The following is a 57,671-nucleotide window of genomic DNA, read 5'->3' on the forward strand; positions in this document are numbered from 1 at the left end:
GAAACCCGACATCGCCGCCGCGAACATCGCCGCCTTCCGCGCCGGCTGGAACTTCGGCGAGACCACCGAGGACTTCGCCGTCTCCTACGAGGTCGCCCCCGCCACCACCGCGTTCCCGCCCGGCGTCTACCGCAACATCTCCGGCAACCTCGCCCTGTCCTACGGGCTGATCGCCGCCTCCCGCCAGGCCGACCTGCCCCTCTACCTGGGCTCGTACCCGATCACCCCGGCCTCGGACATCCTGCACGAACTGAGCCGGCACAAGAACTTCGGCGTGCGCACCTTCCAGGCCGAGGACGAGATCGCCGGCATCGGCGCCGCGCTCGGCGCCGCCTTCGGCGGCTCCCTCGCCGTCACCACCACCTCCGGCCCCGGCGTGGCCCTCAAATCCGAGACGATCGGGCTGGCGGTCTCCCTGGAACTGCCACTGCTGGTGGTCGACATCCAACGCGGCGGCCCCTCCACCGGCCTGCCCACCAAAACCGAACAGGCCGACCTCCTCCAGGCCATGTTCGGCCGCAACGGCGAAGCCCCCGTGCCCGTCGTCGCCCCCCGCACCCCCGCCGACTGCTTCCACGCCGCCCTCGAAGCCGCCCGCATCGCGCTCACCTACCGCACCCCGGTGTTCCTGCTCTCCGACGGCTACCTCGCCAACGGCTCCGAACCCTGGCGCATCCCCGAACCCGACGAACTGCCCGACCTGACCGTCCAGTTCGCCCACGGCCCCAACCACACCCTCGACGACGGCACCGAGGTCTTCTGGCCCTACAAACGCGACCCCCACACCCTCGCCCGCCCCTGGGCCATCCCCGGCACCCCCGGCCTGGAACACCGCATCGGCGGCATCGAGAAACAGGACGGCACCGGCAACATCTCCTACGACCCCGCCAACCACGACTTCATGGTCCGCACCCGACAAGCCAAGATCGACGGCATCGACGTCCCCGACGTGGAAGTCGATGATCCGCACGAGGCGCGGACGCTGGTCCTGGGCTGGGGCTCCACCTACGGACCGATCACCGCGGCGGTGCGGCGGCTGCGGACGGCCGGGGAGTCGATCGCGCAGGCCCATCTGCGGCACCTGAACCCGTTCCCGCGGAATCTGGGCACCGTGCTCCAGCGTTACGACAAGGTGGTGATCCCCGAGATGAACCTCGGGCAGCTCGCCACGCTCATCCGGGCGAAGTACCTGGTCGACGCCCACTCCTACAACCAGGTGAACGGCATGCCGTTCAAGGCGGAGCAGCTCGCCACGGCTCTCAAGGAGGCCATCGATGGCTGAGACGACGACCGGTGCGACCGGCTCGTCCGGGGAAGGCACGGGCACGGTCGAGGCACTCTCGCTCGTCCCGAAGACCGAGGCCAAGCAGTCCATGAAGGACTTCAAGTCCGATCAGGAGGTGCGCTGGTGCCCCGGCTGCGGTGACTACGCGATCCTCGCCGCCGTCCAGGGCTTCATGCCCGAACTCGGCCTCGCCAAGGAGAACATCGTCTTCGTCTCCGGCATCGGCTGCTCCTCCCGCTTCCCGTACTACATGAACACCTACGGGATGCACTCCATCCACGGCCGCGCCCCCGCCATCGCCACCGGCCTCGCCACCTCCCGCCGCGACCTGTCCGTCTGGGTCGTCACCGGCGACGGCGACGCCCTCTCCATCGGCGGAAACCACCTCATCCACGCCCTGCGCCGCAACGTCAACCTCAAGATCCTCCTCTTCAACAACCGGATCTACGGCCTTACCAAAGGCCAGTACTCCCCCACCAGCGAGGTGGGGAAGATCACCAAGTCGACGCCCATGGGATCGCTGGACGCACCGTTCAACCCGGTATCGCTCGCGATCGGCGCGGAAGCGTCCTTCGTCGCCCGCACCGTCGACTCCGACCGCAAACACCTCACCGACGTCCTGCGCCAGGCCGCCGCCCACCCCGGCACCGCCCTCGTCGAGATCTACCAGAACTGCAACATCTTCAACGACGGCGCCTTCGACATCCTCAAGGACCGCCAACAGGCCGAAGAAGCCGTCATCCGCCTCGAACACGGCCAACCCGTCCGCTTCGGCACGGACGGCACCCGAGGCGTGGTCCGCGACGAGCAGACCGGCGACCTCAAGGTCGTCACCGTCACCCCGGACAACGAAGCACGCGTCCTCGTCCACGACGCCCACTCCCCCTCCCCCACCACCGCCTTCGCCCTCTCCCGCCTCGCCGACCCCGACACCCTGCACCACACCCCCATCGGCGTCTTCCGCTCCGTCGACCGACCCGTCTACGACACACAGATGGCCGACCAACTCGACAACGCGATCGAGCAGTACGGCAAGGGCGACCTGTCGGCGCTGCTCGCGGGCGGGGACACCTGGACGGTCGTCGGCTGACCTGCGACGCACCCCACCCATCCGGAAGAGGCCCGGACCACACGCTCACCGTGCGGACCGGGCCTCTCCGCATGAGGGCATGAGAGGGCCCAGGGGTACTTACTTCAAAGTGGGTACTATCGAAGAGTTAGCGCACTCCCTAGGGTTAGTGGCGCACCCGCCCCCTGGAGGAGTTTCATCATGAGCATCGTCGTCACCGGAGCGACCGGGAACCTCGGCACGTTCGTCATCGAGGGCCTGCTGGAGAAGGTTCCGGCCGAGCAGATCACAGCCGTCGTACGCAGCGAGGAGAAGGCCGCCGGGTTCGCGGCGCGCGGCGTGAGGATCGCCGTGGCCGACTACAACGCCCCCGAGACCTTCGACGGCGTCATCTCCGCCGGTGACAAGGTCCTGCTGATCTCCGGCAGCGAGATCGGCAACGACCGGGTCGGGCAGCACAAGGCCGTCATCGACGCCGCCAAGGCCGCCGGTGCCGCGCTCCTCGTCTACACCAGCGCGCCGGGCACCCTGACCGCGGCGCTGGCGGACGACCACCGGGGCACCGAGGAGGCGCTGCTCGCCTCCGGTCTGCCGTACGTCCTGCTGCGCAACGGCTGGTACAACGAGAACTACACCGAGCAGCTCGGCCCCGTGCTGGAGTACAACGCCGTCACGCACGCCGCCGGCGAGGGCCGGGTGTCCTCCGCCGCCCGCGCGGACTACGCGGCCGCCGCGGTCGCCGTGCTGACCGGCGAGGGCCACGAGAACAAGACGTACGAGCTCGGCGGCGACGTCGCGTGGAGCTTCGCCGAGTACGCGGCCGAGCTGAGCCGGCAGACCGGCAAGGAGATAGCGAACAACCCCGTCTCCGTCGACGCCTTCACCGGCATCCTCACCGGCGCCGGTCTGCCCGAGCCGTTCGCCGCGATCCTCGCGGGCGTCGACGCGTCCATCGAGAAGGGCGAGCTGGTCGTCTCCTCCGGGGACCTCTCCCGGCTGATCGGCCGCCCGACCACCCCGATCGCGGACTCGATCACGGCGGCGCTGAAGGCCTGAGCCCCCGGGCGGCGGCGACCCCCGGCTGTCATGACCGTATGGCGATACGGGCATGACAGTCGGGGGTCGCCGGCGTTACCTTCGTGGGACCCGGACCGCGGGGCGCGGCCGGTCGAGAAGGAGGGGCCGTGGCGGCGCAGTCGAAGGGCGAACACCGGATAGGTCTGCTGAACGGCTTCGCGGCGTACGGGATGTGGGGGCTCGTCCCGCTGTTCTGGCCCCTGCTCAAGCCCGCCGGGGCGGTGGAGGTGCTCGCCCACCGCATGGTGTGGTCCCTCGGCTTCGTGGGGATCGCCCTGCTGGTGCTGCGGCGCTGGTCGTGGGCCGGTGAGCTGCTGCGACAGCCGCGCAAGCTCGCCCTGGTCACGGTCGCGGCGGCGGTGATCGCCGTCAACTGGGGCGTCTACATCTGGGCCGTGAACAACGGCCAGGTCGTCGAGGCGTCCCTCGGGTACTTCATCAACCCGCTCGTCACCATCGCCATCGGCGTCCTGCTCCTGAAGGAACGGCTGCGGCCCGTGCAGTGGGCGGCGGTCGGCGTCGGCTTCGGCGCCGTCCTCGTGCTGACCATCGGCTACGGGCGGCCGCCGTGGATCTCCCTCTGCCTCGCGTTCTCCTTCGCCACGTACGGACTGGTGAAGAAGAAGGTCAACCTGGGCGGTACGGAGTCGCTCGCCGCGGAGACCGTCATCCTCTTCCTGCCCGCGCTGGGCTATCTGCTGTGGTTGGGGTCGCGCGGCGCGTCCACCTTCGGCACGGAGGGCGTCGGGCACGCCCTGCTGCTGGCGTCGACCGGGCTGGTCACCGCACTGCCGCTGGTCTGTTTCGGGGCGGCCGCGATCCGGGTGCCGCTGTCGACACTGGGGCTGCTGCAGTACATGGCGCCGGTGTTCCAGTTCCTGCTCGGGGTGCTGTACTTCGGCGAGGCCATGCCGCCCGAACGCTGGGCGGGCTTCGCCCTGGTGTGGCTGGCGCTCTCCCTGCTGACGTGGGACGCGCTGCGGACGGCCCGCCGGTGGGGCGGGGCGCGCACGGCGCGGGCACAGCCGGGACCCGAGGCCACGCCGGAGCCCAGGGCCGCGCAGGAGCCCAGGGCCGCGCAGGAGCCTGAGGCCGCGCAGGAGCCTGAGGCCACGCCGGTACCCGTGCGGACGCCGGCGCCGGGGGCGGAGCCGGTCGCCCCGAAGCCCGCCGGCTGAGACGGCTTCGCCCCTCCTTCGCCGGTGCGAGCGTTCGGGGAAGATCGGACCGTGGTCGCGGCACCCGCTCGGGCGCCACGGCCACCGCCCCCACCCACTTCTCGTACGGAGGCAAACCCACGCCTCACATCAGCGGCGCTCGGCGTTCCACCGGTCGCCATATATTGCAGGTGCACCTTCCCGGTGACGTGAGGTCGATCGGCGTCTCCCGCGCGCCTGATCCACCGGCCACCCCTGACTGACCCCCTGCCCCCCACGACGGCGGGCCGCTTGCCCAGCGGCCCGCCGTCGTCATGCCCCCGGCCACCCGACCAGGGTTTCGACCGGCGAGTCCGACATGCGAACACCCGTGGCCGAATAGCGCTCTTGACGGAAAGTCAGCCCCGCCCCCACCATCCTGGCACCTCATCCACTTGGATTCGGCATGAACACGCCAACAACGGTTCACGCGGATCCCTTGGAATTCGGAGCCCCCACCATGAAGCTCTCCGTTCCAGTCACCAGGCGTGCCGCTGCCGCCGTCGCCGTCGCGGCGGCCACGCTCTTCACCAGCGGGTCCATAGCCGGGGCGGCCCCCGCCCCGGAGGCGGTGGCCGCCGCGCCCGACCTGCCCGTGGCCAACGTCAAGGCCCACCTCGCCCAGTTCCAGTCCATCGCCACCGCCAACGGCGGCAACAGAGCCCACGGCCGCGCCGGTTACACGGCCTCCCTGAACTATGTGAAGGGCAAGCTGGACGCCGCCGGTTTCACCACGACCGTGCAGTCCTTCACGTCCGGCGGCCGCACCGGGTACAACCTGATCGCCGACTGGCCCGGCGGTGACACCAACCAGGTCCTCATGGCCGGTTCCCACCTCGACAGCGTCTCCTCCGGCGCCGGCATCAACGACAACGGCTCCGGCTCCGCCGCCGTGCTGGAGGCCGCGCTGACCGTGGCCCGCACCGGCTACCAGCCCACCAAGCACCTCCGGTTCGCCTGGTGGGGCGCGGAGGAGCTGGGCCTGGTCGGCTCGCGCCACTACGTCAACAACCTGTCCTCCGCGAACCGCGCCCGGATCAGCGGCTACCTCAACTTCGACATGATCGGGTCGCCGAACCCCGGGTACTTCGTCTACGACGACGACCCCGCCATCGAGAAGACCTTCAAGGACTACTTCGCGGGCATCGGTGTCCCCACGGAGATAGAGACCGAGGGCGACGGCCGCTCCGACCACGCGCCGTTCAAGAGCGCGGGCGTCAAGGTCGGCGGCCTCTTCACGGGCGCGAGCCGCACCAAGACCGCCGCGCAGGCGGCCAAGTGGGGCGGCACGTCGGGCCAGGCGTTCGACCGCTGCTACCACTCGTCCTGCGACACGACGTCCAACATCAACGACACGGCGCTCGACCGGAACTCGGACGCGCTGGCGTACGCGGTGTGGGAGCTGTCGAAGTAAGCGAGGCGTGCTCGTGTCCGGGGCCGGCCGGCGACGCCCTGTCGCGGCCGGCCCCGGAGGCGTACCGGCGGCGAGGGCCGCGACCGGCCGCGTGTCGGCCCGTGTGGGGGTCAGCGGCGTTGAGGCAGGCCCGGCGCCGAGGTCGGGCGTGCGGCGGGGGTCGGCGGGTGGGTGGTCGTCGCGGTGGTCGTGCGGGGCGCGGAGGCGGTGCGGGTGGTCGCCGTGCGCGTGGTGGCGGCCCTGCGGATCGCGGTGTGTTCGGCGGTGAGGGCGTGGGCGTGGGCCGGGGTGGCCGTCGTCGAGCGGAGGCGGGAGGCCGCCGCCGCGGGCAGGCGGGTGCCGTGGGCCAGGTCGGCGGCGACCGCGGAGCGGAGGGCCCCGATCCGGGCCATGTGCAGCCGGAGCTGCTCCGGGCCCAGGGACGTGACGTCGACGCTCAGGGCGGCCCGTACGGCCGCCGGGTGCGTCGGAATCGGCGCGGCGCCCTTCGCGGGGGCGCGGACCGGGTCGAGTCCGGCGGAACGCAGCGCCGCCGCACGGACGCTGAACGGGGCCTCCGCGGGGAGGCGGGTAGCGGCCGTACGGGACGGAAGGGGGCCCGTGTCGCCGGGGCCGCCGTGACGGTCGTGCGCCGGCCCCTGGGCGTGGGCCGGCCGGGCGGCGTGAGCGCCGAGCGTGCGCCAACTCATCGTGCCGGTCAGTTCGTTGACGTGGACCTCCACGCGGGGGCGCGGGGCGCGGTCCGGGGCTGGGCGCGGCCGCCGGGTGGTGCGGTGGCGGGCGGCCGCGGGGAGGGGCGCGGGGGCGTCCCCGGGAGGGGTGGTGTCGCGGGCCGCTCCCGGGGAGGCGGCGCGGCCGTCCGTCCGGGGGGTGCCGTGGGGGCGGGAGCCGCCGTGTCCGCTGTCACTGGCCATGGGCGTGCGGGCTCCCGGCGTAGGGGTCGGCGTCCAGGGCGCGGGCTCGCTCGGCGAGGCGGCCCATACGGGTGCGGGCCTTCTCCAGCTGCTCCACGTCGTCGGCGGCGGGACCGGCGTCCGCGGCGAGCTCGGCCCACACGGCGATCAGGTCACGGCCCAGGTGCAGGCCCTGGAGCGGGTCGCGGACCGCGCGCCAGGCCGCCGCCGCGCTCTGGATGTTGCCGTACGCGGCGCGGGAGTCGCGGAGCCGGTGCCGGAGGGCGGCCAGGTCGAGGGACAGATGGAAGGACCGGAGCGCGTCACCGGCCAGGTAGGCGATGTAGGCGGTCAGTTCGCGCAGCCGGAGCACCTCCGCGTGCTGAGGGCCGAGGGTCGCCGTCGCCTGGGCCACGGTGTGCTCGGCCATCTCCGCGGCCTCCTGGATACGGCCCATCTTCACGGCCGCGTTGATGCGCGAGACGGGCTCCGCGAAGGGGGAGGGGGCCGTCCCGTCGGACTCCTCCGGGTCCAGCACGGCCTCGGCGACGGCGTCGAACTCGCGCACGGGGGCGGGCCTGGGACCCGGGTCCTCTTCCATCACCTTCCACTCGGGAGCGGAGTACGGCTCGGCCGCGGACTCCTCCGGAGGGGCCAAGGCCGGGGGTGCGTCGGTGAGGTGGGAAGGGGCGGGCTCGGGTTCCGGGTCGAACTCGTGGATCGGGTTCGGGGTCACGGCGGGCATGGAGGCGGGCAGAGGGGTCGGCGGCGAGGCCGGAGGCCAGGGCTGCGGTTCCAGCGAGATCGGCTTCGGGGCAGGGGGCGGTACGGCGTCCCCGGGTTGGGCGGGCGCCGAGTTCTGGTTCGGGGGCCACGGCTGGGGTTCCAGTGAGACGGGGCCGAGTGCCGGGGTGTTCGAGGTGTGCGACTGCTTCGAGTTCGCGGCTCCCTCGGGCTGCCAGGCGGGCGGGGCCGACTGGGCCGGCGGCAGTGCGGAGCCGGTGGTCGCTTCGGTGACCGGGCCGAACTCACCCGTCGGGGGGACGACGGTGCCCGTGGAGGGGGCGGCGTCGCGGAGGGACTCGGGCGTCACGGGCACGGCGGGACGGGCCTGCGGAGCCGGGTCCTGAACGGGCTCCGGCATCGTCGGAGCGGCAGCCGTGTGCGAGGCCGCGTCCCGGACCGGCCCGGAGGACGGGGCCGGGTTGTCAGGGGTGACCGGAACGCCCGGGAGGGTGAGAGGGAGGCCCGGTGTACGGGGTGGTTGTGCGAGAGGGCCGTCCTTCGGTTCCGGCACCGCGCGCAGCACGAACGTCGACGGCACGACACCACCTGCCGCAGGCGCCGACTCCGCCGGCTTCGCCGCCTTGAGCGGCATCGTCCGGGGCTCCCGCCGCGGCCCGGCGTCCCCCACCGCGGGCTCCGCCGACGCGGACCCCGACTTCACCTCGGGAGCACCCGGCCCGGACGCCGGAGCGGGCTTCGCCGCCGACAGGGGCAGTGTGTTGGGGTCTCGCTTCGACTGCTCGGGGGCCCGCGCCGGCACGGCCGACTCCGCAGCGGGGGCGGCCGGCTTCACCGCCGACAGCCGCATCGTGCTCGGCTCCCGCCTTGGCTGGGGGGCGGGGTCGGCCGGTTCCGGTCCGCCCGACTGGTCCTGGGCGGACGGCGCCTCGGAAGCCGCCGCCGGCGTCACAGTCCAAGGCACCGCCTCGGGTACGGGCGGCACGGCGGAGGCGGGCCCCGGCGAGGCCGTCCCAGCCGAAGCAGACCGCTCGGCTGCCGGGCTCGACACGTGTCGCGCCTCATACTCGTGCCGCGCCCCATGAGGGGCCCCCTGCGCGGGCGCGGTCTCGGGCACGACCGCTCGTTCCGGCATCGCCGACGCCGCCGACTCCGGTACGGCGCGGAGAACATGGGTCGACGTGTCACGACGAGGAGCGTGCGGGGCCACCGGAGACGCCGCTGGGACCGGCACCTCCGACGGCTGCTCCACGACAACCGCGGGCGTGACCGCGGCTCCCGCCGGTCGCTCGGCAACCGACACGGCGCCACTCCACGGCTCTCCCACCCGCACCGGCTCACCCACGTACCGGCTGGCCCCGTCCACGCACACCTGCAACGGCACCACGTACCCGATCCGCTCATCGTGGACCGTGGCGTGTACGGGGTGACCGGTCGCGAGGGCGATGCGGTGGAGGTGGTGAAGGACGGCGTCCTGGATCTCCTCGAGGCCGGACGCGACGACCGGCACGCCGCCGATCGACGCAGTGCCCGCAGCCGGCCCGGCCGCGGGGACGTGGACGTCGATGGGCACCGCCGCCGGGGCGGCCGAGGACGCCGAGCGCTTCTGTTCCCGCTTCTTCTCCCGGCTGGGTCGACGCATGTGTTGCCTCACTCTGATGTGCCGGGTAACCGGCCCCCACGCTTGGTGCCCAGTCTCCAGGTTCGCTCCTGGTTTCACGTCACCATGGCGTCACAGGCGCGTCCCAGAAGCCCGGCTCGGTCTGTGCCGTATGGCGAACGCTTCAGCGCCTGGGCCCGCCGTTGCCGGTCCCCGGCGGTGCATTCCCTGGCTGCCGGGGTGGGCGCCAGGGCCCGAGGCCGGAGGTCTTGCCGGTCTGCTGGCTCGAGGAGTTCTGCGAGCCGGGGGTCCCCGAGGCCCTGCCCCTGAGGTGGAGTCCCGCTGCCCTGCTGATCGACGTTCCCGCGCCGCCGGCATGCGGTGAGACTGATGGGCCTGACGCGGCCGCGACCCCGCGCAGGTGCTCCTGCGGTGTCTTGCCACTGCCGGGCGTCGGCGTGGTGGCATCCTTCAGGAACTGCTTCTTCTCCTCCAGGCTCTTCAACTCACCGAACCGTTTCCAGAGCGGTTCGGCCGTCCGCTGATCCACCCCCGCGTGCTTCAGTGCCTTGTCGAGGTCCTTGACGACGTTTTTGTCGGCGCGTCGGACGAAACTGTCCATGACAGGCGCGAGCCTGCCGTCGGTCCGGCCGTCCTTGGACACCCAGGATTCCATACAGTTCGTCAACGGGACGCAGAGTCATCAGGCGCCCTCTTCAGCCGGCTTCCAGGCCGGGTCCAGCCGTTGTGAGAGCCACCGCATGAAGGCGGGGTAACGGGCGGACAGACTCAGCCAGACCGGCACGCCCGCCTCGGAGCGGATGGTGCGTCCGATGGTGTCCAGCGCCACCGGCATCTTGTCGAAGTCGACGAAGGGCAGTTGGAGCGCTGCCGACAGGGCCAGTGCGTCATGCTGGATGGTGCCCGGGTGGAAACGTTCGAACCACTGCTGCATGTGTGCCACCAGCAGTGCGGCCCAGGCCGGTGCGTCCGATGCGGCGAGGGCCCTGTGGACCGGATGGCCGGCCGTGATCTCGATGGCCGAGGTGAAGGTGACCTCGGACGTGACGAAGTACGGCGTCGGCAGCAGGCCCTTGCTCACCGCGTCGAAGACCTTGTGCACGGCCGGCACGTCCAGTCGGAAGTTGTGCTCGGCCCGACTGGGGTCGCGGTAGTTCAGGGCCCCGCCCATCTGGGTGACGTGGAGTCGGGAGGCGAGTTCGGGAGCCGCTTCCAGAACCAGTGCGAGATTGCTGAGAGGGCCCATGCCGACCCACTGCACGGGCTCCGGCACGGCCGCACACACGGCGCGCACCGCCGCTACCACGTCAGCCGACTGCGGAGGAAGTTCGTCGGGCACCAGCCCGTCCACACAGAAGTATCGGGTGTCCCCGAGGGAGACGCCCGAAGCGACCGCGACATCCGTACGACCGGTCAGGTCCAGCAAGAACCTGGCGAACCTCGCCCTCGCTCCGTGGCCGACAGCCGGTCCGGTCTCGTCGCTGGTGAGCACCAGGGCCAGCCGCGGCAGGGAACGGGCCGCCGCCGCGACCGCCAGTGCGTCGTCGGCATCACCGCCGATGTCCGTGTCGATGATCACCGGCGCCGAGCGGAGATCCTCCGGCCAGTTCCCGGTGGCCCGCATACGGGCACTCAGCGCGGCCAGGCCCGACCCCGGAAGGGACTCCCCGGACTCGACGATGGCACGCCACTCCGCTCGGATGTCCTCTCTGGAAACACGTTCGTCGTCACGGCTCTCGCCCATGCCTACCTTCTTCCGTCCTCGGCGATGTCGCCGCCCTTCATCGGAGTGATCCACGTGCGCGCTCGGCGAGACGGTCCATGAGGGCGCGAGCCGCCTCAAGCTGATGCACCTCGGCTGCGGCCGGGCCGCCGTCGGCGACCAACTCGCTCCACAGACCGATCAGTTCACGCCCGAGGGCCAGGCCCTGCGACGGGTCCCGCACGGCTCGCCACGCGGCGGCCGCACTCTGCACATTCACATAGGCCCGCGTGTCTCTCTGCCGCCTGCGTATCCTGGCGAGTTCCATGGACAAGGCGAAGGAGCGCGGCGCGTCACCCGCCAAGTAGGCGATGTAAGCGGTCAGTTCGCGCAGCTGCAACACCTCGGGGTGGTCCTTTCCCAGGGTCTTCGTCGCCGACGCGATGCTCTGCTCCGCCATCACCGCCGCAGACTCGATCCTGCCGGCCTGCAGGGCCTCGTTGATCCGCAGCACGGGCTCTGCGAGGAGCAACGGAGCGACAGCATCAGCCGGCGAGGGGACAGCTCGGGGCACCGAAGCGGCCACGGGAACGGGTGCCGGGGCAGGGGCCGGTGCGGGCACGGAGGCAGCAGCGGGTGGCGGAGCCGTCACGGACACCGGAGGCGCTGCCGAACCCGGTGTCGATGAAGGCTCACCCGCACCCGTCGAGGTCGGCGTCGGCTCCGGTGACATGGTCGTATCGGGTGGAGGATCCGATGCGGCGCCGAGCAGCCCCGTGGTTCGATCCCGCTCGTGCTGTCGTGACGGCTGAGGGACGACCTGGCTGTCCGGGACCTTCTGTGGGGGCACGCTTCCAGACGTTGCGGCTCCCGCGTCCGCGACCACACCTCCCGCCAGGCGCACCGGCTCACCCATGAAACGGCTGGAGCCGTCCGCCATGACCTGGAGAGGTGTGCTGAACCCGATGCGCTCGTCGTGGACCATGGCGGCGACGGCGTGCCCCGTGGCCAGGACCAGGCGATGGAGATAGTTCAGAACCGCGTCCCGCACGCTCTCGCCGGGGCCCGCGACGACCGGCATACCGCCCACCGTCGCCAGCCCGTCGGAGGACACGTGGACGTCGATGGGCGTCAACCCCGACGCAGCTGCCTGCCCGGCGCCGGGCAGGCTCTGCTGTCGTTTCTTCTCGCCGCGGCTGAATCTGGACATCGCTTCCTTCACTGGGCGGACGGGTCGGCAGCCGGGGCCGACGAGTCCCGGGGGCTCGGCGGGGCCACGGCCTCGACCACGATGACGTCGTCCACACGCCACGGTTCACCAGCAGCCGAACGTACCAGCTTGGTATAGGCGGTGAGTCGCGGTCCGTCGCCCGTCCAGCCGTCCCTGCCGTGCGCCTTGCCCTCCACCACGAGAGAACGATGTGCCACCTTCTCGGTGTCCTGGGGCGCGTCGTCCTCCAACTCCTCCGACTCGACACTCACGGTCACCGTGGTCCAAGCCCGGTGCCGCGCCCAGGCGTTCCAGTCGGCCCCGGGACCGCTGGCCGCCTGGTAGGACCGCTCGGCGGCCGCCTTGCGCTTCGAACACCAACGGACCGCCCGCAACACGGCGTCGTGCGGGCTCTTGTCGTACTTGGTGTCGTAGCTGTACGTCATCTCGGCCCACACTTTGGAGACCGAGGTCGGGTCGCTGTCGTCCACGGCTCCCGGGTCGGGCACCCGCGCGTCGGGGCCCAGGGGCTTTCCGGACGGCACCGGCGCCTTGGGGACGAAGGACGGCCGCGCCGACGCCGAGCTGCCGCCCTGTCCGGTCGAACTCTGCCGGTGGTCGGGCAGACCGCAACCTGTCAACAGGACCAGACCGGTGGCAGACGCGAGCAGCCCTGCCACGACCCTCCTCAGCACGTGTCCGGACCGGTTCACCCGTGTCCACGACACCGCCGACGTCCGCTGGCGCACCCGGGTCCCGGCCGTCCGCATGGCGTCTCCCTCATATGTCCTGGCGGCGGCCCCGTCCGCCCGAGATTCCTTCTCGCGCCGGGCACCACCACCCGTTTCCCGTCCCGCTTCCACTACTTCAGCCCCAGCCACGGCGCGGGGTCGACATACTGCCCGTTCTCCGTGACCTCGAAGTGAGCGTGCGGGCCGGTCGAGAAGCCCGTGGAACCGACCGCCCCGACCCGCTGTCCGACCTTCACCTGCTGCCCCACGGAGACGCTGATGGCCATCATGTGGTTGTACGTCGTGGTGACCTTCTTGCCGTTGATGGTGCCGTGCGAGACGACCACGCGGTTGCCGTAGCCGTTGGACCAGCCCGCGAAGGTCACCTTGCCGTCCCGGGCAGCCATGAACGGCGTGCCCGCGGGGGCGGCGAGGTCGATGCCCGTGTGCAGCTTGCGAACACCCAGAGTCGGGTGCATGCGCATGCCGTACGGAGACGTGACCACCGGGTCGCCGGGCAGCGGCATGGCCATCCGCTGTCCCGCGGGAATCTCAGCCTGCGGATCGTCGACCGACTCGTACTTCGGTATCAGCGACTTGATGCGGGCGACATAGTTCCGGGTCTCGGTGTACGGGGGTATACCGCCGTACTTCTCAACCGCTCCCGGCCCGGCGTTGTACGCGGCGAGCGCCAGGTCGAGAGTCTCGCCGGACGCCTTCCCGGCCTTCTTGTACCCTTCGACGTCCTCTACGAGAGCGCAGTCGTAGCGCCCCTGGGCCATGATGGCGTCACCCGGGTCGTACGGCGACGCACGGCCATTGCCGTCGTCGTCCTTGCCCCAGGTCTGCCACGTTCCGGGCATGAACTGGGACAGTCCCTCGGCACCCACCGGTGACTTGGCGTTGGCATTCCAGCCGGACTCGGCCTCGATCTGGGCCGCGATGACGGCCGGCTTGATCGCGTCGCACAGCGCACCGGCCTTGAGGACCCAGGGGACGTACTGGGCGGGCACCGTGCCGTCGTTGAGGCCGCCGCCGACGCTGCTCCCCTCGGCCGTAGCGTCATCTCCGCCCGCCACCCCGACAATCATGATCAGCGGCACGATGACCATCGCGATGCCGCCCCCCACGACCCAGGTGGTGGCGCTTCCCCCGCTCTGCGCCATCCGTTCCTCTCAGCATCAAGTTGTAGCCTTATCCGGTCACTTGAGTCTCACGGGAGACAGCTTCCGCGTAAGTAACCACCCGGTCACGAAATCGTCCCAAGGCATCCCGTGGCGCCGCCTGCCACTTTGCCATCAGCAATGATCACACCGTAAACCGCTAATCAGACACGAGGGGGAGTTGGCGGTGCAGGGGAACGCCCCGAGCGGACCTGAGATCTGGCTCCGAGGGCCGATCACCACACCCGAGCAGCCTGCGTTGGCTCCACCCGCCGCTGAAGCGTCCTCAACTCCGCACCGGTTGGCCTGGGTAGCCGCGCACGGTGGAGCCGGCGCCTCGACGTTGGCGGCCGTGTTCGGCGGGATCGACGCCGGGCGCAATTGGCCCCGCCCCGATCAAGGGGAGCCGAACTCCGTGCTGCTGGTGGCCCGTACACACGCAGCCGGTCTGCAGGCGGTGTCGTGGACGCTCGATCTCTTCCGTCGCGGTGAGCAGCCGCCAGGGCTGGAACTCGTCGCCGTGGTGCTGGTCGCGGACGCGCCGGGGCGCCTGCCCCGCCAACTGCTCCAGCGCATCAAGGTGATCGGTTCGGCGATCGAGGTCCACCGGCTGCCCTGGGTGCCCGCTTGGCGGACGGGGGATCTCACCGTCCCTCCCCCACGGGAGACAGCCAGGCTGGCAGCCCTGGTCACTCCGCCCGGACAAGAGACACACACGAGGAGCGGCCGATGAACGCCGGACTGACGTTGGCCACCCTGGCATACGAACCGCCGCCGGCTACCACTGAAGGGCTGAACCAGGTCCTCGGTTACCTCGCCTGGCTGGTCACCGCGGCAGGCGTGGCGGGCCTGCTGATCGTTGGCTCACGTATGGCCGTCGCGCTGAAGACAGGCGACGCCGAGGAGCACGTGCGCGAGTACCTCATCGTGCTGGGCGCGTGTGTCATCGGGGCCTGCGCGGGACCACTCGTGGAGTTCTTGGGACTGGTGGGTTTCTGGAACACCGAAAAGTGACCGTGCCGAGGCACAGACCGAAGGCGATTGTCACGAACATGCCACTAGGCGATGGAGATTCCCCACAACCCTTGGTGCTGCGGGGTTTCCACGCCCAAGCTCACTTCGCCACCACGGGCCGGTCCCAGGATCGGCCGGCCCACCGAACCTTCAAGAAAGCAGTCGGCCTGGCAGCCGACCGTATCGGGGAGAACGCGTGATCAAAACGCTCGCAGCCAAGGCCCAGCACGTCATCCTGGCCGAAACGGCCGTCCCGGACCCCAAGAAGCAAGCGCCAGGGGCGCTCACCGACAAGGTCGACACCGTCCTCGGCCTCCTGGCCTGGGTCGGCACAGCGGCCGGTGTGGCCGGCGTCCTGATCACCGGAGCGATGATGGCGATCTCGATGCGCCGCGGCGAGGGCTCGGAACACATGGGCCGACTCGGCATGGTCCTCGGCGGCTGCGTCCTGGTGGCCTCCGCCGGGCCCGTTGTCTCCTTCGTCTTCGGCTGATCCGGCCAGGCCTGCAACGGAAAGGAAGTACCGACATGGTGAACCCCGGCCGGTCCCGCGGGGGCAGCGGGGAGTGGGAGCAGCCGTTCTGGCAGCAACGGGGCTGGATCCTGTCGGCCGGGTTCCTGCTGGTGCTGCTTGTTCTCGCCGCTGCCACTTTGGTGACCAGTGATGACGAGGCACCGGAAGCTTCCGGTGCCCCGACTTCTGCACCGACCGCCACGGCTTCCGACGCCGACGACGATGAGGGCGGGGACGGCCGGCCCGCCGGTTGCCGCACCGACGACAGCGAGCAGGAGAAACCAACCGCGGCGCCGAAGGACGTGCACTGGAAGGCCGGCGGAACCCACCTCGTGCCGGTCTCCAAGTCCGCAGGGCCCCTCAAGTTCGACGGCCCGGTGTGGTCCTGCTTCGCGCACACTCCGATGGGGGCTGTGTTCGCGGCCCACGCCATCACCAACAACTTCGGTCTTGAGGGCTGGCGCGAGGTCGTGGAACGGCAAGTCGTCCCGGGCGCGGGACGGGACGCGTACGTCGCCAGACGTTCGAAGGAAGAACAGGACGAGTCGACTTCAGGCCAGGCGAGCGAGGAAACCTTCGCCGGCTTCACCGTCCTCGCGTACAACGAGAACGAGTCGACGGTGATGATCCTGGGGCGCATTCCGAGCGTCGACAGGTACGGTTCCCTCTCCGTGACGCTGCGCTGGCAGGACGGCGACTGGAAGGTGCTCCCCGACGCCGACGGCACGATCTACGGGGGCGTGTCGTACACCGACGGAACCAGCGGCTTCATCACATGGGGGACGTGAGATGGCTGACTGCCTCGAAGAGCCCTTGCAATGTCTGAAGGACGGCATCAAGTACCCCTTCGAAAAGGTCGGTGAGACCGCCGCAGGCGGCGCTGTGGAAGCCTTCGCCAAGGCGATCGGTACCGCTGCGTCGGAGACGCTCCAGGTACTCAACGGTATCTGGCTGGACGTCAACCTCGAAGACCCGACCAGGCCGACTGCGGACATCTACGGCACGACCAGTTGGCTGGTCGGCTACATGGCCGTGGCAAGCCTGCTTATCGCGGCGATAAAGATGGCCCTCGACCGGCGAGGCGAGCCCATGAAGCAGGCTTTCATGGGCATGTGGAAAGTCCTTCTGGTAGGAGGGCTCGCAGTTCCCGCGGTGCAGGCGCTGTCCACCGCCTCGGACGCGTACGCCAAGGACATATACAACAAGTCCAATCTCGGCGATACGGCAACGAAGACTCTCGGGGTGATGTACCTGAGTTCACCCGGCCTCATCCTCGTCTTCGGCCTGCTGGTCATGTTGGCGTCGTTCGTGCAGATCTGCCTCATGTACATCCGCATCGGCGTGCTCATCACGTTGGTCGGCACGCTGCCGCTCGCCGCGGTCTCCTCGATGACCGGATGGGGCGAGGGCTGGTGGAAGAAGCACATCGGCTGGCTCGCGGCCTGGCTGCTGTACAAACCGGCGGCGGCTCTGATCATCTATGCGGCCACCGCCATGACCAGGGACACAAAGGACCTGGATAAAACCATCGCCGGCATGGGGATGCTCATCCTGTCCGTCTTCGCCCTGCCGGCGCTGCTCAAGTTGATCGTCCCGGCCACCGCCGCGCTGGGCGGCACGTCCGGCGGCACCGTCACCCTCAACGCCGTCAACAACATGGCCAGCGGCGCGGTCAGCATCGCCGGTGGTTCGGGCGGCGGATCCAGGGGCGCTGGCGGCACACCTCAGGCTGGTGGGTCCGGGCCGAAGGGCTCTCCGTCCGCCGGGGCCGGCGCCCCCGCTGGAGGCGCGGGCGGAGCCGGCGCCTCAGCCGGTGGTGCCGCCGCTGGTGCAGCCGCAGGCGCCGCGACGGGTGGTGTGTCCGTGGCCGTCCAAGCCGCAGCAGCAGCCGCGCAGGCCACGGTCGCCGCAGCGAGCGAGGCGGCCAACTCCCTCGATGACAACGACGGGATGAAGGGCCACAACCAATAACCCGTCGGATCACCGACACCAGTCCATGCCTGGCCGGGACACATCCCGGCCAGGCTTCCCCTCTCTGTGCCAGCCACAACGCCGCGCAAGCCGGAAGAAGGAATACCCCATGTCCTCCGACGCCATGACGCGTCCCACGTATGGGAATTGGCGGCGCCCTCGCCGCCCCGGATTCGGCCCACTGGGTCTCCTCGGTACCGTCGTCGCCTTCGGTGGACTCCTGGTGGCACTGCTGGCCTCTCTGGTGTCCCTGATGGCTGCCATAGCCGTCCTCGTCCCTGTCGGGCTGTTCCTTGCCCCTCTCGCCCTTCGTATGGTCGACGGCCGCAACGTCTACCAACTGCTCGCCGTCCGCATCGGCTGGATGAAGCGAAAGGCGAACGGCTCGACCACCTACGTGTCAGGCCCCCTCTCCCGACGCCCCGGAGGCCGCTTCCAGCCGCCCGGGCTGCTCGCCCGTACGAAGATGTACGAGGGCCGGGACGCATACGACCGTGCGTTCGGCGTCATCCACCACCCGGGCCGCAACCTCTACACCGTGGTACTCGCCTGTGAACCCGACGGCGGCTCGCTGGTGGACCCCGAGCAGGTCGACGTCTGGGTGGCTTCCTGGGGCGACTGGCTGGCCCGGCTCTCCCACGAGCCCGGTCTGCGCGGCGCCCAGGTCGTCGTCGAGACCGCCCCGGACACCGGCACCCGGCTTGCCGCCGAGGTCCTCCCCCGCATCTCACCCGACGCACCCGCCGCGGCCCGCGCCGTGATGGAGGAGGTCGTCCAGCGCTACCCGGCCGCCTCCTCCGAGATGCACACCTACATCGCCCTGACCTACGGTCCGACCGGTGGCCCCAGGCGCGACACCGACGATGTCATCACCGACCTGTCCATGCGGCTTCCCGGTCTGCTGTCCGGTCTTGTCGCCGCAGGCGGCGGATCCGCTTACCCGCTGTCGGCCGAACGGCTCGCCGAGGTCGTCCGGGTGGCCTACGACCCGGCCATCGCCCCGGACGTACTCAGCGCTCGCGCCGAACACACCACCACTGGCTTGGAGTGGGACGACGCCGGCCCAGCGGCAGCGGTCGAGACCGTCAACGCGTACAAGCACGACTCCGGCGTCTCGCGTACCTGGATGCTGACCCTCGCACCGCGTGGCACCGTCCGCTCCAACGTGCTGCGTGGCCTGCTGGAGCCCGCCCCGGGCACCCGCCGCAAGCGGGTCTCGTTGATCTACCGGCCGATCGATCCGGCGACCTCCGCCCGGATCGTGGAGTCCGACCGCCGCTCCGCCCACTTCATGGCGAGCTCGCGGGGCGGCCTGGTCCAGGCACGCGCCACCTCCGAGGTCCGTGCGGCGGAACAGACCGCGGCCGAGGAGGCTTCCGGCGCGGGTCTCGTGGAGTTCTCCCTGATGGTGACGGTCACTGTCGACAGCGAGCAGGAGCTGCCCGACGCGTCGATCACCGTACGCAATCTCCAGGCGTCCTCGCGCATCCTGATGCGCCCGGCCGACCGCATGCAGGCGTCCGCGTTCACCTGCACACTGCCGGTCGGCCTGCTCCCGTGGGAACACACCCTCGTTCCGTACCAGCTCAGGGAGGCGCTGTGAGCAAGGCCAAGCAGCCACGGCCGCCGCGACCGGCCATGGCCCCGCCGCGCGGCTGGTACGGGCCAGGCGGCGGTCAGGTCGGCCATGTCGACCCGCCCTCGATGTGGCGGGCGACCACCGTGCAGGCATGCGGGCTGTGGCCGTTCGCGGCCGGATCGGGAGCGCCGATGACGGGCGTACCGCTCGGCCAGCACCTGCACACCGGCGCTACGGTGTGCGGCGACCCCATCTCCTGGTTCACCCGGGCCCGTTACATCTCCAACCCGTCGCTGTTCATGCTCGGCATGCCGGGTCTGGGCAAGTCGACGCTGGTCAACCGGATGCTGATCGGTATGTCGGCGACCGGCATCACCCCGCTCGTGCTGGGCGACCTCAAGCCCGACTACGCGGACACCGTACGGGCGCTGGGCGGCCAGGTGATCTCCATCGGGCGCGGTGTCGGTGGCATCAACGTGCTCGACCCGGGCGCGATGGGCGAGGCGGCGGTCCGGATCGGCGGCGAGCGGGGCCGGATCCTGGCGGCGGAGGCACACGGCCGCGTCCTGAACATGGTCGCGGCCCTCATCACCATCGTCCGCGGCCGTCCGATGGACGACCACGAGCAGTCCGTCCTCTCCGCCTGTCTGCACCACCTGACGGAGCGTACGAAGCCCGGGCAGGCGCCTCTGCTGCCTGATCTGCTCAGGGTGCTGGACGAAGGACCGGACCGGGTCCGCGCGGTCACGCTCGACCGTGGCAACGATGCCCGCTACCAGGAGGCGGTCGACCCCCTCCACCGCTCGCTGCTCGGCGTCCTCGACGGCCCCCTGGGCGACACCTTCGCGTCCGAGACCTCAACTCGTATCGACCCCGCCTCGCCCGCCGTCTGCGTCGACATCTCTCGCATCGGCGAGGCGGACACGCAGTTGACGGCGGCGGCGATGCTGGCGGCGTGGTCGGACGGCCTCGGCACGGTGGCGGCGGCCCACGCTCTCGCGGACGCCGGGCTGACTCCGCAGCGCTGGTTCTTCACCGTTCTCGACGAGCTGTGGCGTCCCCTGCGCGCCGCCTCCGGCATCGTCGAACGCATCGACGCCCTCACCCGCCTCAACCGCTCTCTGGGGCTGGGAGACGCGAAGATCACCCACACTCTCAAGGACGCGGAGGCCCTCGGCAGCGAGGCCGACCGGGCCAAGGCGCGCGGCTTCGTGGAACGCGCCGGCATGGTCGTGTGTGCGGGACTTCCACGCACAGAGATGCGCGAACTGGGCGAGATCGTCGGCATGTCGGAGCGGGAGATCGAACTCGTGTCCTCCTGGTCATCGCCCCCGGGCTGGGCCAGCACCGGCGGCAACGAGGAGCCTCCGGGCCGAGGCCGCTTCCTGATCAAGGTCGGTGGCCGCCCCGGCATCCCCATCAAGGTGTCCATCACGGACACCGAGCGCAACCTGCACAACACCAACACCCGGTGGGCCGGGAACGAACTGAACCTCACGAAGCCGACGGAGGCGTCCAGATGAGCACGCGCCCTGCACGCAAGGGCCACTCCTCCGGCGACGACCTGCTGCCCTGGGTCATCCCGGGAGTGGCCGTCCTCGTCGGCGGAACCTTCGCCGGCGCCTGGCTGGGCGGCACGCTCGGCGCGGCGGTGTCCGGCGCGGGCTGGAACCCACCGCCGTTCTCACTGGAGACCCTGGCAACCCTGGTCAAGGACGGCCCGCAGGAGCTGTGGCCGACCGCGTCGAGTGGCGCGGTGACGGCCGGCATCGCCACTGTCTTCGGGGTGTTCATCGCCCTCGTGATCACCCTCGTCGTCCTCGTACGGGGCCGCATGAAGCACCCCTCCGGCCTCGCCGGCCGCAAGGAACTGGCCGGTCTGCTCCCCAAGGGCGCCGCCGAACGGGCCCGCTCCCTGCGCCCATCGCTCCCCAAGTCGACGAAGCTGGACCCGGACCAGACGGGCAACCTCCTGGGCAACCTCGAGCCGAACGGGCCCGAACTCCGCTCCAGTTACGAGGACGTCGAGCTGGACCTGATGGCCCCGCGCGCCGGCAAGTCCACCGGTATCGCGGTGCCGCGCGTGCTGCGCGCGCAGGGCAGCGTCCTGCTCACCTCCAACAAGGCGGACGTCTACAGCGTCACCCGCGCGGAACGCGAACGCGTCGGCCAGGTCTGGGTGTTCGACCCCCAGGGCATCGCACACACCCCGCGCGGAATGTGGTGGGACATGCTCGCCGACGCCGCGACCATAGAGGGCGCCCGCCGCCTCGCCGGCCACTTCGTCGGCGCGGTCAACGACGACGCCTCGAAGCGCGACTTCTGGATCTCGGCGGCGCAGAACACCCTCACGGCCCTGTTCCACGCGGCCAACCGGGGCAGCCGGCAGATCGACGAGGTACTGACCTGGCTCGCCGACCCCGCCGACCGCACCCCCATCGATCTGCTCCGCGACGCGGCGATGCCCGCCCTCGCCGACCAGTTGCAGGGCACCATCCAGGGCGCCGTGGAGACCAGGGACGGCATCTACGAGACAGCCCGGCAGTGCGCGGCCTGTCTCCTCGATCCGGCCATCGCCGCCTGGGTGACACCCGACCCGCAGATGCCGCAGTTCTTCCCGGAGCAGCACGCGCTCTCCACCGACACCCTGTATCTGCTGTCGAAGGACGGAGGCGGCTCGGCCGCGGGTGTCATCGCGGCAGCGGCCGACTCGGTACTGCGCGCGGGCGTGGTCGCCGCCGAACGCATGGGCGGCCGTCTCGACCCACCCATGACGGCGATCCTCGACGAGGCCGCCAACGTCTGCCGCATCTCCGACCTGCCCGACCTCTACTCCCACCTCGGCTCGCGCGGCATCAACATCGTGACGCTGCTGCAAAGTTACCGCCAAGGCGTACGGGTCTGGGGCGAGGCCGGGATGGACGCCCTGTGGGGTGCTGCCACCATCAAGCTGCTGGGCGCCGGCCTCGACGACGCCGACTTCGTGGAGAAGGTGTCCCGGCTGGTTGGTGAGCACGACGTGTCGACGGTCAGCTACTCCAAGAGCAAGGACGGCCGCTCCCGTTCCACCTCCTACCGCCTGGAACGCATCCTGCCCGCCGACCGCATCCGCGCGCTCCCCAAGGGCACGGCACTGCTCCTGGCCACCGGCATCAAGCCCGCTATGGTCCGGCTCCGCCCCTGGTACGCCGAACCGGGCGCCGACCGAATCCAGGCCGCCGCCCAGGCCGAAGTGAAGGCCATCACCGCCCGCGCCGCAGAGAAGGCCGTCCGATGACCACGCCCCAGGATCAACCCGAAGCACCGCCGTTCATCCTCTACCTGGACGGCGAGGACTACGCCGAGGAGATGCGCAACCTGGCCCTGTGGGTCTCCGACCTCCTCCTGCCCGTCTACGGCCGCGAGGTCACCTCCCAGCAGCCCTGGTGCCCGCGCTGGTGGGAGCACCTGGAGGCGGTGGCCCGGCTGCACGGCCTGTGGCTGGCCTGGCAGGAATGCACCGACCCGTCCGCCGGCGCCTCGGGCCCCGCCGTCTGGCACCGGGACCACCTCGGCCCCGTCCTCACCGAACTCCGCTCCCCCATCGGGCCGTTCGCGGGGTGCAAGGAGGGAAGCCATCGGGCGAAGGCGGTGCCGGTGGTCGAGGCGTACGACGGCTGATCAGTACAGCGGACGAGAACGCTGAGAACGCGAAAGACCCACACAACGCGCGCTTGGAGAAACAGGACATGCGCAGGACGGGGGCGGCCGTGGCGGCGACGGCCCTGACCGGGCTGCTGGTCGCCGGATGCGGATCGGACGGCAACAACGGTCCCGAGGCCGACCAAGAAGACAAGAACTCCGGTGAGAGCGTCTCCCTCGCAGAGTTCGCCGTACCCTCCGCGTACGACTCCACCAAGGGCTGGGACCACGAGATCGGCTGGGTCACGGACGACACCAACGCGGACCCGGTGACGACGGATAGGGAGAAGGTCGCGTACATCATCCAGTACGGCGGCAGGTACGCGGTCCAAGCTCGCCACGTCGCCACGGGCAAGGTGCGCTGGACAGGTAAGCCGTATCAGACCCCGACGGTGGACTACGACAGATGGGGCATGAGCGGCCCCGCATGACCACCGTCCAGCAAGGCGGCCGCAGCTACATCGTCGCCTGGGCGACCGGAGACACGGCTGGTGATGCCCTCACCGAGAGGGAGGAAGTCACACACGTCTACATCTACGCGGCGGACGCGTCCGGCGACGCCGTCGCTCCGCTGCACCGCGTATCCGTACCCGTCGAAGGGAGCCCGCAGTCCAACCTGGTCCAGGACGGCGGGGGCGGGCTGATGCTCATATGGGACGTCGGCAGTCCCCACCGCGTGACCGCCCTGTTCACCCAGCGGGAGAACGGCGCGGGGCTGCGCATTTCCGTTCGGCAGAGGCGTTGAGCCCGGCCGCGCCGGATACCCTCTGGCAGGACAAGCTCACATGAGTCGAGTAGGGACGGCCGATATTCGGGAGAACGACGCCGGTCTGCGGGTGTCGGTGCGCCCGGAGCGCCAGTGATGGATCGGGTGCGGGACTGACAACGGTGCCGAAGGCCGCTCCTGCGGCCCAGGCCTACACGACAGAGGAGTTGGCGATGCAGTGGACCGTCCACGGAGAACGCGCGATCCACGACACCCCTTGGGTACGCCTGCGCTCACTGGACGTCGAGCAGCCCGACGGCACCCGGACCGACTACCACGTGGTCAGGCTGCGAGACGTCGCCGTGACGGCCGCCGTCGACGACCAGCGACGCGTGCTGATGATGTGGCGCCATCGCTTCGTCACGGATACCTGGGCGTGGGAACTGCCCATGGGCCTGGTCGACGACGGTGAGCAGGCCTTGCAGGCGGCGGCACGGGAGCTGGAGGAGGAGACGGGCTGGCGGCCGCGGTCCCTGCGTGAGTTGGCATACGCGGAACCCGCGGCCGGGATCACTGACGCCCGCCACTTCGTGTTCCGCACGGATGACGCCGTACGGATCGGCACCCCGACCGAACGGAACGAGTCGGATCGCCTGGAGTGGATTCCGCTTTCCCGGGTCGCCGGAATGATCGGCCGCCAGGAGATCGTCAGCAGTGCCACGCTGGTCGGCGTCATGGCACTGCTGCTGGACATCAACCCTGCGGTGGGCTGAAACGATCGATGTCGGCGAGGATGGACCGCTTCCGCTCCAGCGCGCTTTCGATCCTCGCCCGGGTGAACCGGGTCGGGTCCTTGGCGTACAGCTCACGCCCGAGCTTCGAGGTGAACCGGTGCTCCGGAATCCGGTCCTCGCCTTCCGGGACGAACTTGAGGACTTCCTCGAAGGCGGCGATCGCGTACGCCGTCTGCGGACGGATCTCGCGGTGCTCGGCGAGCGCTGTATTCAGCAGGCGAAGCCCCGACTCGGTCGACGCTCGGTCACCGATCCACAGGAACTCGCCCGGATCAATGATGCTCGAGGGCTCCGCTCCGCCGAACGCCGGGGGTGCGGGCGGCAGCTCCTCGGACATGCGGAACTCAAACGTCCGTGTACGGCCGCACTGGGGACACACGCCCTCGTACACCGCGACCAGGGCTCCGTCCTGGTCCTCCAGGCGGTGCTCCCTCTCGAACTCCTCCGCGCCGCAGACGCAGGCGTGGAGGTCCATGTAGAGGTGCGCTTCCTGCATCGAACGAGCGATCAACATGGCATGATCCTACGGGAATCAAGACGCCGGAGGGGGAGACGTCGGTGAACCAGGACAACGATCCAAAGCGTCCTGAAGAGGTCGTCATCACAGCCACAGACGTCCTGGGTACCGACTTCCGTGCCAGCAGCGGCACGCGCGCCCCGGAGGAACGCCTCCGGGGCGACGCCGAGGCCGCGCTCCCCACGGTGGTCCAGGCCCTGTACGCCGACCGGCTGCGCTCGCACGGGATCACCGAGGAGGGTGACCGGCGCTTCTTCACGCTCAGTGACGAGCGCGGCAAGACGCTGACCATCCGTCTGGAGGCCGCGCCCCTGCCCGAGCGAACCGTGGCCCGCAGCTTCGTCAACACCACGTCCGACAACCATGTCGTGCAGATCTCGGACCGCATCGCACCCGAGCAGATCGGCCGTGCGCTCAGCCACGAGGTCAACGAACTGCTATCCGTACGGGAACGGGCGGCCCGTGCCGAGGCACCGGCCGCACAGGACATGCTGACCCGCGGCGCCGCGCTGCCGGCCAGGCCCGAGCTGTCCGATGAGGATCTGGGGCGGATCGGCGAGCTGAACTACCTCGCGACCCGTACGTACGACGGGACTCTCACTCCTGAGCAGCGCTCGGATGCCCGCGGCGAGCTCTCTCAGCTGATCGATCACACCGGCCTGCGCCCCAGTGCGCCGGCCGAGAACACTGCGGCACGTGAGATCGAGCAGTACGCGGCCCGGATCCGGACCGACATCGTGGAACCGCACCTGACTCCGCAGGCGGTGGTCGCGCTGGGCGAACTCGGCAAGCCGGTCGAGCAACTCGGCGCGTCCGACGCCCAGGTCGTCCTGGACCACCGGGCACGCGTCGAGCAGGCCCGCACGAATCAGGCGCCCGTGGGCACGTCCCGGTCCTTCCGACTCCCTGGCCAGCGCCCCGACGGCACGCCCCTCACCCGCGAGGAGCTCGATGCCGCACGGTACGAGGCGGCCCAGCAGCGAACCTCGGTCAGCGCTCAGACGCTGGACCAGCTCCGCGCGGAGGCCGCCTCCCTACCCCAGGGGCAGTATCCGCAGCGCCAGATCATGATCGGCGGTGGCGCCGCACTCGCTGGACGTGACCCCGACGCACTGCTCGTCGACTCGCGCGGCCGATGGCACGTCGACCCGATCAAAGGCATCGTGCAATCCGCGGACCAGGTGCGGCACCTCAGGGAAGTGGGGTGGAATCCCTACGAGTTCGGCGAGCCCAAGGACCGCGTCTCGCTGGCCGCCCTGCAACTCTGGGAAGACACCGCGGCCACGCGCGGTCCTCTGGTCGACGGACGCGCCACGCTGGCCCTCGACGACAAGGGCCGCCTGCTCGCCGAGGTCACGCCGATGGACGGCACACCGCCCGTGAAGGTCGAGGTGGTGGGGACGCCGCTCGTGGCCACCGGTGTCCCGCCCGAGGTCGTTCCGGGGGTGGACCGCAAGATACCCACGGTGGCGGAGGCCACGGAGGTTCTCGACGGTCACCTCACTGCGGTAGGCACTCCCGAGGCGCTTCAGGCCCGTGACCGGCTGGCCGCGCTGCCCGCGGAAGGCCGTGCGGCCGCGTCGTTGAAGGTTCTCGCCGATCCCCGGGTGGCCGAGGCACTGGAATCCGCAACCGATCCGCGGGTCGCCGGCGCCCGGACCACCCTGGATGCGGTCGCCAAGTGGGAGGAAGCCAGTAACGCCGCACCGGGACGAGTCCTCCTGGGCGACGAGGTGGGGGACGGGACATACGACCCGACGGTCGCCGACGACTGGGTGATCGCCGGAATCGGTGGTGGGGCCATCGCCAATACGGAGATCATCCTGGAGGGCAACCCGAACGCCCGGGTGACCATGGTGGGAACGGCGGCGCCCTGGGTGCTGCACAACGACGCCCAGTATCTGGCGATGCGTCGGCAGTACGACGCCGAGCTCGGCGGCAACGGACGGCTGGTCACCGTGGCCAACCAGCGACTGGGCGCCGTCGAGACGGTCCGGACACCGGAGGGCGGCGTACGGCTGAAGGCGCTCAACGTCGAGGGAGACGCGTATGTCGCCTGCCTCGGCCGAGTGGCACGGCTGCCCCAGGCTGCGGACACCCTAGACCGCTGGGCACGGCAGCAGGGCGGTCAGGTCCAGGGTGAACTGCTCTTCGACAAGAACGAGCAGTATCTCGGCTACCGACTCCACTTCCAAGTCGACGACCGGAAGCACACGGTCGATGTGACCGGAGCCGCGTCCCGCATGCTGCCCGGCAACGTCTTCAGCCAGCAAGACATGGCGAAGCTGGCCGTCATCGACCGCAAGACGGCCCCCCCGGAGAGCGGGAACGTGGCCGCCGGCTTCATGGCCACCGCCCTGCAAGCTAACAACATGGCCAAGCACCGGGCTGAGCAGATGACCGTGGGGCAGTCGGCCAAAGCACCTGGGGTCGCACCTGGCGCAGGGGGAAACCCGCTGTCGGCCGCGGCCCGTCTCCAGTCCACCCAGCGGCGATCCACGACGAACTCCCCCACCGGTCCGACATCGGGCACCACCACCCCCACCCAGCCGCCGCGCATCCCGCGCCCGCCACAGCAAGGAGGCGGCGGGGGCACACACAAGCGATGAGTCGCGCGTGAACCAATGCCCTGGACCGGGAAGAGAGTCCTGACGCCGTCATCATGCCCTCCAAACACGAGGGTTTCGGACACGTAGCCACGGCGGCACTGGGGCATGGCGTCCCCGTACTCGTCAACGAGGACAGCGGTGCTGCCCGATTCCTGCAGGACGCGAACCGGATCACCCCGGAACCGGGCACCCCTGCGTCGTTGCGGAGCCCGCGAGCCGGACGGGACGTTCCGGGACGGCCCCACGTGCGGCCCGTCCACTGGCCGGACTGCCGCGCCCGGTCGCCCCGAGCGGGGGGAGCGGCAACCGGTGCGGATGTGCGTCCGCTGCGACGTGGTCACCGACCGGCCGGTCGTCGTCTCCGAGGTGCACCAGGCGACCGGTCCCGGCTTCAACGTGTACGCCTGCCCAGCCTGTGCCCCGCACTTCCCGCCCGTGCCGGACGTACTCTCCCTTCTGCCCGAGGTGCGCCCTGGGGAGGGGGAGCGGTGACCACGAGTCGCACGGTGACCGTGGCGCGGCTCGGCGAGGTGCGCGCGTGCGCCGACCGTGTGGAGTGCGTGGTCACCGAGTGAGTGCTGCTGTCATGAAGGCCGGAACTCTGCCCGAGCCGGGCACGTCACGCCTGACGATGTGCCTACCGTCTCGACAGCAACGAGCGCCGGGTCGGCGTGACTGTGCCGACCGCGTACACCCCCGGTTGCCCCGTGGTCGGCCGTCGGCTCTGTTGCCCCACCCAGGTCAGGGCGGGCGGCCTCGGAGACGGCTGTCCGCCGGTCTAAGGTGTTACACGGTGGACGGCCCTACCGCCCGCGAACGGCACGAACTGCGACGCCGACACACCCCGAACTCGGTGCGCCACCGCCTGATGTCATTGATTTCCGGGACCGTCGTCCAGTCGGCCGAGATCATTGCTTCTGGCGGCCAGGGCGCCGACTGTGGCCGGTGGAACGGAAGGGTGAAGATGCCGTGAGTGCTGGCCCAGGAGCATCCTCCAGCGAGCTCGCAGCAGGTCCGCTCCGACGTCCGGCAGGCATGTGTCGCGGTGAGCCGTGCCCTGCTCCCGCACGGACGGGGCAGCCCGGAGCATCAACAGGCCGCCGAGCAATGGACTCTGCGACAAGCCGTCCTTTACGAGCTGGCCGTCCAGAACAACGTGTGTCCCCACGACGTCCGTCTGTCCCAAGTAGCTGATGAAAACATCCTCGACGCCGCCCGAACCGTCCGCCGTCTGGTCGCTGCCGCTGATGCGAGCGCGGAGTTCGTAGCCGCGACCGCTTTCTTGGACGCTCCGGACGACTGATACGCAACGCCGTTTCACTGGTGCGTCCGCGTTGGGGCGCGGACATCGGTACGAGCCACCCCAGCCCCAGCCGCCCGCACTCAGATACCCACCCCCTCCGCAGCCCGCCCACCCCACGCGGCCCGAGCCGCTGATCCACGTGAAGAAGCCCGAGAAACCCATGCAGCCCGACGCGTCCGGCTCGCACCACTCCCCAGGCCCCCTCCCTTCGCCGCTTACTTCCCAACCGCTCGCTCCCAGTCCTCTCATCTCCCTCCCGCCCGGCGGCTTCCCGACACTCCCCGCCGAACGGATCGCTGCCGCCGTGCGCGCGGGCGAGCTTCGCGCCGTCGACGTGGTCGCCGCCTCGCTCGCTCGGATCGAGCGGGCGGAACCGGTGCTGTGCGCGTTCGTCGAGGTGTGGGCCGAGAAGGCGTTGCGGTGGGCGGCCGGGGTGGATGAGCGGGTCGCGGCGGGGGTACGGCTGCCGTTGGCCGGGGTGCCGATCGGGGTGAAGGGGAGAAACGGGTCGCGTACGGCGTCGGCGCGGGCATTGATCGCGGCCGGCTGTGTGCCCGTGGGGGCGACCTCCGTGCCCGGGCCCGGCACCCCCTGGCAGACCTGGGGCCTCGGCGCGGACGGGCGGACCGTCAACCCCTGGCGGCCCGACCGGACGCCGGGCGGCTCCTCGGCCGGGTCCGCCGCGGCGGTGGCCGCCGGCCTCGTCCCGCTGGCGACCGGCACCGACGGTGCCGGGTCGGTACGGATCCCGGCCGCGTGGTGCGGCGTCGTCGGCCTGAAGACCACGAACGGGCGACTGCCCTCCGCCGACCGCACCGGCCTCGCGGCAGCCGGCGTCCTCGCCCGCCACGCGTCCGACGCGGCGGCGTACTGGCGCTGCGTGAGCGAGGTCGGTGGCGGCGGCGGGCACCACGGGGCCCTGGAAGGCGGAGAAGCCGGCGGGGCGGCCTCGGCCGGCGAAGAGCGGGAGTCGGCCTCCGCCGCCTCACATCCGTCCCCTCCGTTCACCGCCGTGTGGTCCCCCGACCTCGGCTTCGCCGACACCGACCCCGAGCCCGCCTCGATCGCCCACGCCGCCGCGCTCCGCCGCGCCGACACCGGCCTCGTACGGCTCGTACGGCCCGACGCACCGGTACGCCTGGAGGACCCGGGACCCGCCTGGCTCACCCTCCGCGCCGCGCCGGACACCGACCCGGCGGCCGTGCGGGACGCCCATGAACTCCGTGCCGAGAACGACCGGCGGCTCGCCGCCCTCTTCGCCGAGGTCGACCTGGTCCTCACTCCCAGCACGCCCAACGCCCCGCACGGCCACGACGGCCCAGGCGACCGTTACTCCACGGCCCTCACCTGGGCGTTCAACCTCAGCGGCCACCCGGCCATCAGCATCCCGGCCGGCTTCGACTCGGACGGCTGCCCCGTCGGCCTCCACCTCGTGGCCCGGCACGGCGAGGAGTCTCTGCTGCTTCGCGTCGCGGCCGGCCGATAGAACGGCAGAACGGCAGAACGGCAGAACGGCAGAAGACGTGGAGCAGCCCGACGGCACCCGTTGTGACTACCACGTGGTCAGGCTGCGGGATCTGGCCGTCACCGCGGCCGTGGACGAGCGACGGCGGGTGCTGATGCTGCGGCGGCACCGTTTCGTCACGGACGCCCTGGGGCTGGGAGCACGATCGCCTCGCGGTTGCCCGGTGGCGACACCACAGCCTCACCACCGCCTCGCCGCGGCCTCACCACCGCCTCGCCGCGCCTCTGGCGGAGCGTCTACGCGGTGATGTCCCGCGTCGTGAACCGTGCCCAGGCCGCCGAGCCGAACACCGCCGCGTACACGGCCTGGAGGCCGAGGTTGCGTTGGAGTTCGTCCCAGTAGACCGGCTCGCGCATGAGGTCCGCGAAGGACAGCCAGTAGTGGGAGAAGAGGTAGGGGTGGAGGGCGTCGAGCTGGGGTATCTGGTCGAGGATCTGGACGGTGATGAGCAGCCCCACCGTGGTCGCCATCGCGGCGATGCCGCTGTTCGTGAGGGTCGAGACGAAGAGCCCCAGCGCGGCGATCCCGATCAGGGACGCGGCCACCGCCAGCGCGATCAGCAGCGCCCGGAAGAGCCCCTCGCCGAAGCCGATCCGGGTCCCGGAGATCGTCGTCACCTCGCCGAGGGGGAACAGCAGCGCCCCCACGGCCAGTGCGGAGGCCGCCACGACCAGGGTCGCGACCAGGCAGAACGTCATCGTCGTGGCGTATTTGGTGAGCAGCAGCCGGGTGCGTCCGGCGGGCGCGACCAGCAGATAGCGGAGGGTGCCCCCGCCCGCCTCGCCGGCGATCGCGTCGCCCGCGACGACGCCGACCGCCATCGGCAGGAAGAAGGGGAGCGTCGCCGCCAGCGACGTGAACACCAGGAACAGCCCGTTGTTGGTGATCTGCGCGATGAACGCCGGCCCCTCGCCGCCGCCACCGCCACCGCCGCCCGGGCCGCCGCCCATCGACGACCCGTCGCCGGTCTCGATCTTCACGGCGATCCCGACGAGGACCGGCACGGCCGCGAGCACGGCGAGCAGCGCGAGCGTCCGCCACCGCCGGAAGGTGGTGACCAGCTCACTGCGGAACAGCCCGAACGTCCACAGGGGGCTCGGCGCCCTGCCCGCCACGAGGCCCACCCCGGGCCCCGCCCCGGGCCCCGCCCCGGGATCCGCCCCTGGCCCCGCCCCGCGACCCGCCCCGGTGGCCGGATGTTCAGCCCGCGACATCGAAGCCCTCCCCCGTCAGTGCCACGAACGCGTCCTCCAAAGAGGCGCGTTCGAGGCCGAAGCCGCGTACACGGACACCCGCGGTGACCAGCGCCGCGTTCAGCTCGGCGAGGTCGCGGTCCGGTGGTTCCCCGGTCACCCGGTCCTCCGTCACCACGACGTCGCCGACGCCCTGTTCCTTGAGCACCCGGGCGGCGTCCGCCGGGTCGGGCGTGGTGACGACGAGCCGTCCGCGTGCCCCGGCGGCCAGGTCGGCCACGGGCCCCTGGGTGATCAGTCGTCCCCGCGCCATGACGGCGGCATGGGTGCACACCTGCTCGATCTCGTCGAGCAGGTGCGAGGAGAGGAAGACGGTGGTGCCGTCGGACGCCAACTCCCGTACCAGGGCGCGGATCTCCCGCATGCCCTGCGGGTCGAGCCCGTTGGTCGGCTCGTCGAGGACGAGGAGGCGGCGCGGTCGCAGCAGTGCCGCGGCGAGGCCCAGCCGCTGCTTCATGCCCAGCGAGTACGCCTTCGCCTTCTTCCCGGCGGCGGCCGTGAGCCCGACCCGGTCCAGCGCGGCCCCGACGCGTGCGCGCCGGGTGCGGGGGTCGGCGGTCGGGTCGGCGGCGTCGTGCCGGAGCAGGTTGTCGCGGCCGGAGAGGAAGCCGTACAGGGCGGGCCCCTCGATGAGGGCGCCGACCTGGGGCAGTACGGCCCGGGCGGCACGCGGCATGGGCCTGCCGAGGACCTCGGCGGTGCCGGAGGTCGGCTCGATCAGGCCCATGAGCATGCGGATGGTGGTGGTCTTGCCCGAGCCGTTGGGGCCGAGGAAGCCGAAGACGCTGCCCGCCGGGACGGTCAGGTCGAGACCGTCCACGGCGAGCTGCCCGCCGCGGTAGCGCTTGGTGAGCGCGCGGGTGGAGATCACCGCCGTACCGGTGTCCGCAGGACCGGTGTCCGCAGGACCGGTGTCCGCAGGACCGGCGTCCGCAGGACCGCCCGCGCCCTCCGGATCCGCGTCGGCGTCCGGGTCCGGGTGCGGGTCCGAGTCCGGCTCCGCGGCGGGCAGTTCTGGCATGGGCTCCCTCATTCACGTACCGGCGTGCGCCGTACGGCCTACTCGGCGGCGTTCGCCGCCTTCACCAGCGCGTCCTTAGTGACGGCGCCCGCGTACACCTTGCCGTCGTCGGTGAACAGGACGTTGATCAGGCGGGTCTTGAAGACCGTGCCGGAGCCGAAGTCGCCCTTGACCTGGTCGCCGAGCGAGTTCAGGAACCCGTCGACGCGGCTGTCGCCGGACGACTCGGAGCCGCCGGTGGGCATACCGCCCTCCGCCCCGGTGTCGAACTCGGCGATGGCGCCCCAGCCCTTGCCGATGGTCTTCAGCCCGTCGAGTCCGCTCGCGAACTCCTCCCCGCGGGGCGCGTCCTTGCCGAAGTCCTCGCCGAACTCCTTCTCGAAGTCCTTGCCGAATTCCTTCTCGAAGTCCTTGCCGAACTCCTTCTCGAAGTCCTTGCCGAGGTCCTTGTCGAACCCGTCGGTCTTGCTGTCGTGGTGGCCGGACTCCTCCGACTCGTCGGCCTCGGTGACCTTCGCGCCCTTCGGCGGGGTGAAGTCGAAGGTGGAGGCGCTCGGCTTGCCGAAGTCGACCTGGGTGAAGCCCGCGTCCACCACGGCCGCGCCACCGCTCGCCGGGGCCAGCGTGAACTTCAGCGGCAGCCCCGTCTTCGCGTCGACGGCGAGGGAGATCGAGCCGATCGTCGAACCGGACTGCTTGGGCGCGATCACCAGCTTGTACGCGTCCCGCCCGGCGACCTGCGCGGTCCCGTCGACGGTCACGGACGTGGTGTCGTCGACGGCCTTCAGGGCCTCCTCGGCCAGCTTCCCCGGTGTGGCGGGCACGTCCTCGGGAACGTCCTCGCGCCCCTTGCCGTCCTTGCCGCCCTCGGCGTCCTCGCCGGCGCCGGTCGCGTGGTACACCTCGTTCGAGGCGCTGTCGTACGCCCACACCTCGTCACCGTTGTGGATGAGGCTGTACTCCGAGGTCTTGTCCAGCAGGGACAGCTTCTGCTTGTCCGGGCCGTCGGCGGCGATCCGCAACGTGTGGGTGCCGGAGGCGAGTTCGAGCAGCTTGGACGACGGGTCGGCGGAGGAGCCGTCGCCGCTGGAGGAGCCCTGCGCTCCCAGGCTGTCGGCGAGGCCGCCCAGGTCGGGCAGGCCCAGATCCGTGGTGATCTTCACCGTGCCGGACACCTGCTGGACGTCCGAGGCGGCGATCTTCTCGATGAGTTCCTGTGCGCTGATCTTCGGCAGGTCGGGGTCGCCGGAACCGGCGAAGGCCGGGACGAGCCCGATGGTCGCGGCCGCCACGCCCAGCACGGTGGCCGGGACGACGTACCGGGCGGCCGTGCGGCGGCGCGCCGAACGCGTCTCCTCGGCCTCGGCCGCGAGCACGGCCGCGTCACCGGCGCGTGCGCTGTCGTCGGTTTCGTACGGTGCCATGTGTGCCTTACCTCCGTCGTCGGCGGCGGCGTCCACTTGGAGCCGCCATTCTCACCCGAATCGGTGAGGAGTGGTGATACTCATCTGACCAAATCGGCGGAGGGGAATCGTCAGACTCGGGGCTCAACTCCACGTACTGCTACGGGATGACATGGCGACCGCGTCGGGATGACACGGGCTGACGGTGCCCGGGGAAACCCGTAGGGGTCGACGACCGACCCGTCCCCCGCCGGGCGAGGGGGCCGGGCACGACAGGGCCTAGGCCTGTCGTCAAATTCCCGCCGTCGCCCGGAGGGCGGCCCCGCGGCGTCAGGTGCGTGCTCTCGGCGTGCCGGGCCCTGACCCGTGTACTGGACGTACTCGGGTCGGGGCCCGGTGCGTCGAGAGCGCGTGCATGGCGTCGCGGGGTAGGCGGGAATTTGACGACAGGGCCTAACCGGCCCGGTGCACCACCGCGTCGCACAGTTCGATCAGCGCCTCCTTGGCGCCGCACTGCGGCAGGGGGGCCAGGACCGCCCGCGCCTCCTCCGCGTACCGCACGGTGTCCCGGCGGGCCTGTTCGAGCGCGGGGTGCACCCGCAGCCGGGCCAGGGCCTCGGCGTGCCGCGCGTCGTCGGTGAGGTCGGAGTCGAGCAGCTCGCACAGGGCGAGGTCGTCGGGCTCGCCGAGCCGCCTGGCCCGCTCGCGGAGCCGCAGCACCGGCATGGTGGGCACGCCCTCACGGAGATCGGTACCGGGGGTCTTGCCGGACTCGTGCGAGTCGGAGGCGATGTCCAGGACGTCGTCGGCGAGCTGGAAGGCGACCCCGAGTCGCTCCCCGTACTGGGTGAGGATGTCGACCACGGTCTCGTCGGCGCCGGCCATCAGCGCGCCGAGCCGTCCGGCGACGGCGACCAGCGAGCCGGTCTTGCCGCCGAGCACGTCGAGGTAGTGGTCGATGGGGTCCCGGCCGTCGCGGGGCCCGGCGGTCTCCAGGATCTGCCCGGTGACCAGCCGCTCGAACGCCTCGGCCTGGATGCGGACGGCGTCGGGGCCGAGGTCGGCGAGGACGTGGGAGGCCCGGGCGAAGAGGAAGTCGCCGGTCAGGACGGCCAGGGAGTTGTCCCACCGGGCGTTGGCGCTGGGCACGCCCCGGCGGACCTCGGCCTCGTCCATGACGTCGTCGTGGTACAGCGTGGCGAGATGCGTCAGCTCGACCACGACGGCCGAGGGGACGACCCCGGGCGCGTACGGGTCGCCGAACTGGGCCGCGAGCATCACGAGCAGCGGGCGGAACCGCTTCCCGCCCGCCCGCAGCAGATGCTGGGCGGCCTCCTGGATGAAGGGGACCTCGCTCTTGGTGGCCTCGAGCAGACCCTCTTCGACGGCAGCCAATCCGGCCTGGACATCGGCTTCGAGAGCCTGGTCCCGCGCGCTCAGCCCGAACGGCTCGACGACGGTCACGAGGGTTCTCCTGTCTGCTGACGTCTGCTGACGATCACACGGTCGGTCTAGGTCGGTCTCACGGTCGATGACACGGTTTGTCGATCTGTCGCTGCCATCACCCGAGTCAGCGTATCCGGTCACCTTTCGATCACCACGAGCGCCCACGGGTTCGACTCGGACAACACGGATGGACGCCCGAAATATTCCCGATCAACAGATATGTCCAGGTATCGAGCGACGCCCCGACACACTCCGGAGCCATGCCCGAAATACACCTCTCTGCTCCACTCTCGCCCCACTTCCGCACATCACCCCAAAACACCCTTTCGACCACCCGAGTTGACCGTTTTGCGGGATACCCGCGCTTCACCCCACTCCTCCCGTGAGTTGGGTCACTCACGCCGTGCGCCGCGACATCCCGCAGCCCGCCTCATTCCCCTTTGCAGTAGGCAAGTTGACAGGCGCAAAGCGCGCGAACCCGACAGGCATTTCGGGCAAACTCAAGGTCAACTACGCCCATATGCGGATTCGGGGCTTGTTCCCGTCGTGTGCTCTCGCATACGTTCACACCCCGTCCGGACGGACCGCCGAATCCTGCCGCCGCCCGGACTCCCCACCCGACCACTCGACCACGCACGGCAGGAGCGGGGGACCCAGGTAAGCCGCCGGTCCGGCCTTCCCCACCGGACCCGGCTCGGGGTGAAGCCACGCACGGAGCACCGACGCGCGCCGCACGCACGGCGCACGCCGGACGGCCGAGCGCGGCCGGGCACCTCCAGCCCGAACCCGACAGCTCACCTCGCAGGCGCCGGAGAGGAACCCGCCATGCCCGGACGAGGCAAGCACCGCCGTCCCAGAACCAACCCCTTCACCCGTGGCGTCGTCGCCGCCGGCACGGGCGGCGCCGCCCTCGTGCTGCCGCTCACCGCGGTCGGCACCGCGAGCGCCGCCCAGCCCTCCCAGGCCGCCGCCTCCGTGCAGTCCGCCCCGCGGACCGCGCCGGCCGTCGTCCAGCCGAAGTCCGTCACCTACACCGTGAAGTCCGGGGACACGCTCTCCTCGATCGCACGGGACCACGGTGTGAGCGGTGGCTGGCAGCGGCTCTACAAGGACAACCGCGCGACCGTCGGCGACAACCCGCGGCTGATCCACCCGGGCCTGAAGCTCAAGCTCAGGGCGACGAAGACGACGGCCGCGAAGAAGCCGGCGGTCACCAGCAAGCCGGCCGGCACGGTGGCCCAGGCCACTCCCGTGTCCGCCACGACGTACCCGGACAACCTCGACGGCTGGATCCGGGAGGCGCTGGACATCATGGCGCGGAACGGGATCCCCGGCTCCTACGACGGCATCTACCGCAACATCATGCGGGAGTCCTCGGGCAACCCCCAGGCCATCAACAACTGGGACTCCAACGCCGCCGCGGGCACCCCGTCGAAGGGTCTGCTCCAGGTCATCGACCCGACCTTCGCCGCGTACCACGTCCCCGGCACCGCGAACGACCCGTTCGACCCGGTCGCGAACATCACGGCCGCGTGCAACTACGCCGCCGCGCGGTACGGCTCGATCGACAACGTCTTCGGCGCGTACTGAGCCCGCCGGGCCCCCGGCCCCGCCCGTTCCCCCCGGGTCACCGACCCGGGGGGAACGCGCGCTCAGGTGAACAGCCTCTCCAGGACCACCGCGATCCCGTCGTCCTCGTTCGACAGGGTGACCTCGTCGGCGACGGCCTTGAGTTCGGGATGGGCGTTGGCCATGGCGACCCCGTGCGCGGCCCAGTCGAACATGGGGATGTCGTTGGGCATGTCGCCGAAGGCGATGGTCTCGGCAGGGGTGAGGCCGAGGTGCTCGGCGGCCAGGGCGAGACCCGTGGCCTTGGTGATGCCGCACGGCTGGAGTTCGACGGTGCCGGGCCCCGACATGGTCACCGTCGCCAGCGAACCGACCGCCATCCGCGCCGCCGACGCCAACTCGTCGTCGGAGAGGTACGGGTGGCGCAGCAGCACCTTGCTGATGGGCTCGCACCACAGGTCGTCCCGGCGCGGCACGCGCAGGGCGGGCAGCGTGGGGTGCGGCATGAGGTAGCCGGGCTCGATCAAGGTGAGGCCGTCGACCCCGTCCTGGTCGACGGCCGCGTACAGCTGGCCGACCTCGGCCTCGATCTTGCCGAGCGCGGTCTCGGCGAGTTCCCGGTCGAGGGTGACGGACCAGAGCAGCAGGTCCGCGCCGGGGTCGTACAACTGCGCGCCCTGCCCGCACACCGCGAGCCCCCTGCTGCCGAGGTCGTCGAAGAGGGGGCGCACTCTCGGCGCCGGCCGTCCCGTCACCACGAGGTGCTGAGCACCGGCCTCCGTGGCCTGCGCCAACGCGGCGAGGGACCGGTCGGAGAGCGTGTCGTCACTGCGCAGGAGCGTTCCGTCCAGGTCAGTGGCGATGAGTGAATATGCGGTGGGAGCGGCCATGATCAGAGAATACGGATGCCGACCCCCATCGGTTCGCCCGGAACCAGCCGACGTCAACTCCCTTTTCCCGAACCACTGTTCAGGAGAAGGGTGCCGAAAAGGGACGCGGAGGACCCCCGGGGCGGGCAGACCCTAGCCGTGCGCCCCCGCGAGATGCCGGGCCAGCCGGGGGGAGGCGTACTCGGTGCCGCACACGAACCGCATCACCGGCCCGTACGAGGCCGCCGCGGGCAGCCCCGTGAAGTACAGCCCGGGGATCGACGACCGGAATCCCGCCCCCAGTACCGGCGTCCCCCGGCTCACCTCCAGCTCCGTCCGCAGCTCGTGCCCGAGGAAACCCATCGCCCCGAGGTCCACCCGGTAGCCGGTCGCCGCGATGACATGGTCGGCGGCCATCTCCTCCGTACGCCCGTCGTGCCCCCGCACCACCAGCCGCGGTCCCCCGTCGATGATGCCGGCGCGCACCACCCGGTCGACCTCCCGCACCTCGACGTGCCCCTCGAACCGCTCGCGCAGCCACCACGCCCCGAGCGGTCCGAGCACCCGGCGGACCAGGTAGTGCCGCGCCTCGGCGGGCAGGTACCGGTACGGGTGCGGGTAGTAGCTGAGCGCCCACAGCGACCAGGCCCGCCCGAACGGCGACGGGGGCCGCAGCCTCGGCTGCTTCCACGGCGGCGCCCCGAACGCCACCGCGCCCCGGCCCCGCGCGACCACCCGTACCCGGGCCCCCGCCTCGGCCGCCAGGACGGCCGTCTCCAGCGCGGACTGCCCCGCCCCCACGACGATCAGGTCCTTGCCGGCGAACCCGCCGAGGTCGTGGTGCTGGGAGCTGTGGGAGACCGGCCCGCCCGGTGCGGGACCGTCCCCGGCCGCGCCCGCCAGCTCGGGCGGCACGTACGCGAGCCCGAACAGCCCGCTGGCCACCACGACGGCCCGCGCGGTGAACGACTCCCCCGAGTCCAGTTTCAGTTCGAAGCCGCCGCCCTTGCCGCGGTCGACGGAGACGACGCGCACCCGCTCCAGCTCGGGCACGACCCGCTGCTGGAACCACTCGCCGTAGGAGATGAAGGTCTCCACCGGGATGATGTCCTCGTCCGTCACCAGCCGGCGGATGCCCGCCGCGTCGCAGTAGTCGAGCAGGGTGTTGCCGCGCTGCGGGGCGTCGATGCTGGAGGCGGCCGGTGTGGACTTCAGGAGCATCCCGGCGGGCATGCCGTCCCGCCAGCTGACCATGGGTTCGCCGAAGACACGGACCGGAATGCCGTGCGCCCGCAGATGGGCGGCGGTGGACAGACCGAACGGCCCGGCGCCGATGACTGCTACCGGTTGAATCACGAAGTCCCTCCCCAGGACGCGATGTGCCTACTTCGTGTGCTGCCTAGCCGTGGAGGCCGAAGCGGTTGGCCCGGCTGGCTCGGTTTGACAGGTTGGCCCGGTTGGCCCGGTTGGCCCTGTTGGCCCGCCACAGTTGATAGAGATGCTTGGCGCCCGGTCGCACGAAGCGCGCGAGCATCGTGAGGAACGGCAGCGGGTCGTCACCCGCGAGCCACGCCAGCTCCGTACCGCTCGCGCGGGCGGGCGCGTGCGGTGTGGTGTACCCGCTGCGCCGGTAGGCGAGCAGGGCCGGCAGGTCGATGTTCTCCACGATGTACCGCCGCCCGGCGAGCTGTTCCCCCTCCGGCACCGGGCGTCCGGTCAGATCCAGGTGCATGGCGCGCACGACGTCGATCCCCGCCTCGTTCTCGAAGATCCGGAACTGCGCGCCCATCCTCGGGTTGAAGTCGAGAAGCTTGTACTGCCCGTCCCTCCGGTCGAAGCGCAGATCCAGGTCGATGACGCCGCTGAAGCCGATCTGCTTGATGAAACGCTCCGCGATGTCCGCGAGTTCCGGATTGTCGACGATGTACGCGTTCGCCGTCATCCCCGCGTGCGGCGGCCACGAGCGCACCTTGACCCCGGTGAACATCGCGAGCGGCGTGGACTCCGCGTCGAAGTAGGCGTGCACGATCCAGTCCTCGGCGTCCTCCCGGGGCAGGTACTCCTGGAGGATCACCCCGGGCCGCTCGCCCCACCCGCGGGCCAGCCGCAGCAGCGCCTGAGGGCTCTCGATCCGGGTCGTCCCGTTGACCGCGGGCTGCCGGCGCCGCTCGAACGCCTCGCGGTTCTTGGCCACCACCGGGAAGCGGGCCCGCCCCGCGAACCGCTCGACCTCCTCGTACGACTGCGGGAAGGCGGCGGCGGGACTGGCGACCCCGTGCTCGACGCACAGCTCGTGCAACCCCTGCTTGCTGGCGAGGCGACGGGGCAGCTTGGCGTCGACGCGCGGGAAGAGGAACACCGCGCCCAACGCGTCCTGGTGCTCGGCGATGAGTACCGCGGCCTCCTCGTCGGTCGGCACGAGAACGCTCGGCCGCCCGATCTCCCGCCCGATCCCGAGCAGCCCCTCCACCAGCAGCTCAGGATCCTCGGTCCCGGTGGTCGGCCACACGAACGCCCGCCGCAGATAACGCGAGAGGGCGGCCGGCGTGCAACGGTCCTCGGTGATCGCGTACATGGGCACACCCAGCCGCCCGAGGCTGCGGATCGCCCCGACGCCGCCGTGGTGCAGCGGATAGTCACCGAACTTGACGATGAGCCCCGGAACATTCCGATCCACCGGGATCGGCGCATGCCCGGAGCCCCTGGCCACGGGTCCCCCCACGTGTCCCCCTCACCGGACCCGGACCCACCCCGTCCGTGCCCCCACAGGACGCTAAGCCGGAATCATCCACTCCGACCCTCCCCTATCAGGACATTGCGAACTCTTTAGACACTCCCCGTTCCCGTCATCGCCCCGTAACGTGTGCCGCGACCAGACGGAACGACGGCACGCACGAGAGCGAGGCAGCACCCCATGCCCCCCTTCGACGTCCCCGAGGGCGACCCCTTCGGTCCGCACAACCTCCCCTACGGCGTCTTCTCCCTCTCAGGCTCCGAGACCCGCACGGTCGGGGTCCGCCTGGGCGACCACGTCCTCGACGCGGCCGCGGCGGCCCGCGCCCTGGGCTCCCCGTACGCCGCCCTCCTCGCCCACCCCACCCTCAACCCCCTCCTCGCCGCGGGCCGCACCGCCTGGTCGGACGTCCGCCGGGCCCTCACCGCCTGGGTGACCGTCCCCTCCCACCGCGAGACGATCAGCCCCTTCTTCCACCCCCTCACCGCCGTCACCCTCCATCTCCCCTTCGAGGTCGCCGACTACGTCGACTTCTACGCCTCGGAGAACCACGCCCGGAACGTCGGCCGGATCTTCCGCCCCGACTCTCCGGACCCCCTGACCCCCAACTGGAAGCACCTGCCCATCGGCTACCACGGCCGGTCAGGCACCGTTGTCGTCTCCGGCACCGACGTGGTACGCCCCTCGGGCCAGCGCAAGGCGCCCGCCGACGCGGCGCCCGTCTTCGGGCCCTCGATCCGCCTCGACATCGAGGCGGAGGTCGGCTTCGTGGTGGGCACCCCCTCCCGCATGGGCCATCCGGTGCCCCTCTCCGCCTTCCGGGACCACGTCTTCGGCGTGACCCTCCTCAACGACTGGTCGGCCCGCGATCTCCAGGCCTGGGAGTACGTCCCCCTCGGCCCGTTCCTCGGCAAGTCCTTCGCCACGTCCGTCTCACCGTGGATCACCCCCCTCGACGCCCTCGACGAGGCCCGCGTGGCCCCACCGGCCCGCGCCCACGACCTCCTCCCCTATCTGGACGACTCCACCGAGGACCCCGGCGGCTACGACCTCCGCATCTCCGTCGCCGTCAACGGCCACGTGGTCGCCGAGCCCCCCTTCTCCACCATGTACTGGACCGCCGCCCAGCAGCTGGCCCACATGACGGTCAACGGCGCCTCCCTGCGCACCGGCGACCTCTACGGTTCCGGCACGGTCAGCGGTCCCGCCCCGGACCAGCGCGGCTCCCTCCTGGAACTCACCTGGAACGGCCAGGACCCCCTCGACCTCCCCACCGGCAAGCGCACGTTTCTGGAGGACGGCGACGAGGTGACCCTCACGGCCTGGGCGCCCGGCCCGAACGGCACGAGGGTGGCCCTGGGCGAGGTGACAGGCAGGATCGCACCGTCCACGCCGCAGGACACGTAGGCAGTGGTGGGGGACGGCCGGAGCCACGCCGGCCGGGCCGCCCACGCACGCAGGGGGGCCGTGCCGGTGTGTCAAGCGCGTCGCGTGGAGAAGCACAGGGAACGGCTCCCCCGGCCCCCCGGGCAGTAGGGCCCCGAGCGACGGGCTGACACACCGGCACGGCCCCGCCCCACCACGCACCCGCCGCTGACCGGCCACCCCCGCCCCCCACCAGACGCCCACCCACCGGACACCCCCGGTGGCGGATCTTGCCCCCACTCCCCACGAACACCCAGGTCAGGGCCCTATCCGCCACCCCGTCAGATGGCGCAACACTCCGGCAACAAAGCTTTCCCCACCAACTCGGTATGGTTCGAAACATGCCACCCGCCGACCGCATCCGAGACCACGCCGGCCAGGGCGCGACCACCGTCGCCGCCCACCGCGCACGTCGCCGGCTGCGCGCGGACCAGGCACGCCAGCTCGCCGACCTCCTCCGCCGCCAGATCCTCACCGGCGGCTTCGGCTCCGGCACCCTCCCCCACGAGTCCGTCCTCGCCACCGACTACCGCGCGACCCGCAACACCGTCCGCGAGGCCCTGGACCTCCTGCGCGCCGAGGGTCTCGTCGACCGCCTCCCCGGCGTCGGCACGGTCGTCGTCGCCCGGAAGTACCCCCACGGCCTCGACCGTCTGATGGGCCTCGCGGAAACCCTCCGCGAACACGGCACGGTCACCAACGAGGTCCGCACGATGGGTCCCGCCCCGGCCCCCGCCCCCGTGGCCGACCGGCTGCGCCTTCCACCCGGCACCGACGTCCTCTACATCGAACGCCTGCGCCGCCTCAACGGCCTCCCCCTCTCCCTCGACCTGACCTACATCCCGCTCACCCTCCCCGCCGTCGACCAAGGCTCCGTCGACCAGGGCGCCCTCGACCAGAGCACCACCCTCGACCTCGGCACGGCGCTGCTCGGCGCCGACCTGGAGAACACCGACGTCTTCCGCCTGCTGGAGACGATCACCGGCCGGCCCCTGGGGCACGCCGAGATCACCCTGGAGGCGGTGAACGCGGACACCCACTCCGCCGCCGTCCTCGAAGCCCCGCGCGGCTCGGCCGTCCTGATGCTGGAACGGCTCACCCACCTCGCCGACGGCTCCCCGGTCGACCTGGAGTTCATCCGCTTCCGCGGCGACCGCATCTCCATGAGCGGCCTGCTGCACCGCTCCCGGTGACGCGGCGACCCCGTGACCCCGTGACCCGGTAACCCCTGCTTCGCCACCCCTGTTTCGCCCCTCCCTGGAGACAGCCATGCCTGTGGCGCCCCAGCGGGCCGACGTGCCCGTGACCATCGACGAGTCGAAGTGCATCGACGGCTGCACCCTCTGCGTGGACATGTGTCCGCTGGACTCCCTCGCCATCGACGAGAGCAACGGCAAGGCGTACATGCACGTCGACGAGTGCTGGTACTGCGGCCCGTGCGCGGCCCGCTGTCCCACCGGCGCCGTCACGGTCAACATGCCCTACCTGCTCCGCTGAACGCCCCGGTGAGAGGCCACGACTCCCATGAATTCCAACCGCACTCCGTTCACCACGGCGGCCACCGCCGCCGCCACCGCCGTCCTGCTGCTGCCGCTGACGGCCTGCGGCGGCAGCGCGGCGGCCGGGGGTGACAGCTCCACGGTGACCGTCACCGTCGGCTACCAGTCCAAGACCATCAACACCGTCACCGCCGGTACCCTCCTGCGCTCCCTCGGCTACTTCGAGGACGAGCTGAACGCCCTCGGCGGCGGCACGAGGTACAAGGTCGAGTGGCAGGACTACGCCACCGGCGCCCCCATCACCGCCCAAATGACCGCCGGGAAGATAGACATCGGTTCGATGGGCGACTTCCCGCTCCTCATCAACGCGGCCCGCGGCAAGCAGCTCAACCGGCCCACCCGGCTGGTCGCGGCGACCGGCTACAACCTCCGCGGCGGCCTCAACACGATCGTCACGGCCCCCGGCTCGAAGCTGGGCACCCTTGAGGACCTGAAGGGCAAGAAGGTCTCCACGAGCGTCGGGTCGGCCGCCGACGGCACCCTCGTACGTGCCCTGCGGGACGCCGGCCTCGACGCGAACGAGGACATCGAGAAGCTCAACCAGCAGCCGGCGGTCGGCGCGTCCGCCCTCTCCGCCGGCAGCGCGGACGCGCTCTCCCAGTTCGTCGCCTGGCCCGGCCTGCTGGCCTACCAGGGCAAGGCGAAGGCCCTGTACGACGGCGCACAGCTGAACCTGCCCACCTTCCACGGCGTGACCGCGCGCGAGGACTTCGCGAAGCGGCGGCCGGCCGTACTGGAGGCGTTCCTCAAGGCGCAGGCCAGGGCGACGGACTACCTGGACGACCACCCGGTGGCCGCCGCCGAGAAGGTCGCCGGGGCGACGGGCCTGCCCGCGGAGGTCGTCTACCTCTACAACGGCGCGCACGGCATCGCCACGTTCGACCCGGCGCTGAAGCCGGCCCTGATCGCCGCCCTGAAGAAGGACGTCCCGGTCCTGAAGGCGGCGAAGCTGACGGGCGACGTGGACGTGGACGCCTTCGTCGACGACACGTACGTCCGCAAGGCCCTGGGCGCGTCGTACGCGAAGCGGCTGGCCGCGACGCCGGCGCCGGCGGCAAGCGAGGTCTGGCCCGAGGACGCCGAGGAGACGAAGACGTTCAAGACCCCGGCCGAGCTGCTCGCCTACGTCGCCGGGCACAAGGACGGCATCCGCGCCGCGTACGTGCCCGACGCGACGACCGGCACCCAGTGGTTCGCCGACCAGGCGGTCTGGGTGGCCGACGGCGGGCGGCTCCTCCCCTTCGTGGCCCCGTCCACGGCGAAGGCGTACGCCACCGCCCACCCCGGAGCCCGTGTGATCAGTTACGCGGCCGCGCTGGAGCGGGCCTCGTGACCGGGGACAAGGCACCCGCGCGAACCCGGCCGGGAGGGCTCGCCCCGCACTCCGCGGGGCGCCCCGCCCGGGGCCGGCCCCGCCCCGCCGTCCGCTACGCCCTGCGCGCCGTGTCCCTCGTCGCCGCCCTCGGCCTCTGGCAGGCGCTGACCAGCCTGGACGTCGACCTGTGGCTGCGGTTCTCGCAGTTCCCCACGGTCACGGACGTGGCGCACGCCTTCGCGGACCGGGTGTCGGGCCCCGACTACTGGACGGATCTGGCCGACAGCCTCACCCGCATCCTGACCGGCTTCCTCCTGGCCGCGGTCCTCGGTGTGGCCGTGGGCGTCCTGATCGCCCGCTCCCGGCTCGCCGAGGACCTGCTGGGGCCCGTGCTGGAGGTGATCCGGCCCATCCCGGCGATCGCCCTGGTCCCGGTCGCCATCCTGCTCTTCCCGTCGAACGAGCAGGGCATCGTCTTCATCACCTTCACGGCCGCGTTCTTCCCGGTCCTGGTCTCCACCCGGCACGCCGTGCGGGCGCTCACCCCGGTGTGGGAGGAGGCGGTCCGCACGATGGGCGGCGGCCGGTGGCGGGTGCTCGGCTCGGTCGTGCTGCCGGGCGCGCTGCCGGGCATCTTCGGCGGCCTGTCGGTCGGGATCGGCGTCTCGTGGATCTGTGTGATCTCCGCCGAGATGATCTCCGGCCAGTACGGCGTCGGCTACCGCACCTGGCAGGACTACACCATCGTCAACTACCCGGGCGTCTTCGTCGGGATGGCCACGATCGGTGTGCTCGGCTGGCTGACCTCGACGGCGGTGGAACTGGTGGGCCGCCGTCTCACCCGCTGGCTGCCCCGCACCTCGTACACCCCCGCGCCCCGGCCGCGCCCGTTCCGCCCCGCGCTCGCGTCATCCGGCGCGGCGCCCACGCCCGTCCCCGATTCCGACGCCCAGGCCGCGTCCCAGGCCGGGGCCCAGGCCCCGTCCCAGGCCAGGGCCGATTCCGGCTCGGCCGCCGGGCGGGCCCGGACCGAGCCCGAGGAGGCACGTGATGAGCACCTCGTCTGACACCCGAGCCGCCCACGGCACCCGCCTCGCCCTCCACGCCGCCACCCTGGGCCGTCCCGACGCGGTGGTCCTCACGGACGTGGACCTGGACGTGGCCCCCGGCGAGATCCTCACGGTCGTCGGCCCGTCCGGCTGCGGGAAGTCGACCCTCCTGCGGACGCTGGCCGGTCTGCTGCCACCGCTCGACGGACGGCTCACGGAGGACGACCGCCCCCTCGACGGCCCCTCCGCCGACCGCGCCCTGGTCTTCCAGGAGGACGCCCTGCTGCCCTGGCGCACCCTGCGGGCCAACGTCGAACTCCCGCTCGCCATACGGGGCCTGCCGCGCGCCGAACGCCGCACTCAGGCCGGGGCATGGCTGGACAGGGTCGGACTCGCCGGGCACGCCCGCCAGTTGCCGCACCGCGTGTCCGGCGGCCAGCGCCAGCGCGCTCAGCTGGCACGCGCCCTCGCCGGGCGCCCCCGCGCCGTGCTGATGGACGAGCCGTTCGGCGCGCTCGACGCCCAGACCCGGGCCGGTATGCAGGACCTGCTGGTGGAGGTGTGGGCGGGCACGGGCGCGACGGTCGTCTTCGTCACCCACGACGTGGACGAGGCCCTGTTCCTCGGTGACCGCGTGGCCCTCCTCGGCGCCGGCCGTCCGACCGCCGTACGCGACATCCCGCACCCCCGCGACCGCGCCGCCCACGACGCCCCCGCCCTGGCGGCCCTGCGCCACGACGTCCTGACCTCCCTCGCTTCCTGACGCCCCGACACCCCGGTTCCCGAAAGGCCCCCTGGTGGAGATCCCCGCCCTCACCGACGCCGAAGAGCTCACCTGCGACGTCCTCGTCATCGGTGGCGGCACCGCCGGCACCATGGCCGCCCTGACCGCCGCCGAGCACGGCGCGAACGTCCTGCTCCTGGAGAAGGCGCACGTCCGCCACTCCGGCGCCCTCGCCATGGGCATGGACGGCGTCAACAACGCCGTCATTCCCGGCCGCGCCGAACCGGACGACTACGTCGCCGAGATCACCCGCGCCAACGACGGCATCGTCGACCAGTCCACGGTGCGCCAGACCGCGACCCGCGGTTTCGACATGGTGCGGCGGCTGGAGTCGTACGGGGTGAAGTTCGAGAAGGACGAGCTGGGCGAGTACGCCGTCCGGCAGGTCCACCGCTCCGGTTCGTACGTGCTGCCCATGCCGGAGGGCAAGGACGTCAAGAAGGTCCTCTACCGGCAGCTGCGGCGCCGCGAGATGCGGGAGCGGATCCGTGTCGAGAACCGGGTGATGCCGGTGCGCGTGCTGACGGCGGGCGAGGGCGCGAAGCGGCGCGCGGTGGGCGCGGCGGGCTTCAACACCCGCACGGGGCGGTTCGTGACGGTCCGCGCCGGCGCGGTGATCCTCGCGACGGGCGCCTGCGGCCGCCTCGGCCTGCCCGCCTCCGGCTATCTGTACGGCACGTACGAGAACCCGACCAACGCGGGCGACGGCTACGCCATGGCGTACCACGCGGGCGCCGAACTGACCGGCATCGAGTGCTTCCAGATCAACCCGCTGATCAAGGACTACAACGGCCCGGCCTGCGCCTATGTCGCCAACCCCTTCGGCGGCTACCAGGTCAACCGGCACGGCGAGCGCTTCGTCGACTCCGACTACTGGTCCGGCCAGATGATGGCCGAGTTCGCGGCGGAGGTCGCCTCCGACCGGGGGCCGGTGTACCTGAAGCTGAGCCATCTGCCCGAGGAGTCGATCGCGTCCCTGGAGTCGATCCTGCACTCCACCGAGCGGCCCACCCGCGGGACCTTCCACGAGAACCGCGGCCACGACTACCGCACCCACGACATCGAGATGCACATCTCCGAGATCGGCCTGTGCGGCGGCCACTCCGCCTCGGGCGTCCGCGTCGACGACCACGCCCGTACGACCGTCCCACACCTCTACGCCGCCGGCGACCTGGCCTGCGTCCCGCACAACTACATGATCGGCGCGTTCGTCTTCGGCGACCTGGCGGGCGCGGACGCCTCCCAGTACGCCCCGTACGAGGGGGAGTTGCCCTCCGCGCAGCTCCGCGAGGCGCACGAGCTGGTCTACCGCCCGCTGCGCAACCCGGACGGCCCGCCACAGCCCCAGGTCGAGTACAAGCTGCGCCGCTTCGTGAACGACTACGTGGCCCCGCCGAAGTCCGGCGCCCGGCTCTCGCTCGCCCTGGAGGCGTTCGAACGGATGCGGGACGACATCGCCGCCATGGGGGCCCGCACTCCGCACGAGCTGATGCGCTGCGCCGAGGTCACCTTCATCCGCGACTGCGCCGAGATGGCCGCCCGCGCGTCGCTGGCCCGCACCGAGTCCCGCTGGGGCCTCTACCACGACCGTCTCGACCACCCCCAGCGCGACGACGCCTCGTGGTTCCACCACCTCGACCTGTACAAGTCCCCGTCGTCCGGCGCCATGGAGTTCACCGCCCGCCCCGTGGCCCCCTACCTGGTCCCCGTCGAGGAGTTCACCCCCGTCGGCGGCCCGCCCCGCCCCTTGGGCGAGGTCCACCCGGAGGACGTGGCCACGGCCGGCGCGAGGGAAGCGGCACCGGTGGCCCGGGACGCGAGCGGGGGCGGGGACACGGACGCGGCCGGGAAGGCCGGCCCCGACTCGTCCGCCTCGTCCGACTCGTCCGGCCCGCCCGGCCCGCCCGGCCCGCCCGGCTCGTCCGGCTCGTCCGGCTCGTCCGGCTCGGGAAGCGAGCCGCCCCGGACGGCCTCCGATCCCTCCGCCCGTCTCCTCGAACTCGTCGCCCTGGCCGATGAGCAGCCCGAACTCCCCGCCCTGCGGCCCTACCTCTCCGACCCGTCACCCACCGTCCGGCGCGAGGCGGTCGCCGTCCTGACGGAGACACTGCCGCCGGGCACCGGCCCCGCCCTGGCGGAGGCGCTCCGGGACGGCGCCGCCGAGGTACGGGCCGCGGCGGCGGCCTCCCTCCGGGAGCTTGTCGAGACGCTTCCGGCCGAGCCCGCCCTGCGCGACGGTCTGGCCGCCGCGCTGACCGAGCCCGACGCTGTCGTCCGCGCGGCCGCACTGGACGTCCTGCGCGCCCTGCGCCTCGGCGACACGGCGCTGTTCGCGGCCTCGCTGGCCGACACCGACACCGCGGTCCGCATCGAGGCCGTCCGCGCCCTCGTCTCCGTCGACGCGGCCGAGGAACTCGCCCACGCGGCGACCACCGACCCGTCCCGCGAGGTCCGCGTGACCCTCGCCAAGGCACTGGCCACGGTCACCACGGCGGCCACGAACCACTCGGCCGCGCCCCACACGGCGCTCACCGCCCTCACCGCCCTGGTCGACGATGTCGACGCCCTGGTGCGCGCCGCCGCCTACGGCGCGCTGGGCACGGTCGGCTGCCCGCCGCCCCTCGCCACGCGAGCCGTGACCGACCTGTCCGACCCTGCCTGGCAGGTGCGGGCCGGCGCCGCGACCGCCCTGTCTGCCGCGGACACCGCCACCGCGGTCCCGGCCCTGGCCCGGGCCCTCGCCGACGCCAACGCGGACGTCCGCAAGGCCGCGGTCCTCTCCCTGACCCGCCACACCGCCACCGAGGAAGCCCGCACGGCCCTCACCACGGCCACCAAGGACTCGGACGCCGACGTCAGGGCCTACGCGTCACGGGCCCTGTGACCCTCCGGCCCGTCAGTCCCGTCAGTCCCGTCAGTCCCGTCAGGCCCAGTCGTCGTAGTCGGGTTCCGGTTCGTCCTCCGGCCAGTCGAAGGAGCTGTCCGCACCCCCGGCGCCCGCGTCAGGCGCCGGGGCTCCGGCCCCTCCGGAAGCCGCCGGCGGTGTCTCCCGGGGCGCCCCCGCGCCGAGCGAGGCGAGCACCCCGAGCACGCCCTCCCCGTAGGTCGCCAGCTTCTTCTCGCCGATGCCGCTGATCGTGCCGAGTTCCGCCACGGAGGCGGGCGCGGTCGCGGCGATCTCCCGCAGGGTCGCGTCGTGGAAGATCACATACGCCGGGACGCCCTGTTCGCGGGCCTGCTCCGCACGCCACGCCCGCAGCGCCTCGAAGACCGGCAGCAGTTCCTCCGGCAGCTCCGCGACGGCGGCCTTGGCCTTCCGCTCGCCCCGCCCGGAGCCCGACGACCCCGAGCCCGTCCCCGACGCCGACCGCGAGGTCACCGGCTTCTTGGGCTCCTTGCGCAGCGGCACCTCCCGCTCACGCCGCAGTACCGCCCCGCTGGCCTCGGTGAGCACCAGCGTGCCGTACTCGCCCTCCACCGCGAGCAGCCCCTGGGCGAGCAACTGCCGTACGACGCCCCGCCATTCGCCCTCGGACAGCTCCGCCCCGATACCGAAGACGGACAGCTGGTCGTGGTCGAACTGGATGACCTTGGCGGTCCGCTTGCCCAGCAGGATGTCGACGATCTGCACGGCCCCGAACTTCTGCCCGCGCTCCCGCTGCAACCGCACCACCGTGGAGAGCACCTTCTGCGCCGCCACGGTGCCGTCCCAGGTCTCCGGCGGGACGAGGCACGTGTCGCAGTTGCCGCAGCCGCCGGCGTCCGGGTCCTGGCCGAAGTAGCGCAGGAGCTGTCCGCGTCGGCACTGGACGGTCTCGCAGAGCGCCAGCATGGCGTCGAGGTGGGCGGCGGCCCGGCGGCGGAACGCCTCGTCGCCCTCCGAGCCCTGGATGAGCTTGCGCTGCTGTATGACGTCGTTCAGCCCGTACGCCATCCATGCCGTGGACGGCAGTCCGTCGCGGCCGGCGCGGCCGGTCTCCTGGTAGTAGCCCTCGACCGACTTCGGCAGGTCCAGGTGGGCGACGAACCGTACGTCGGGCTTGTCGATGCCCATGCCGAAGGCGATCGTGGCGACGACCACGAGCCCTTCCTCGCGCAGGAACCGCGACTGGTGTGCCGCGCGGGTGCCCGCGTCGAGCCCGGCGTGGTACGGCACCGCCTCGATGCCGTTGGCGCTCAGGAACTCGGCGGTCCGCTCGACGGAGTTGCGGGACAGGCAGTAGACGATGCCGGCGTCCCCCGGGTGCTCCTGCCGCAGGAAGGACAGCAACTGCTTCTTCGGGTCGGCCTTGGGCACGATCCGGTACTGGATGTTGGGCCGGTCGAAGCTGGCCTCGAAGTGCCGGGCCTGCGGCATGGAGAGCCGCTCGGTGATCTCCCGGTGGGTGGCCCGGGTGGCGGTGGCGGTGAGCGCGATGCGCGGCACGTCGGGCCAGCGCTGCCCCAGCACGGACAGGGTCAGATAGTCGGGCCTGAAGTCATGGCCCCACTGCGAGACACAGTGCGCCTCGTCGATCGCGAAGACGGAGATCTTGCCGCGGGCCAGCAGATCCAGGGTGGCGTCGAGGCGCAACCGCTCCGGGGCGAGGTAGAGCAGGTCCAGTTCGCCGGCGAGGAACTGTGCCTCGACGACCCGCCGCTCGTCGAAGTCCTGCGTGGAGTTGATGAACCCGGCCTGCACGCCCAGGGCGCGCAGCGCGTCCACCTGGTCCTGCATCAGCGCGATCAGGGGGGAGACCACGATGCCCGTCCCCGGGCGGACCAGGGCCGGGATCTGGTAGCAGAGGGACTTGCCGCCGCCGGTCGGCATCAGGACGACGGCGTCACCGCCCGCCACCACATGGTCGATGACCGCTTCCTGCTCGCCCCGGAAGGCGTCGTACCCGAAGACCCGGTGGAGCACGGCCAGCGCCTCGCTGTCCGCCGGCCCTGCCGTCGTCCTGCCCTCGTCCGCCATCACACTCGTCCCGCCCGTCCCGGTCATCGTCCGTCTCCCCCGCTTCCTCCAGCCCTTGCCACGATAGGCGCCCGCACCGACAGCCTCAGAGTTATCCACAGGCTCCACTCTTCGGGGTCCCGGACCCGACCCCTCCGATTCCTTGCCCGGCGACCGCGTCTCAGCCCATTGGACGACCCGCGTGGCAGGGGCCCGGGGGCCGGGCGATGCTGACGCGGGAAAGAGGGGCGCCCGCCACCCGGAGGCCCGCCACCCCACGCTTCGGGCGCCGCCCCCGCGCGCCCCCTTCGTCCCGCAAGGAGCTCCGCGACATGTCCCCGTTGAAGGCCGCCTGCGCTCTCGCCCTGGCCGCCGCTGTCACGTTCACCGCGGCCCCCGCGCACGCCGACACCCCGTACGACCCGTCGCCGGCCGCCTGGCACGAGCTGGGCGAGACGTACCTCGCGACGTCGAAGTACGGGTACGAGCCGTTCGCCGCCCCGGACGGGTACCTCGACACCAGGGAGTGCGCGGTCCGGCCGGGTGACGGCGCCATGGGCTACCACTACGTCAACCAGGACGGCATCGGCTCCACCGAGCCCACCGAGCCGGCCGCACTGCTGTACGAGGAGAAGGACGGCAAGCGCAGGCTGGTCGCCGTGGAGTGGATCGTCCGGGACACCGGGCAGACCCGCCCGGTGCTGTTCGGCAGACCGTTCGACGGCCCGTTCACCGACGTCCCCGGTCTGCCGAAGCACTACTCGCTGCACGCCTGGCTGTACAAGAAGAACCCGAAGGGCCTCTTCCACGCCTGGAACCCGGACGTGAAGTGCCCCGACGACAAGCCCAAGCCCGCCCCCTGATCCGCCGCGGCACCGCACACATGACGGGACCCGGCCCCCCGAGGGCCGGGTCCCGTCATGTCAGCCCCACCGAGCGGGGCGTCAGCGCACGAACACTCCCGCCTGACTCGCCAGGTCCAGGAAGTACTGCGGTGCCACGCCCAGGACGAGCGTGACGGCCACACCGACGCCGATCGCCGTCATGGTGAGCGGCGACGGCACGGCGACCGTCGGCCCCTCGGGGCGCGGCTCGCTGAAGAACATGAGCACGATGACGCGGATGTAGAAGAAGGCGGCGATCGCCGACGAGATCACACCGACCACGACGATCGCACCCGCGCCGCCCTCCGCGGCCGCCTTGAACACGGCGAACTTGCCCGCGAACCCGGAGGTCAGCGGGATGCCCGCGAAGGCCAGCAGGAACACCGCGAACACGGCCGCGACCAGCGGTGACCTGCGTCCGAGCCCGGCCCACTTGGACAGGTGGGTCGCCTCGCCGCCCGCGTCCCGCACGAGCGTGACCACGGCGAACGCGCCGATCGTCACGAACGAGTAGGCGCCCAGGTAGAACAGCACCGAGGAGACACCGTCCGGCGTGGTCGCGATGACACCGGCGAGGATGAAGCCCGCGTGCGCGATCGACGAGTACGCGAGCAGTCGCTTGATGTCAGTCTGGGTGATGGCGACGATCGCGCCGCCCAGCATGGTGACGATGGCGACGGCCCACATGACCGGCCGCCAGTCCCAGCGCAGACCGGGCAGGACGACGTACAGGATCCTGAGGAGCGCGCCGAACGCCGCCACCTTCGTGGCCGCGGCCATGAAGCCGGTGACCGGCGTGGGCGCACCCTGGTAGACGTCGGGCGTCCACATGTGGAACGGCACCGCGCCGACCTTGAACAGCAGGCCCATGACCAGCATGGCGGCGCCGATGAGGAGCAGCGCGTCGTTGCCCATGGTGCCGGCGAGGGCGGGGCTGACCTCCCCGACGGTGCCGTCGACGACCCGGGCGATGGTGCCGTACTTCACGGAGCCCGCGTAGCCGTACAGCAGGGCGATGCCGAAGAGGGTGAAGGCGGAGGCGAAGGCGCCGAGGAGGAAGTACTTGACGGCGGCCTCCTGTGACATGAGCCGCTTGCGGCGGGCCACGGCGCACAGCAGGTACAGCGGCAGCGAGAAGACTTCCAGGGCGATGAACAGGGTCAGCAGGTCGTTCGCCGCGGGGAAGATCAGCATGCCGCCGATGGCGAAGAGCAGCAGCGGGAACACCTCGGTGGTGGTGAAGCCCGCCTTGACGGCGGCCTTCTCGCTGTCGCTGCCGGGGACGGACGCGGCCTGCGCGGCGAAGGAGTCGACGCGGTTGCCGTGCGCCGCCGGGTCGAGGCGCCGTTCGGCGAAGGTGAACACGCCGAGGATGCCGGCGAGCAGGATCGTGCCCTGGAGGAACAGGGCCGGTCCGTCGACCGCGACGGCGCCCATCGCGACGATGCCCGACTTGGTCGTGGCGTATCCGCCCGCCGCGAGCCCGATCACCGCGGCGAAGGCGGCGGCGAGGGCGACGACGGACAGGAAGACCTGGGCGTAGTAGCGGGTCCTGCGGGGGACGAACGCCTCGACCAGCACGCCGAGGACGGCCGCCCCGATGACGATCAAGGTGGGCGACAATTGCCCGTATTCGATGTCCGGCGCACCGATCTTGTCGATCGGCTCTGCCGCCGTTGTCCACAGGCTGTGGACGGCTGATGCGCTCACTTGGCCGCCTCCACCTCGGGCCGGGGGTCCTTCTTCTCCACGTCGGACAAGGTCTGCTTGACCGCCGGGTTGACGATGTCGGTGACGGGCTTCGGGTAGACACCCAGGAAGATCAGCAGAACGATCAGCGGGGCGACCACGACCAGTTCCCGCACCCGCAGGTCGGCCATGCCCTCGACCTCCGCCTTCACCGGGCCCGTCATCGTCCGCTGGTAGAGGACGAGGGTGTAGAGCGCGGCGAGGACGATGCCGACGGTGGCGATGATCCCGATGACCGGGTAACGCGCGAACGTGCCCACCAGGACCAGGAACTCGCTGACGAACGGGGCGAGCCCCGGCAGCGACAGGGTGGCGAGACCGCCGATCAGGAAGGTGCCGGCGAGCACCGGGGCGACCTTCTGGACGCCGCCGTAGTCGGCGATCAGCCGCGATCCGCGCCGGGAGATCAGGAACCCGGCGACCAGCATCAGGGCCGCGGTGGAGATGCCGTGGTTGACCATGTAGAGCGTGGCGCCCGACTGGCCCTGGCTGGTCATCGCGAAGATGCCGAGGACGATGAACCCGAAGTGGGAGATCGACGCGTAGGCGACCAGCCGCTTGATGTCGCGCTGGCCGACCGCGAGCAGCGCCCCGTAGATGATGCTGATCAGGGCGAGGACGAGGATCACGGGCGTCGCCCAGCTGCTGGCCTCCGGGAACAGCTGGAGGCAGAAGCGGAGCATCGCGAAGGTGCCGACCTTGTCGACGACCGCCGTGATCAGCACGGCGACCGGGGCCGTCGACTCCTGCATGGCGTTGGGCAGCCAGGTGTGCAGCGGCCACAGCGGCGCCTTCACCGCGAAGGCGAAGAAGAACCCGAGGAACAGCCACCGCTCGGTGCTGGTCGCCATGTCCAACGAGCCGTTGGCGCGGGCCTCGGCGATCTCGGTGAGGGAGAAGTTCCCGGCGACGACGTACAGGCCGATCACGGCGGCCAGCATGATCAGGCCGCCGACCAGGTTGTAGAGGAGGAACTTGACGGCGGCGTACGACCGCTGGGTGGACGCCGCCTCCTCGCCGTGCTCGTGGGCACGGTCCCCGAAGCCGCCGATGAGGAAGTACATCGGGATGAGCATGGCTTCGAAGAAGATGTAGAAGAGGAAGACGTCGGTGGCCTCGAACGAGATGATCACCATCGCCTCGACGAGCAGGATCAGCGCGAAGAAGCCCTGGGTGGGCCGCCACCGCTTGCTGCCGGTCTCCAGCGGGTCGGCGTCGTGCCAGCCCGCGAGGATGATGAAGGGGATCAGCAGCGCCGTGAGCGCGATCATCGCGACCGCGATGCCGTCCACGCCCAGTTCGTACCGCACCCCGAAGTCCTTGATCCAGGCGTGGGACTCGGTGAGCTGGTAGCGGTCGCCGCCGGGGTCGAAGCGGACCAGGACGACCGCGGCGAGCACCAGGGTGGCCAGCGAGACGATCAGCGCCAGCCATTTCGCGGCGGTCCGCCGGGCGGCCGGTACGGCGGCCGTGGCGATCGCCCCCAGGGCCGGGAGCACCGCCGTCGCTGTCAGCAGAGGAAAGGACATCGGTATCAGACCGCCCTCATCAGCAGGGTCGCGGCGATGAGGATCGCAGCGCCGCCGAACATCGAGACCGCGTACGACCGGGCATAGCCGTTCTGGATGCGGCGCAGCCGCCCGGAGAGGCCGCCCATGCCGGCCGCGGTGCCGTTGACGACACCGTCGACCAGGGTGTGGTCGACGTAGACCAGGGATCGCGTGAGGTGCTCTCCGCCGCGGACGAGGACCACGTGGTTGAAGTCGTCCTGGAGGAGGTCGCGGCGGGCGGCCCGGGTGAGCAGCGAACCGCGCGGGGCGACGACCGGGACGGGGCGGCGCCCGTACTGGAGCCAGGCCAGGCCGACGCCGATGACCATCACGGCGACCGTGGACGCGGTGACCGCGGCGGCGCCGATCGGCGGGTGACCGTGCGCGTGCCCGGTGACCGGCTCCAGCCAGTGGATGAACCGGTCGCCGATGCTGAAGAACCCGCCCGCGAAGACCGATCCGACGGCCAGCACGATCATCGGGATCGTCATGACCCTGGGCGACTCGTGCGGGTGCGGTTCACTGTGGGCGCCGTGGTGTTCGGCGGCGGGCTCGACGTCCGGCTCCGCCGGGGAGGCGGTCGGCCGGTGGCGCCAGCGCTCCTCGCCGAAGAACGTCATCAGCATCACGCGGGTCATGTAGAACGCGGTGATGGCCGCGCCCAGCAGGGCCACGCCGCCGAGGATCCAGCCCTCGGTGCCGCCCTTGGCGAACGCCGCCTCGATGATCTTGTCCTTGGAGAAGAAGCCGGACAGTCCGGGGAATCCGATGATGGCGAGGTAGCCGAGGCCGAACGTGATGAACGTGATCGGCATGTATTTGCGGAGGCCGCCGTACTTGCGCATGTCGACCTCGTCGTTCATGCCGTGCATGACCGAACCGGCGCCGAGGAACAGCCCGGCCTTGAAGAAGCCGTGCGTCACCAGGTGCATGATCGCGAAGACGTAGCCGATGGGGCCGAGGCCCGCGGCGAGCACCATGTAGCCGATCTGCGACATGGTCGAACCGGCGAGGGCCTTCTTGATGTCGTCCTTCGCGCAACCGACGATCGCACCGAACAGCAGCGTGACCGCGCCGACCACGGTGGTCACCAGCTGCGCGTCGGGGGCGGCGTTGAAGATGTCGGCGGAGCGGACGATCAGGTAGACGCCGGCGGTGACCATGGTCGCGGCGTGGATGAGGGCCGAGACCGGGGTCGGGCCCTCCATCGCGTCCCCGAGCCAGGACTGCAGCGGCACCTGCGCGGACTTGCCGCACGCGGCGAGCAGCAGCATCAGGGCGATGGCGGTGAGCTTGCCCTCGGTCGCCTCGCCGGTGGCCTCCAGGACCGGCCCGAAGGCGAACGTCCCGAAGGTGGTGAACATCAGCATGATGGCGATGGACAGGCCCACGTCGCCGACGCGGTTGACCAGGAACGCCTTCTTCGCGGCGGTGGCCGCGCTGGGCTTGTGCTGCCAGAAGCCGATGAGGAGGTAGGAGGCGAGACCGACGCCCTCCCAGCCGACGTACAGCAGCAGGTAGTTGTCGGCGAGGACGAGCAGCAGCATCGCCGCGAGGAACAGGTTCAGATAGCCGAAGAAGCGGCGTCGGCGCTCGTCGTGCTCCATGTAGCCGATGGAGTACACGTGGATGAGCGAGCCGACTCCGGTGATCAGCAGCACGAACGTCATCGACAGCTGGTCGAGCTGGAAGGCGACGTCCGCCTGGAAGCCCTCGACGGGGATCCAGCTGAACAGGAACTGGTGCATCGCACGGTGTTCGGGGTCCTTGCCGAGCATGTCGGCGAAGAGGACGACACCGACGACGA

Annotated in this window: 48 protein-coding genes and 2 pseudogenes (1 of these 50 running past the window's edge); 31 read left to right on the forward strand and 19 right to left on the reverse strand. The window is 71.3% G+C overall.

The genetic code is table 11. The annotated features are described in order from the left end of the window. The 5 genes from ACZ4Z2_RS21045 to ACZ4Z2_RS21065 all read left to right on the forward strand — a co-directional run. On the forward strand, positions 1–1,282 hold a 1,282-nt coding region (locus ACZ4Z2_RS21045), incomplete at its 5' end, for a 2-oxoacid:acceptor oxidoreductase subunit alpha (protein WP_468078150.1). Continuing rightward, positions 1,275–2,375: a 2-oxoacid:ferredoxin oxidoreductase subunit beta gene (locus ACZ4Z2_RS21050; protein WP_468078151.1), complete on the forward strand. Its 1,101-nt coding sequence runs from the start codon at positions 1,275–1,277 to the stop codon at positions 2,373–2,375. The genes ACZ4Z2_RS21045 and ACZ4Z2_RS21050, both read left to right, overlap by 8 nt. A gap of 180 nt (positions 2,376–2,555) precedes the next feature. After that, positions 2,556–3,410: an SDR family oxidoreductase gene (locus ACZ4Z2_RS21055; RefSeq protein WP_468078152.1), complete on the forward strand. Its 855-nt coding sequence runs from the start codon at positions 2,556–2,558 to the stop codon at positions 3,408–3,410. A 128-nt stretch (positions 3,411–3,538) separates the two neighbouring features. Further along, a complete protein-coding gene (gene rarD / locus ACZ4Z2_RS21060) occupies positions 3,539–4,609 on the forward strand; it encodes an EamA family transporter RarD (protein WP_468078153.1) in 1,071 nt (356 codons plus the stop codon). 478 nt (positions 4,610–5,087) lie between these two features. Further along, complete coding sequence (locus ACZ4Z2_RS21065) at positions 5,088–6,041, forward strand: M28 family metallopeptidase (protein WP_468078154.1); 954 nt, start codon at positions 5,088–5,090, stop codon at positions 6,039–6,041. A 110-nt stretch (positions 6,042–6,151) separates the two neighbouring features. Here the strand turns inward: ACZ4Z2_RS21065 and ACZ4Z2_RS21070 are convergent, their stop codons facing one another. From ACZ4Z2_RS21070 to ACZ4Z2_RS21100, 7 genes are all read right to left on the reverse strand, one after another. Continuing rightward, on the reverse strand, positions 6,152–6,955 hold the full coding sequence (locus ACZ4Z2_RS21070) for a hypothetical protein (protein WP_468078155.1): 804 nt from the start codon (positions 6,953–6,955) through the stop codon (positions 6,152–6,154). Further along, positions 6,945–9,320 carry a tetratricopeptide repeat protein gene (locus tag ACZ4Z2_RS21075; protein ID WP_468078156.1) on the reverse strand — a complete coding sequence of 792 codons (2,376 nt, stop codon included), beginning with the start codon at positions 9,318–9,320 and terminating at the stop codon, positions 6,945–6,947. The genes ACZ4Z2_RS21070 and ACZ4Z2_RS21075 overlap by 11 nt, the downstream gene beginning before the upstream one ends. Before the next feature lie 142 nt (positions 9,321–9,462). Next, the gene (locus tag ACZ4Z2_RS21080) at positions 9,463–9,942 is read right to left on the reverse strand and encodes a hypothetical protein (protein ID WP_468078157.1); all 480 of its coding nucleotides are present in this window, start codon (positions 9,940–9,942) and stop codon (positions 9,463–9,465) included. Positions 9,943–9,981: 39 nt separating this feature from the next. Continuing rightward, positions 9,982–11,043 (reverse strand): nucleoside hydrolase, encoded by a 1,062-nt coding sequence (locus tag ACZ4Z2_RS21085; protein ID WP_468078158.1) that lies wholly within the window; start codon positions 11,041–11,043, stop codon positions 9,982–9,984. 37 nt (positions 11,044–11,080) lie between these two features. Next, on the reverse strand, positions 11,081–12,223 hold the full coding sequence (locus tag ACZ4Z2_RS21090; protein ID WP_468078159.1) for a tetratricopeptide repeat protein: 1,143 nt from the start codon (positions 12,221–12,223) through the stop codon (positions 11,081–11,083). After that, positions 12,220–12,891: a hypothetical protein gene (locus ACZ4Z2_RS21095; RefSeq protein WP_468078160.1), complete on the reverse strand. Its 672-nt coding sequence runs from the start codon at positions 12,889–12,891 to the stop codon at positions 12,220–12,222. Before ACZ4Z2_RS21095 ends, ACZ4Z2_RS21090 begins: the two co-directional genes overlap by 4 nt. A gap of 182 nt (positions 12,892–13,073) precedes the next feature. Next, positions 13,074–14,108 carry a peptidoglycan DD-metalloendopeptidase family protein gene (locus tag ACZ4Z2_RS21100; RefSeq protein WP_468078161.1) on the reverse strand — a complete coding sequence of 345 codons (1,035 nt, stop codon included), beginning with the start codon at positions 14,106–14,108 and terminating at the stop codon, positions 13,074–13,076. Between the two features lie 184 nt (positions 14,109–14,292). Between ACZ4Z2_RS21100 and ACZ4Z2_RS21105 the strand changes: the two genes are divergently transcribed. The 12 genes from ACZ4Z2_RS21105 to ACZ4Z2_RS21160 all read left to right on the forward strand — a co-directional run bounded on the left by ACZ4Z2_RS21105 (position 14,293) and on the right by ACZ4Z2_RS21160 (position 24,343). Further along, on the forward strand, positions 14,293–14,838 hold the full coding sequence (locus ACZ4Z2_RS21105) for a DUF6668 family protein (RefSeq protein ID WP_468078162.1): 546 nt from the start codon (positions 14,293–14,295) through the stop codon (positions 14,836–14,838). Next, positions 14,835–15,119, forward strand: coding sequence for a hypothetical protein (locus tag ACZ4Z2_RS21110; RefSeq protein WP_468078163.1), 285 nt, complete (start codon positions 14,835–14,837; stop codon positions 15,117–15,119). Before ACZ4Z2_RS21105 ends, ACZ4Z2_RS21110 begins: the two co-directional genes overlap by 4 nt. Before the next feature lie 196 nt (positions 15,120–15,315). Beyond that, positions 15,316–15,612: a hypothetical protein gene (locus tag ACZ4Z2_RS21115; protein WP_468078164.1), complete on the forward strand. Its 297-nt coding sequence runs from the start codon at positions 15,316–15,318 to the stop codon at positions 15,610–15,612. A 35-nt stretch (positions 15,613–15,647) separates the two neighbouring features. Continuing rightward, positions 15,648–16,421: a DUF8175 domain-containg protein gene (locus ACZ4Z2_RS21120; RefSeq protein WP_468078165.1), complete on the forward strand. Its 774-nt coding sequence runs from the start codon at positions 15,648–15,650 to the stop codon at positions 16,419–16,421. 1 nt (position 16,422) lies between these two features. Beyond that, positions 16,423–17,604: a hypothetical protein gene (locus ACZ4Z2_RS21125; protein ID WP_468078166.1), complete on the forward strand. Its 1,182-nt coding sequence runs from the start codon at positions 16,423–16,425 to the stop codon at positions 17,602–17,604. A 109-nt stretch (positions 17,605–17,713) separates the two neighbouring features. Next, on the forward strand, positions 17,714–19,207 hold the full coding sequence (locus ACZ4Z2_RS21130; protein ID WP_468078167.1) for an SCO6880 family protein: 1,494 nt from the start codon (positions 17,714–17,716) through the stop codon (positions 19,205–19,207). Between the two features lie 35 nt (positions 19,208–19,242). Further along, the gene (locus ACZ4Z2_RS21135; RefSeq protein WP_468078316.1) at positions 19,243–20,706 is read left to right on the forward strand and encodes an ATP/GTP-binding protein; all 1,464 of its coding nucleotides are present in this window, start codon (positions 19,243–19,245) and stop codon (positions 20,704–20,706) included. Then, on the forward strand, positions 20,703–22,460 hold the full coding sequence (locus ACZ4Z2_RS21140) for a type IV secretory system conjugative DNA transfer family protein (protein WP_468078168.1): 1,758 nt from the start codon (positions 20,703–20,705) through the stop codon (positions 22,458–22,460). Before ACZ4Z2_RS21135 ends, ACZ4Z2_RS21140 begins: the two co-directional genes overlap by 4 nt. After that, positions 22,457–22,843 carry a DUF4913 domain-containing protein gene (locus tag ACZ4Z2_RS21145; protein WP_468078169.1) on the forward strand — a complete coding sequence of 129 codons (387 nt, stop codon included), beginning with the start codon at positions 22,457–22,459 and terminating at the stop codon, positions 22,841–22,843. Before ACZ4Z2_RS21140 ends, ACZ4Z2_RS21145 begins: the two co-directional genes overlap by 4 nt. Before the next feature lie 68 nt (positions 22,844–22,911). After that, positions 22,912–23,295, forward strand: a complete 384-nt coding sequence (locus ACZ4Z2_RS21150) for a hypothetical protein (protein ID WP_468078170.1) — start codon at positions 22,912–22,914, stop codon at positions 23,293–23,295. Next, a complete protein-coding gene (locus ACZ4Z2_RS21155) occupies positions 23,292–23,609 on the forward strand; it encodes a hypothetical protein (protein WP_468078171.1) in 318 nt (105 codons plus the stop codon). Before ACZ4Z2_RS21150 ends, ACZ4Z2_RS21155 begins: the two co-directional genes overlap by 4 nt. A 194-nt stretch (positions 23,610–23,803) precedes the next feature. Further along, positions 23,804–24,343, forward strand: coding sequence for an NUDIX hydrolase (locus tag ACZ4Z2_RS21160; protein WP_468078172.1), 540 nt, complete (start codon positions 23,804–23,806; stop codon positions 24,341–24,343). Here the strand turns inward: ACZ4Z2_RS21160 and ACZ4Z2_RS21165 are convergent. After that, positions 24,324–24,878: a hypothetical protein gene (locus ACZ4Z2_RS21165; RefSeq protein WP_468078173.1), complete on the reverse strand. Its 555-nt coding sequence runs from the start codon at positions 24,876–24,878 to the stop codon at positions 24,324–24,326. The genes ACZ4Z2_RS21160 and ACZ4Z2_RS21165 overlap by 20 nt on opposite strands. A gap of 44 nt (positions 24,879–24,922) precedes the next feature. Here ACZ4Z2_RS21165 and ACZ4Z2_RS21170 point away from each other — a divergent pair, with 44 nt between their 5' ends. From ACZ4Z2_RS21170 to ACZ4Z2_RS21190, 5 genes and pseudogenes are all read left to right on the forward strand, one after another. Continuing rightward, the gene (locus ACZ4Z2_RS21170) at positions 24,923–27,490 is read left to right on the forward strand and encodes a hypothetical protein (protein ID WP_468078174.1); all 2,568 of its coding nucleotides are present in this window, start codon (positions 24,923–24,925) and stop codon (positions 27,488–27,490) included. Positions 27,491–27,543: 53 nt separating this feature from the next. After that, positions 27,544–27,609, forward strand: a pseudogene (locus ACZ4Z2_RS21175) (hypothetical protein); the annotation flags it as partial. A gap of 190 nt (positions 27,610–27,799) precedes the next feature. Next, the gene (locus ACZ4Z2_RS21180; RefSeq protein WP_468078325.1) at positions 27,800–27,982 is read left to right on the forward strand and encodes a hypothetical protein; all 183 of its coding nucleotides are present in this window, start codon (positions 27,800–27,802) and stop codon (positions 27,980–27,982) included. A gap of 1,115 nt (positions 27,983–29,097) precedes the next feature. After that, positions 29,098–30,279, forward strand: a complete 1,182-nt coding sequence (locus ACZ4Z2_RS21185; RefSeq protein WP_468078175.1) for an amidase — start codon at positions 29,098–29,100, stop codon at positions 30,277–30,279. 34 nt (positions 30,280–30,313) lie between these two features. After that, positions 30,314–30,458, forward strand: a pseudogene (locus ACZ4Z2_RS21190) (NUDIX hydrolase); the annotation flags it as partial. A gap of 96 nt (positions 30,459–30,554) precedes the next feature. Here ACZ4Z2_RS21190 and ACZ4Z2_RS21195 read toward each other — a convergent pair. From ACZ4Z2_RS21195 to ACZ4Z2_RS21210, 4 genes are all read right to left on the reverse strand, one after another. Continuing rightward, positions 30,555–31,532, reverse strand: a complete 978-nt coding sequence (locus ACZ4Z2_RS21195; RefSeq protein WP_468078176.1) for an ABC transporter permease — start codon at positions 31,530–31,532, stop codon at positions 30,555–30,557. Next, positions 31,519–32,592 carry an ABC transporter ATP-binding protein gene (locus tag ACZ4Z2_RS21200; RefSeq protein ID WP_468078177.1) on the reverse strand — a complete coding sequence of 358 codons (1,074 nt, stop codon included), beginning with the start codon at positions 32,590–32,592 and terminating at the stop codon, positions 31,519–31,521. Before ACZ4Z2_RS21200 ends, ACZ4Z2_RS21195 begins: the two co-directional genes overlap by 14 nt. A gap of 38 nt (positions 32,593–32,630) precedes the next feature. After that, positions 32,631–34,016: a LolA family protein gene (locus ACZ4Z2_RS21205; RefSeq protein ID WP_468078178.1), complete on the reverse strand. Its 1,386-nt coding sequence runs from the start codon at positions 34,014–34,016 to the stop codon at positions 32,631–32,633. 432 nt (positions 34,017–34,448) lie between these two features. Further along, the gene (locus ACZ4Z2_RS21210; protein ID WP_468078179.1) at positions 34,449–35,459 is read right to left on the reverse strand and encodes a polyprenyl synthetase family protein; all 1,011 of its coding nucleotides are present in this window, start codon (positions 35,457–35,459) and stop codon (positions 34,449–34,451) included. Positions 35,460–36,266: 807 nt separating this feature from the next. Here ACZ4Z2_RS21210 and ACZ4Z2_RS21215 point away from each other — a divergent pair. Next, complete coding sequence (locus ACZ4Z2_RS21215) at positions 36,267–37,031, forward strand: transglycosylase SLT domain-containing protein (RefSeq protein ID WP_468078180.1); 765 nt, start codon at positions 36,267–36,269, stop codon at positions 37,029–37,031. 62 nt (positions 37,032–37,093) lie between these two features. Here the strand turns inward: ACZ4Z2_RS21215 and ACZ4Z2_RS21220 are convergent, their stop codons facing one another. The 3 genes from ACZ4Z2_RS21220 to ACZ4Z2_RS21230 all read right to left on the reverse strand — a co-directional run bounded on the left by ACZ4Z2_RS21220 (position 37,094) and on the right by ACZ4Z2_RS21230 (position 40,562). Further along, positions 37,094–37,900, reverse strand: coding sequence for an HAD family hydrolase (locus tag ACZ4Z2_RS21220; RefSeq protein WP_468078181.1), 807 nt, complete (start codon positions 37,898–37,900; stop codon positions 37,094–37,096). Positions 37,901–38,032: 132 nt separating this feature from the next. Beyond that, positions 38,033–39,235: an FAD-dependent oxidoreductase gene (locus ACZ4Z2_RS21225; RefSeq protein ID WP_468078182.1), complete on the reverse strand. Its 1,203-nt coding sequence runs from the start codon at positions 39,233–39,235 to the stop codon at positions 38,033–38,035. Between the two features lie 43 nt (positions 39,236–39,278). Further along, a complete protein-coding gene (locus tag ACZ4Z2_RS21230) occupies positions 39,279–40,562 on the reverse strand; it encodes a carboxylate--amine ligase (protein ID WP_468078317.1) in 1,284 nt (427 codons plus the stop codon). Between the two features lie 231 nt (positions 40,563–40,793). Here ACZ4Z2_RS21230 and fahA point away from each other — a divergent pair, with 231 nt between their 5' ends. From fahA to ACZ4Z2_RS21265, 7 genes are all read left to right on the forward strand, one after another. Next, on the forward strand, positions 40,794–42,020 hold the full coding sequence (gene fahA, locus ACZ4Z2_RS21235) for a fumarylacetoacetase (RefSeq protein ID WP_468078183.1): 1,227 nt from the start codon (positions 40,794–40,796) through the stop codon (positions 42,018–42,020). Between the two features lie 359 nt (positions 42,021–42,379). Beyond that, on the forward strand, positions 42,380–43,231 hold the full coding sequence (locus ACZ4Z2_RS21240) for a GntR family transcriptional regulator (protein WP_468078184.1): 852 nt from the start codon (positions 42,380–42,382) through the stop codon (positions 43,229–43,231). A 76-nt stretch (positions 43,232–43,307) separates the two neighbouring features. Continuing rightward, the gene (locus ACZ4Z2_RS21245; RefSeq protein ID WP_037723925.1) at positions 43,308–43,535 is read left to right on the forward strand and encodes a 4Fe-4S dicluster domain-containing protein; all 228 of its coding nucleotides are present in this window, start codon (positions 43,308–43,310) and stop codon (positions 43,533–43,535) included. A gap of 27 nt (positions 43,536–43,562) precedes the next feature. Continuing rightward, positions 43,563–44,930, forward strand: a complete 1,368-nt coding sequence (locus ACZ4Z2_RS21250; protein ID WP_468078185.1) for an ABC transporter substrate-binding protein — start codon at positions 43,563–43,565, stop codon at positions 44,928–44,930. A 101-nt stretch (positions 44,931–45,031) separates the two neighbouring features. Beyond that, complete coding sequence (locus ACZ4Z2_RS21255; RefSeq protein WP_468078318.1) at positions 45,032–45,979, forward strand: ABC transporter permease; 948 nt, start codon at positions 45,032–45,034, stop codon at positions 45,977–45,979. Beyond that, complete coding sequence (locus tag ACZ4Z2_RS21260) at positions 45,963–46,724, forward strand: ABC transporter ATP-binding protein (RefSeq protein ID WP_468078186.1); 762 nt, start codon at positions 45,963–45,965, stop codon at positions 46,722–46,724. The genes ACZ4Z2_RS21255 and ACZ4Z2_RS21260 overlap by 17 nt, the downstream gene beginning before the upstream one ends. A gap of 34 nt (positions 46,725–46,758) precedes the next feature. Continuing rightward, positions 46,759–49,629 carry a fumarate reductase/succinate dehydrogenase flavoprotein subunit gene (locus ACZ4Z2_RS21265; RefSeq protein ID WP_468078187.1) on the forward strand — a complete coding sequence of 957 codons (2,871 nt, stop codon included), beginning with the start codon at positions 46,759–46,761 and terminating at the stop codon, positions 49,627–49,629. A 39-nt stretch (positions 49,630–49,668) separates the two neighbouring features. Here ACZ4Z2_RS21265 and recQ read toward each other — a convergent pair whose 3' ends face one another. After that, on the reverse strand, positions 49,669–51,729 hold the full coding sequence (gene recQ / locus ACZ4Z2_RS21270) for a DNA helicase RecQ (RefSeq protein ID WP_468078188.1): 2,061 nt from the start codon (positions 51,727–51,729) through the stop codon (positions 49,669–49,671). Between the two features lie 284 nt (positions 51,730–52,013). Here recQ and ACZ4Z2_RS21275 point away from each other — a divergent pair, with 284 nt between their 5' ends. After that, on the forward strand, positions 52,014–52,544 hold the full coding sequence (locus ACZ4Z2_RS21275; RefSeq protein WP_468078189.1) for a hypothetical protein: 531 nt from the start codon (positions 52,014–52,016) through the stop codon (positions 52,542–52,544). An 81-nt stretch (positions 52,545–52,625) separates the two neighbouring features. Here the strand turns inward: ACZ4Z2_RS21275 and nuoN are convergent, their stop codons facing one another. The 3 genes in view from nuoN to nuoL are tightly spaced (at most 5 nt apart) and all read right to left on the reverse strand, a layout consistent with a single transcriptional unit that may run on beyond the window. Next, on the reverse strand, positions 52,626–54,275 hold the full coding sequence (gene nuoN, locus ACZ4Z2_RS21280; RefSeq protein ID WP_468078190.1) for an NADH-quinone oxidoreductase subunit NuoN: 1,650 nt from the start codon (positions 54,273–54,275) through the stop codon (positions 52,626–52,628). Continuing rightward, positions 54,272–55,843 carry an NADH-quinone oxidoreductase subunit M gene (locus ACZ4Z2_RS21285; RefSeq protein WP_468078191.1) on the reverse strand — a complete coding sequence of 524 codons (1,572 nt, stop codon included), beginning with the start codon at positions 55,841–55,843 and terminating at the stop codon, positions 54,272–54,274. The genes nuoN and ACZ4Z2_RS21285 overlap by 4 nt, the downstream gene beginning before the upstream one ends. 5 nt (positions 55,844–55,848) lie before the next feature. After that, positions 55,849–57,671 carry the 3' portion of an NADH-quinone oxidoreductase subunit L gene (gene nuoL, locus ACZ4Z2_RS21290; protein WP_468078192.1) on the reverse strand. 124 nt of this gene lie beyond the right edge of the window, so only the last 1,823 of its 1,947 coding nucleotides appear in the window; its start codon lies beyond the right edge, outside the window; its stop codon occupies positions 55,849–55,851.

The sequence above is a fragment of the Streptomyces sp. NPDC030183 genome (assembly GCF_055573455.1).

Bases quoted from the DNA above. Each gene is read 5' to 3' on its own strand.
- ACZ4Z2_RS21050 (WP_468078151.1), top strand. From the start codon at position 1,275: ATGGCTGAGACGACGACCGGTGCGACCGGCTCGTCCGGGGAAGGCACG.
- ACZ4Z2_RS21055 (WP_468078152.1), top strand. From the start codon at position 2,556: ATGAGCATCGTCGTCACCGGAGCGACCGGGAACCTCGGCACGTTCGTC.
- ACZ4Z2_RS21065 (WP_468078154.1), top strand. From the start codon at position 5,088: ATGAAGCTCTCCGTTCCAGTCACCAGGCGTGCCGCTGCCGCCGTCGCC.
- ACZ4Z2_RS21070 (WP_468078155.1), bottom strand. From the start codon at position 6,955: ATGGCCAGTGACAGCGGACACGGCGGCTCCCGCCCCCACGGCACCCCC.
- ACZ4Z2_RS21075 (WP_468078156.1), bottom strand. From the start codon at position 9,320: ATGCGTCGACCCAGCCGGGAGAAGAAGCGGGAACAGAAGCGCTCGGCG.
- ACZ4Z2_RS21085 (WP_468078158.1), bottom strand. From the start codon at position 11,043: ATGGGCGAGAGCCGTGACGACGAACGTGTTTCCAGAGAGGACATCCGA.
- ACZ4Z2_RS21100 (WP_468078161.1), bottom strand. From the start codon at position 14,108: ATGGCGCAGAGCGGGGGAAGCGCCACCACCTGGGTCGTGGGGGGCGGC.
- ACZ4Z2_RS21110 (WP_468078163.1), top strand. From the start codon at position 14,835: ATGAACGCCGGACTGACGTTGGCCACCCTGGCATACGAACCGCCGCCG.
- ACZ4Z2_RS21120 (WP_468078165.1), top strand. From the start codon at position 15,648: ATGGTGAACCCCGGCCGGTCCCGCGGGGGCAGCGGGGAGTGGGAGCAG.
- ACZ4Z2_RS21125 (WP_468078166.1), top strand. From the start codon at position 16,423: ATGGCTGACTGCCTCGAAGAGCCCTTGCAATGTCTGAAGGACGGCATC.
- ACZ4Z2_RS21130 (WP_468078167.1), top strand. From the start codon at position 17,714: ATGTCCTCCGACGCCATGACGCGTCCCACGTATGGGAATTGGCGGCGC.
- ACZ4Z2_RS21135 (WP_468078316.1), top strand. From the start codon at position 19,243: ATGGCCCCGCCGCGCGGCTGGTACGGGCCAGGCGGCGGTCAGGTCGGC.
- ACZ4Z2_RS21140 (WP_468078168.1), top strand. From the start codon at position 20,703: ATGAGCACGCGCCCTGCACGCAAGGGCCACTCCTCCGGCGACGACCTG.
- ACZ4Z2_RS21145 (WP_468078169.1), top strand. From the start codon at position 22,457: ATGACCACGCCCCAGGATCAACCCGAAGCACCGCCGTTCATCCTCTAC.
- ACZ4Z2_RS21150 (WP_468078170.1), top strand. From the start codon at position 22,912: ATGCGCAGGACGGGGGCGGCCGTGGCGGCGACGGCCCTGACCGGGCTG.
- ACZ4Z2_RS21155 (WP_468078171.1), top strand. From the start codon at position 23,292: ATGACCACCGTCCAGCAAGGCGGCCGCAGCTACATCGTCGCCTGGGCG.
- ACZ4Z2_RS21160 (WP_468078172.1), top strand. From the start codon at position 23,804: ATGCAGTGGACCGTCCACGGAGAACGCGCGATCCACGACACCCCTTGG.
- ACZ4Z2_RS21165 (WP_468078173.1), bottom strand. From the start codon at position 24,878: ATGTTGATCGCTCGTTCGATGCAGGAAGCGCACCTCTACATGGACCTC.
- ACZ4Z2_RS21195 (WP_468078176.1), bottom strand. From the start codon at position 31,532: ATGTCGCGGGCTGAACATCCGGCCACCGGGGCGGGTCGCGGGGCGGGG.
- ACZ4Z2_RS21200 (WP_468078177.1), bottom strand. From the start codon at position 32,592: ATGCCAGAACTGCCCGCCGCGGAGCCGGACTCGGACCCGCACCCGGAC.
- ACZ4Z2_RS21205 (WP_468078178.1), bottom strand. From the start codon at position 34,016: ATGGCACCGTACGAAACCGACGACAGCGCACGCGCCGGTGACGCGGCC.
- ACZ4Z2_RS21215 (WP_468078180.1), top strand. From the start codon at position 36,267: ATGCCCGGACGAGGCAAGCACCGCCGTCCCAGAACCAACCCCTTCACC.
- ACZ4Z2_RS21220 (WP_468078181.1), bottom strand. From the start codon at position 37,900: ATGGCCGCTCCCACCGCATATTCACTCATCGCCACTGACCTGGACGGA.
- fahA (WP_468078183.1), top strand. From the start codon at position 40,794: ATGCCCCCCTTCGACGTCCCCGAGGGCGACCCCTTCGGTCCGCACAAC.
- ACZ4Z2_RS21240 (WP_468078184.1), top strand. From the start codon at position 42,380: ATGCCACCCGCCGACCGCATCCGAGACCACGCCGGCCAGGGCGCGACC.
- ACZ4Z2_RS21245 (WP_037723925.1), top strand. From the start codon at position 43,308: ATGCCTGTGGCGCCCCAGCGGGCCGACGTGCCCGTGACCATCGACGAG.
- ACZ4Z2_RS21250 (WP_468078185.1), top strand. From the start codon at position 43,563: ATGAATTCCAACCGCACTCCGTTCACCACGGCGGCCACCGCCGCCGCC.
- ACZ4Z2_RS21260 (WP_468078186.1), top strand. From the start codon at position 45,963: ATGAGCACCTCGTCTGACACCCGAGCCGCCCACGGCACCCGCCTCGCC.
- recQ (WP_468078188.1), bottom strand. From the start codon at position 51,729: ATGACCGGGACGGGCGGGACGAGTGTGATGGCGGACGAGGGCAGGACG.
- ACZ4Z2_RS21275 (WP_468078189.1), top strand. From the start codon at position 52,014: ATGTCCCCGTTGAAGGCCGCCTGCGCTCTCGCCCTGGCCGCCGCTGTC.
- ACZ4Z2_RS21285 (WP_468078191.1), bottom strand. From the start codon at position 55,843: ATGTCCTTTCCTCTGCTGACAGCGACGGCGGTGCTCCCGGCCCTGGGG.